This is a genomic window from uncultured Imperialibacter sp. (assembly GCF_963974565.1).
Taxonomy (GTDB): domain Bacteria; phylum Bacteroidota; class Bacteroidia; order Cytophagales; family Cyclobacteriaceae; genus Imperialibacter; species Imperialibacter roseus.
In genome coordinates, this window is sequence record NZ_CAXBCJ010000013.1 from 115343 (window position 1) to 170350 (window position 55008).

General features: G+C 46.4%; 45 protein-coding genes (1 of these 45 running past the window's edge). 31 read left to right on the plus strand and 14 right to left on the minus strand.

What is annotated here, in order from left to right; translation table 11 throughout:
• Together atpA and atpG are read left to right on the plus strand one after the other, a co-directional pair.
• Nucleotides 1–285 carry the 3' portion of a F0F1 ATP synthase subunit alpha gene (gene atpA, locus AAC052_RS18275; RefSeq protein WP_152001674.1) on the plus strand. Its footprint begins 1296 nt before the window's first position, so only the last 285 of its 1581 coding nucleotides appear in the window; the start codon falls outside the window, past its left edge; it ends in the stop codon at nucleotides 283–285.
• A 48-nt stretch (nucleotides 286–333) separates the two neighbouring features.
• Nucleotides 334–1227 carry an ATP synthase F1 subunit gamma gene (gene atpG / locus AAC052_RS18280; protein WP_339789973.1) on the plus strand — a complete coding sequence of 298 codons (894 nt, stop codon included), beginning with the start codon at nucleotides 334–336 and terminating at the stop codon, nucleotides 1225–1227.
• A gap of 106 nt (nucleotides 1228–1333) precedes the next feature.
• Here the strand turns inward: atpG and AAC052_RS18285 are convergent, their stop codons facing one another.
• Both AAC052_RS18285 and AAC052_RS18290 read right to left on the minus strand, forming a co-directional pair.
• Nucleotides 1334–3154, minus strand: a complete 1821-nt coding sequence (locus AAC052_RS18285) for a hypothetical protein (protein WP_339814930.1) — start codon at nucleotides 3152–3154, stop codon at nucleotides 1334–1336.
• On the minus strand, nucleotides 3154–3969 hold the full coding sequence (locus AAC052_RS18290) for a hypothetical protein (RefSeq protein WP_339814931.1): 816 nt from the start codon (nucleotides 3967–3969) through the stop codon (nucleotides 3154–3156). The genes AAC052_RS18285 and AAC052_RS18290 overlap by 1 nt, the downstream gene beginning before the upstream one ends.
• Nucleotides 3970–4226: 257 nt before the next feature.
• On the opposite strand from AAC052_RS18290, the gene AAC052_RS18295 reads away from it, so the two are divergent.
• The 7 genes from AAC052_RS18295 (at nucleotide 4227) to AAC052_RS18325 (ending at nucleotide 9161) form a co-directional block, all read left to right on the plus strand.
• Nucleotides 4227–5048, plus strand: coding sequence for a hypothetical protein (locus AAC052_RS18295; RefSeq protein ID WP_339814932.1), 822 nt, complete (start codon nucleotides 4227–4229; stop codon nucleotides 5046–5048).
• Nucleotide 5049: 1 nt separating this feature from the next.
• Nucleotides 5050–5670 carry a class I SAM-dependent methyltransferase gene (locus AAC052_RS18300; protein ID WP_339814933.1) on the plus strand — a complete coding sequence of 207 codons (621 nt, stop codon included), beginning with the start codon at nucleotides 5050–5052 and terminating at the stop codon, nucleotides 5668–5670.
• A 78-nt stretch (nucleotides 5671–5748) separates the two neighbouring features.
• The gene (locus AAC052_RS18305) at nucleotides 5749–6312 is read left to right on the plus strand and encodes a sigma-70 family RNA polymerase sigma factor (protein ID WP_339814935.1); all 564 of its coding nucleotides are present in this window, start codon (nucleotides 5749–5751) and stop codon (nucleotides 6310–6312) included.
• Nucleotides 6309–6860 carry a hypothetical protein gene (locus tag AAC052_RS18310; protein WP_317488679.1) on the plus strand — a complete coding sequence of 184 codons (552 nt, stop codon included), beginning with the start codon at nucleotides 6309–6311 and terminating at the stop codon, nucleotides 6858–6860. Before AAC052_RS18305 ends, AAC052_RS18310 begins: the two co-directional genes overlap by 4 nt.
• Nucleotides 6829–7977: a hypothetical protein gene (locus AAC052_RS18315; protein WP_339814936.1), complete on the plus strand. Its 1149-nt coding sequence runs from the start codon at nucleotides 6829–6831 to the stop codon at nucleotides 7975–7977. Before AAC052_RS18310 ends, AAC052_RS18315 begins: the two co-directional genes overlap by 32 nt.
• Nucleotides 7978–7985: 8 nt before the next feature.
• Nucleotides 7986–8525, plus strand: coding sequence for a hypothetical protein (locus tag AAC052_RS18320; protein WP_339814937.1), 540 nt, complete (start codon nucleotides 7986–7988; stop codon nucleotides 8523–8525).
• A 9-nt stretch (nucleotides 8526–8534) separates the two neighbouring features.
• Nucleotides 8535–9161 (plus strand): hypothetical protein, encoded by a 627-nt coding sequence (locus tag AAC052_RS18325; RefSeq protein ID WP_152001684.1) that lies wholly within the window; start codon nucleotides 8535–8537, stop codon nucleotides 9159–9161.
• Nucleotides 9162–9234: 73 nt separating this feature from the next.
• On the opposite strand, the gene AAC052_RS18330 is transcribed toward AAC052_RS18325, so the two are convergent.
• From AAC052_RS18330 to AAC052_RS18345, 4 genes are all read right to left on the minus strand, one after another.
• Nucleotides 9235–9453: a hypothetical protein gene (locus AAC052_RS18330; RefSeq protein ID WP_339814938.1), complete on the minus strand. Its 219-nt coding sequence runs from the start codon at nucleotides 9451–9453 to the stop codon at nucleotides 9235–9237.
• A gap of 20 nt (nucleotides 9454–9473) precedes the next feature.
• On the minus strand, nucleotides 9474–10358 hold the full coding sequence (locus AAC052_RS18335; protein ID WP_339814939.1) for a gluconolaconase: 885 nt from the start codon (nucleotides 10356–10358) through the stop codon (nucleotides 9474–9476).
• A gap of 133 nt (nucleotides 10359–10491) precedes the next feature.
• Nucleotides 10492–11556, minus strand: a complete 1065-nt coding sequence (gene rsgA, locus AAC052_RS18340; protein ID WP_339814940.1) for a ribosome small subunit-dependent GTPase A — start codon at nucleotides 11554–11556, stop codon at nucleotides 10492–10494.
• Nucleotides 11557–11828: 272 nt separating this feature from the next.
• Nucleotides 11829–13334: an ATP-binding cassette domain-containing protein gene (locus AAC052_RS18345; RefSeq protein WP_339814941.1), complete on the minus strand. Its 1506-nt coding sequence runs from the start codon at nucleotides 13332–13334 to the stop codon at nucleotides 11829–11831.
• Nucleotides 13335–13516: 182 nt separating this feature from the next.
• On the opposite strand from AAC052_RS18345, the gene AAC052_RS18350 reads away from it, so the two are divergent.
• The 7 genes from AAC052_RS18350 (at nucleotide 13517) to AAC052_RS18380 (ending at nucleotide 20480) form a co-directional block, all read left to right on the plus strand.
• Entirely contained in the window at nucleotides 13517–13777 is a 261-nt protein-coding gene (locus AAC052_RS18350) for an OadG family transporter subunit (protein ID WP_317488672.1), read from the plus strand.
• 18 nt (nucleotides 13778–13795) lie between these two features.
• Nucleotides 13796–15670, plus strand: a complete 1875-nt coding sequence (locus AAC052_RS18355; protein WP_339814942.1) for a biotin/lipoyl-containing protein — start codon at nucleotides 13796–13798, stop codon at nucleotides 15668–15670.
• A gap of 54 nt (nucleotides 15671–15724) precedes the next feature.
• A complete protein-coding gene (locus tag AAC052_RS18360) occupies nucleotides 15725–16915 on the plus strand; it encodes a sodium ion-translocating decarboxylase subunit beta (protein ID WP_339814943.1) in 1191 nt (396 codons plus the stop codon).
• Nucleotides 16916–17503: 588 nt separating this feature from the next.
• Nucleotides 17504–19102: a T9SS type A sorting domain-containing protein gene (locus AAC052_RS18365; protein ID WP_339814944.1), complete on the plus strand. Its 1599-nt coding sequence runs from the start codon at nucleotides 17504–17506 to the stop codon at nucleotides 19100–19102.
• Between the two features lie 206 nt (nucleotides 19103–19308).
• Complete coding sequence (locus AAC052_RS18370) at nucleotides 19309–19551, plus strand: type II toxin-antitoxin system Phd/YefM family antitoxin (RefSeq protein WP_339814945.1); 243 nt, start codon at nucleotides 19309–19311, stop codon at nucleotides 19549–19551.
• Nucleotides 19548–19814, plus strand: a complete 267-nt coding sequence (locus AAC052_RS18375) for a Txe/YoeB family addiction module toxin (protein ID WP_339814947.1) — start codon at nucleotides 19548–19550, stop codon at nucleotides 19812–19814. Before AAC052_RS18370 ends, AAC052_RS18375 begins: the two co-directional genes overlap by 4 nt.
• Nucleotides 19815–19892: 78 nt before the next feature.
• A complete protein-coding gene (locus AAC052_RS18380; RefSeq protein WP_317488663.1) occupies nucleotides 19893–20480 on the plus strand; it encodes a phospholipid scramblase-related protein in 588 nt (195 codons plus the stop codon).
• 16 nt (nucleotides 20481–20496) lie between these two features.
• Here the strand turns inward: AAC052_RS18380 and AAC052_RS18385 are convergent, their stop codons facing one another.
• From AAC052_RS18385 to AAC052_RS18395, 3 genes are read right to left on the minus strand one after another with little or no spacing between them, the layout of a single operon-like run.
• Entirely contained in the window at nucleotides 20497–21210 is a 714-nt protein-coding gene (locus AAC052_RS18385) for a DUF6503 family protein (RefSeq protein ID WP_339814948.1), read from the minus strand.
• Between the two features lie 30 nt (nucleotides 21211–21240).
• Nucleotides 21241–22431, minus strand: a complete 1191-nt coding sequence (locus tag AAC052_RS18390; protein ID WP_339814949.1) for a DUF4249 domain-containing protein — start codon at nucleotides 22429–22431, stop codon at nucleotides 21241–21243.
• 51 nt (nucleotides 22432–22482) lie between these two features.
• Nucleotides 22483–23607, minus strand: a complete 1125-nt coding sequence (locus tag AAC052_RS18395; RefSeq protein WP_317488660.1) for a DUF4249 domain-containing protein — start codon at nucleotides 23605–23607, stop codon at nucleotides 22483–22485.
• A 309-nt stretch (nucleotides 23608–23916) separates the two neighbouring features.
• On the opposite strand from AAC052_RS18395, the gene thrA reads away from it, so the two are divergent.
• From thrA to thrC, 3 genes are read left to right on the plus strand one after another with little or no spacing between them, the layout of a single operon-like run.
• Nucleotides 23917–26409, plus strand: a complete 2493-nt coding sequence (gene thrA / locus AAC052_RS18400; protein WP_317488659.1) for a bifunctional aspartate kinase/homoserine dehydrogenase I — start codon at nucleotides 23917–23919, stop codon at nucleotides 26407–26409.
• Nucleotides 26399–27334: a homoserine kinase gene (locus AAC052_RS18405; protein ID WP_339814950.1), complete on the plus strand. Its 936-nt coding sequence runs from the start codon at nucleotides 26399–26401 to the stop codon at nucleotides 27332–27334. The genes thrA and AAC052_RS18405 overlap by 11 nt, the downstream gene beginning before the upstream one ends.
• 2 nt (nucleotides 27335–27336) lie before the next feature.
• Nucleotides 27337–28632, plus strand: coding sequence for a threonine synthase (gene thrC / locus AAC052_RS18410; RefSeq protein ID WP_339814951.1), 1296 nt, complete (start codon nucleotides 27337–27339; stop codon nucleotides 28630–28632).
• A gap of 5 nt (nucleotides 28633–28637) precedes the next feature.
• On the opposite strand, the gene AAC052_RS18415 is transcribed toward thrC, so the two are convergent.
• The gene (locus tag AAC052_RS18415) at nucleotides 28638–29222 is read right to left on the minus strand and encodes a TIGR00730 family Rossman fold protein (RefSeq protein WP_317488656.1); all 585 of its coding nucleotides are present in this window, start codon (nucleotides 29220–29222) and stop codon (nucleotides 28638–28640) included.
• Between the two features lie 119 nt (nucleotides 29223–29341).
• Between AAC052_RS18415 and AAC052_RS18420 the strand changes: the two genes are divergently transcribed.
• Complete coding sequence (locus AAC052_RS18420) at nucleotides 29342–34510, plus strand: PKD domain-containing protein (RefSeq protein WP_339814952.1); 5169 nt, start codon at nucleotides 29342–29344, stop codon at nucleotides 34508–34510.
• Between the two features lie 31 nt (nucleotides 34511–34541).
• Here AAC052_RS18420 and AAC052_RS18425 read toward each other — a convergent pair whose 3' ends face one another.
• On the minus strand, nucleotides 34542–35309 hold the full coding sequence (locus AAC052_RS18425) for a DUF547 domain-containing protein (RefSeq protein ID WP_339814953.1): 768 nt from the start codon (nucleotides 35307–35309) through the stop codon (nucleotides 34542–34544).
• Nucleotides 35310–35575: 266 nt separating this feature from the next.
• On the opposite strand from AAC052_RS18425, the gene AAC052_RS18430 reads away from it, so the two are divergent.
• Both AAC052_RS18430 and AAC052_RS18435 read left to right on the plus strand, forming a co-directional pair.
• On the plus strand, nucleotides 35576–37489 hold the full coding sequence (locus tag AAC052_RS18430; RefSeq protein ID WP_339814954.1) for a cation:proton antiporter: 1914 nt from the start codon (nucleotides 35576–35578) through the stop codon (nucleotides 37487–37489).
• Nucleotides 37490–37625: 136 nt separating this feature from the next.
• Nucleotides 37626–39107, plus strand: coding sequence for a glycine--tRNA ligase (locus tag AAC052_RS18435; RefSeq protein WP_317488652.1), 1482 nt, complete (start codon nucleotides 37626–37628; stop codon nucleotides 39105–39107).
• A 17-nt stretch (nucleotides 39108–39124) separates the two neighbouring features.
• On the opposite strand, the gene AAC052_RS18440 is transcribed toward AAC052_RS18435, so the two are convergent.
• Nucleotides 39125–40480, minus strand: coding sequence for a Fic family protein (locus tag AAC052_RS18440; RefSeq protein WP_339814955.1), 1356 nt, complete (start codon nucleotides 40478–40480; stop codon nucleotides 39125–39127).
• A gap of 60 nt (nucleotides 40481–40540) precedes the next feature.
• On the opposite strand from AAC052_RS18440, the gene AAC052_RS18445 reads away from it, so the two are divergent.
• From AAC052_RS18445 to AAC052_RS18485, 9 genes are all read left to right on the plus strand, one after another.
• Nucleotides 40541–41341, plus strand: a complete 801-nt coding sequence (locus AAC052_RS18445; RefSeq protein WP_339814956.1) for a zinc-dependent peptidase — start codon at nucleotides 40541–40543, stop codon at nucleotides 41339–41341.
• Nucleotides 41338–42678, plus strand: coding sequence for a deoxyguanosinetriphosphate triphosphohydrolase (locus tag AAC052_RS18450; RefSeq protein WP_317488650.1), 1341 nt, complete (start codon nucleotides 41338–41340; stop codon nucleotides 42676–42678). The genes AAC052_RS18445 and AAC052_RS18450 overlap by 4 nt, the downstream gene beginning before the upstream one ends.
• A gap of 72 nt (nucleotides 42679–42750) precedes the next feature.
• On the plus strand, nucleotides 42751–45174 hold the full coding sequence (locus AAC052_RS18455) for an MMPL family transporter (protein WP_339814957.1): 2424 nt from the start codon (nucleotides 42751–42753) through the stop codon (nucleotides 45172–45174).
• A 31-nt stretch (nucleotides 45175–45205) separates the two neighbouring features.
• The gene (ileS, locus tag AAC052_RS18460) at nucleotides 45206–48574 is read left to right on the plus strand and encodes an isoleucine--tRNA ligase (RefSeq protein WP_339814958.1); all 3369 of its coding nucleotides are present in this window, start codon (nucleotides 45206–45208) and stop codon (nucleotides 48572–48574) included.
• A gap of 49 nt (nucleotides 48575–48623) precedes the next feature.
• Nucleotides 48624–49301: a lipoprotein signal peptidase gene (locus tag AAC052_RS18465; protein WP_317488647.1), complete on the plus strand. Its 678-nt coding sequence runs from the start codon at nucleotides 48624–48626 to the stop codon at nucleotides 49299–49301.
• 199 nt (nucleotides 49302–49500) lie between these two features.
• Nucleotides 49501–50535, plus strand: a complete 1035-nt coding sequence (locus AAC052_RS18470; protein ID WP_339814959.1) for a DUF697 domain-containing protein — start codon at nucleotides 49501–49503, stop codon at nucleotides 50533–50535.
• Between the two features lie 251 nt (nucleotides 50536–50786).
• Nucleotides 50787–53462, plus strand: coding sequence for an insulinase family protein (locus AAC052_RS18475; protein WP_339814960.1), 2676 nt, complete (start codon nucleotides 50787–50789; stop codon nucleotides 53460–53462).
• 369 nt (nucleotides 53463–53831) lie between these two features.
• Nucleotides 53832–54059, plus strand: coding sequence for a DUF1902 domain-containing protein (locus AAC052_RS18480; protein WP_152001720.1), 228 nt, complete (start codon nucleotides 53832–53834; stop codon nucleotides 54057–54059).
• A complete protein-coding gene (locus AAC052_RS18485) occupies nucleotides 54059–54286 on the plus strand; it encodes a type II toxin-antitoxin system HicA family toxin (RefSeq protein ID WP_339814961.1) in 228 nt (75 codons plus the stop codon). Before AAC052_RS18480 ends, AAC052_RS18485 begins: the two co-directional genes overlap by 1 nt.
• 37 nt (nucleotides 54287–54323) lie before the next feature.
• On the opposite strand, the gene AAC052_RS18490 is transcribed toward AAC052_RS18485, so the two are convergent.
• On the minus strand, nucleotides 54324–54455 hold the full coding sequence (locus tag AAC052_RS18490; RefSeq protein ID WP_339814962.1) for a DUF559 domain-containing protein: 132 nt from the start codon (nucleotides 54453–54455) through the stop codon (nucleotides 54324–54326).
• Entirely contained in the window at nucleotides 54400–54702 is a 303-nt protein-coding gene (locus AAC052_RS18495; RefSeq protein WP_339814963.1) for an endonuclease domain-containing protein, read from the minus strand. The genes AAC052_RS18490 and AAC052_RS18495 overlap by 56 nt, the downstream gene beginning before the upstream one ends.
• Nucleotides 54703–55008 lie beyond the last annotated feature (306 nt).

A 55008-nucleotide genomic window follows, 5' to 3' on the forward strand; every position in this document is an offset into this window, starting at 1 on the left:
CTGACTATCGACAGGGGTAGAAGAAATCAGGAAATATTGAAGCAGCCTCAGTTCAGCCCTATGTCGGTTGAGCATCAGATTGCTATCATTTACGTGTCAACAAAAGGCTTCCTTGATAAGGTGCCTTTGGACAAGGTGAAAGCCTTTGAGAAAGAGTTTTTGACACTATTATCGGCGCAGCATCAGGATGCCCTGGATTTGCTTCGTGCAGGTAAGCTGGAAGACAGCGTGATAAACACCCTGGCCGAGACGGCTAAGAGTCTTCAAAAAAGTTACGTATCCTAAATAGAATGGTGAGTCCGCCCACTGGCGGACTTTTCAAATAGAAAGTATATGGCGAACCTAAAAGAGGTTAAGGGCAGAATTCAGTCGGTTACTTCTACTCAGCAGATCACCAAGGCCATGAAAATGGTGGCGGCGGCAAAGTTGAGGAGAGCACAAGACCGTATTACCCAAATGCGCCCCTACTCTGAGAAGCTGACAGGTATACTTAGAAATGTTACTTCATCTGTTAGTGACGATTTGGAGAATGAATATGCCGTTGTAAGGGAGGTGAACAGGGTCGCTTTGGTTGTTGTTTCTTCCGACAAAGGCTTGTGCGGTGCTTTTAATAGCTCCGTTTTTAAAGCAGCTGTCAACCTTCTGAAGACAAAGTACAAGGAGCAGAATGAGTTCGGCGGAGTTACCATCATTCCTCTGGGGAAGAAGGCCATGGAGTTTTTCAAAAAGAGAAACTACAAAGTGGACACGAAATACTGGGACATTTTCTCTAACCTTTCGTTTGATGAAGTTCGCCCGGTAGCCGAGTACCTGATGGAAGCCTATAAGGCTGGAGATTTTGATGCCGTAGAGCTTGTATACAACGAGTTCAAAAACGTGGCTACTCAGGTGTTGAGGGTAGAAAAGTTCCTTCCTATTGAGCCGTCTGAGGTGGAAGAAGAGGGCACCTCCAACTCAAATGCCATCGACTACATTTATGAGCCATCAAAGGAGTTCATTGTAAAGGAGCTAATCCCCAAGTCGCTGAAGATTCAGGTGTACAAGGCTACTTTGGAATCCAATGCTTCAGAGCAAGGCGCCAGGATGACAGCCATGGACAAGGCGACTGATAACGCCGGTGAGCTTTTGAAAGAGCTGAAGCTGATGTACAATAGAACCCGTCAGGCAGCGATCACCAAGGAGATCCTAGAGATCGTTGGTGGTGCTGAAGCACTAAAGAGTAGTTAAAATAAATATTTGACGATAAATTGAGCCCATGAATATTCATGGGCTTTTTTTGTGGTTTATCCGGGTATTGGCAGGGCGGGCTGATGGTTCAGGTTCAGAGGGATTCTCATCGGTTTAAATTAAGAGAAAAGCCATTGCCGCTATACAAGACACCATCGACAAGAGCATAATTTTGCTCAATTTTGTTAGGGCCGGAGTAGATAATAGTTCCAGTTAACATGTCCCTTACTTGCACGGAGCTTTCAATAAAGAATAGCCCCCAGTTAGTGGCAGCATCCGCACTCTTTAAAAAATATCGAGTGCCAAGAGTATACTCGGCAATACTCTCCATTTCTGGTATTTTTAGAACATTAATTTTGTTTTCTGTGGTAGTTACTATCGCTACGTAGTTTCCGAAGCCTATAGAATTGGTATAATTCATGAATTTGAACTCGTTGGGAAGCTCTGTCAACGTACCATTTTCAACCACGAAGTGTTCTGCTTTATATGCCCTTGAGTTTCCGGAGAAATCTCTGCCGATAAGTACCAGGTTTTTCGATTCCTCATAATAAATCACATTGTTATTAAAATTGCCTTGATATACTATAGCGTCCTCGACATAATCCAACAACTTAAAAACTCCGTCAGTGTAGGCGATGTACCTATCATCGATGACCTGCAAGCGTGCTATTGGCCGTGAGAATGAATTGTTGGCCAAACCGTTCAATTCAATTTGTCTTATATATGTCAGCGTCGAAGAATTCAAGAGACTAATGATGTCACGGTTGTAAGTAGCAATGGTGCTTCCGGTATTTGAAAAAGATAATCCAGATATTGGGAGGGAAATTGAAATCTGTTCATTTTCGGTTTTTCGAAGTATTTGGGAGCTGACAACATAACTTAGTTTTCCGGATGGTGTATTTCGGTCGGTATACAATTCATCAAATTGGAAAGCTGGGTCACCTAAAGCGCCGGGACTTGAGTCGACTACTTTATTCAACTGATTGGCACTTGTAGTCATCAATTCAAAGCGGATAGTGTCACCCATTGGCAAACCACTAATTGATGCTGTTGTGTCATAGAAATTTGTATTGGTAATGCTTTGTCCTCCGTTGAATAGCCATTTCAAGGTATAAGTTGAGAAACTACTTTCAAATGGGGCCCTCGACCAATATACTTTGAGGTGTCCATCTGCTGTTGATTCATACTCAACAATTTTTGGCCCATCCGATAAGTTGATAGTCGTAATATTTGATCTTTCACTATCCATTATATCACCCCGAAATACCTGTGTTTCTACCCCGTAATACATCGTTCCGCCTACGTATCCAAGATCGATATATTGAGCGGGAACTTCGAAAACCGACGACAGCTGATTTTCATTGTTGAACAGCTGGTCAGGATCGGGGCCTCCATATATGTTTACTCTCCACAAGTTGTTTTTAGGATATTGCTGAAAATTGAAGGTGAGTGCATTTGTGGTGCTTGTAATGGTAAAAGGGATGGCTTCGGCCGGTCGTTTATCAATTCGGATTCGCTTTTTAAATTGATAAATGGCGGCCTCGGCCTGCACCTGATCGGCAAGGCTGTTAGTATTTGTGCTTGTGTAAACATTCACAACAAGTTCAGCAAAACCATAATCGGCTACAGCCATACCAGGCCTAAGTATGAAACTACCTGATGGTAGGTCAGAAACATAAATCTCCTTGTCATCTAGGGTAGCTACAACTAAATAAAAGAGCCCATCGGTGACCTCAAAACTGTAGGTGATTTCCTTGGGACGAACGATAAACTCGTCATCGGCTATCGCAGTTAGCTCGTACTCTGATAAGCTAGAGTTAATCTCTTGTTCTATTTCCACATAATATTCTCCTTCTAATTGAAACTCACATGCAAAGACTGACGAGAGCAGAATGAGTAGAACAGCGAAAACGATATTATTTTTCATCAGGCTTTTGTTATAATAGCTTTGCTCTTCTTTTTTAAGAGGATGAAGCCAAGGCCAGCTTTAAGTCTAATACCATTCCACTGAGGCTTCGGCTCGCCTGAAGGGAAATAAGCCCGCCATTCAGCCTGATTACCCTCGATAACATTTTCTTTTAGGGACACTACCTGCAGGTGGTAGCCGACACTTGCACTTACTACGAAACGATACTTCGTAAAGCCTATTGAAGCTTGCGGTTCAAAGAAAAGTTGATTTGATTTCACAACGATTGACTGGTTGATATAAGAATTGGTATTAGTCAATTCAGCGAAGTTCCGCATGCTGTAATTGGATAGGGAAACCCCACTTACCAGGCGAGGTCTTATAAAAAAGGCGTCGGTGAGCGACATCTTAAATGGTGATATTCCTGCACCCCAATACTTATTGGACACTAGTTGATCACTTTTAAACGTCCCTGAATAATCTTTATAGCTCATTCTGGAACCAGTTGAATTGGCCCCATTTTCAATTGACACTTCTAGCTTCTCAAGATGAAGAGTCAGCATTCCATTGTAGCCATAGTATGGTTCAAAGTTGCTATATATCTTGTAAGGCAGGTTGATTCTTCCGTAACCAAGGAAAATGAAAGGAATGTTATCTTGCGCCGTCTTAAAATCTTCCATATTGTAGGTGCCATAAGTGGATTCAAAGCTTAGTGACACCGATTGTGACCGCACTTCTTGCGTAAAAAGAAGAAAATAGACAATAGAAATTATGGTTGCTCTACTGGTTACAGAATATAACATTTCTAAATATATTACCATTTCTTGTGCCTTCAATAACTTTCTTTGCTTTTCGGTGGAATTCCCCTTTGTGAGCCGTCAAGCTCCGGAATAGCAGTCGACGATGGTGCCTTGACCAGAATGTCATTAGTTGTCAACAAGAATAGGGCCCTGCATTTCAAATGCAGGTCATGGGCTCACCAGATTCTTGGCGGATGCTTTGAGTTGTTGGCAGCACGGAAGCCCGCAATAGTAGCTAAAACCAATATTTGACGATAAATTGAGCCCGTGAATATTCATGGGCTTTTTTGTTGATGGGCAGGTCTTTCATAATAGGACTGCTTAAACATGGCAGCCTGGAGGTAGCTCTGGGTGCTGTCGTCATGTCGATGGTTGTTGCCTCTACCTGCGGTGCCTATGTGCCAGGCTCCGTTTATGTCTCCCTGTTTTTGGCTGTTTGGTTCATCTATATTCTCGACCGGCTTTTTGATGCCAGAAAAATACCCACATCCGCCAGCAACCCCCGGCATCATTTCTACCAGGAGCACTTCTCACAGTTGCTTACAGTCCTTGTGATAGTGGGATGCGTGGGCCTCGGCTCGCTGGTCTATTTGCCGGCACCAGTGTTGCTTTATGGTGTGTTGGTGATGGGAAGCTGCCTGCTGTATTTGCTGTGGGTATTTTTGTCGACCCGGAGCCTGCCTAAAGAAGTGGTTGTGGCAGCGCTTTATACTGCCGGAATTTCGCTGGCACCCCGGGCCTTGGCGAGCAGTGGTGTGGGGCCCGTGGATCTGCTGATTTTCATGGTGATATTCCTCATTGCTTTTATCAACCTGATTTTATTCTCCCGCCAAGAGCGGCAGTACGACATGGCCGATAGTCAGGAATCATTCATAACCCGGTGGAAACCCGAAAAAATAGGCTTGCTGTTGCGGGCTGCTTTTACTATGGCCATTATCGGGATAGCTGGCTTCTCCTGGTTCAGTGACAGCCTCCTTGCTCTGCAAGGGTTGCTGATGCTGATGCTTGGTGTACTTTGGATACTTTATCAGCGAATGGCTGATTTTGAAACCTCTTTCACCTATCGGCTCATTGGCGATGGCATTTTTCTGATGCCGATACTTCTTCTGATTTAGCATGGCCAATGGATTTAACCTTTTGGCTCCTGTGTACGACCCGCTGGCCCGGCTTGTCTTTGGAAAGTGCATTGACAGAAGCCAATGCCACTTCTTCGGAAGGGCAGTGAGTGTCAAGTCTACACTGGTAGCAGGCGGCGGCACTGGCCGGTTTTTTGAAGAATACTTCAAGCAGCATCCGGATAGCCAATTGGCTTTTATTGAGAAGTCGGCAGGCATGATCGCAAAGGCACAGTCTAGAACGATGCCGGGGATGAATATTGGTTTTGTGCGGTCGGACTTTTTGACTTACAGCGAAACCGATCCTTATGACCTTGTGTTACTGCCGTTTTTTCTGGACATGTTCTCCGACGAGTCGGTGGAAGGTATTGTGAAGTCGGTATCGCAGGTGAGTAAACCGAACACACTGTTGATCGTGACTGATTTTGTGAAACAGGAAAAACGAGGGTGGAAATCACTTCTCATAAGGGGTATGTACTTATTTTTTCGCTTAACTTGTGATATTGAGGCACATAGGCTTCCCAATTGGCAGGAGGCATTTGCCAGAGCTGGATGGAACATTAAGGAGAGTGCCACGTATTGTAGAGGAATGATAGGTACTCACCTTTTAGCGAGAAGCTAAATATTTTTTTGATCCAACCGATTCAATCGAAACCTATTCATTTTTTGGATGTCTTTTACCCTGCAACCTAATTAGAAATTGGATTCAGAAAGTACGAGTTTACAGGAATACCTTGTGGTGAGGAGCCAGGAGGGCGATCGTCGGGCGATCAATGAGTTGTACAAGCTGTACTCAAAGGCTATGTACAATATCTGCCGCCGGATGATAGGCGACGAGGAAGAAGCCAGAGATGTGCTTCAGGATGCGTTTGTCGATGCCTTTGCCAGCTTGAAAAAGCTCCAGCAACCCAAGACTTTCCCTGCGTGGATCAAGCGGGTAGTGGTGAATCATTGCATCAATACGCTCAGGAAGAAGCGACTTTTCACTATCAGCATTGAGGAAAAGTTTGACCTGGCTTATGAAGATGACGACGACAACTACTATGCACGGATGGAGGCCGGTAAAATACTGCAAGCCATGGATCAGATTTCGGTGGGCTGCAAAACGGTGATGAATCTGTACCTCTTTGAAGGGTATGACCATGGAGAGATCGGACAAATATTGGGTATAACGGAGTCGGCTTCGAAGGCCCAGTACTGTAAAGGAAAAGCAAAAGTGAGAGACTTGTTAGGAATGGAAAAATTGAAAGTAGCCAACCAATGACAGATTTTCTAAAAAAGAACATTGATGAGCGCCGGGACAGCTTCGATGTTTTCGACACGGACCTTGATTTGGCCTGGGAAAACATTGACAAGCGACTCAATGGCGGCAAGAAATCAGGAAAGGTAGTGCACATGTGGGGCTGGAGCGGTAAAGTAGTCCGGGTAGCCGCTGCTGTTACATTATTGTTGGCGGCATCCATCGCATTCATGTGGAACGGTGTGGGATCATCAAAGTCGCAACCGACACTTTCTATGGTGTCGCCGGAAATGGCAGAGACTGAGCAGTATTATGCCATGATGATTTCTGAAAAAATGAATGAAATAGAAGCCAATGGGCAGTGGGTAGACAAGGAAGTGGTGGAGGACATGCTGGCCCTCGATCAGGCCTATACTGAGCTCCAGACTGACCTGGCAGACAACGTAGACAATGAAGAGGTCATTCATGCAATGATTGTGAATTATAAAATTAAGCTGGACATCCTAGACAGGATACTGGCACAAATAAAGGAGGCAAAAAATGGAGCAGGTAGGAAAGAATCGTCTCTTTAGGTGGTTGATCATGCTGTTGCTTGTGTTGGCGGGAAACCACGCACAATCGCAGAGCGATACGAAACTGACGAAGAGCATTAACAAAGCGTACAAGGTTCCGAAGGACATTACTGTTGACGTGAGCAATAAATATGGACGGGTAGCGGTAAAGTCGTGGGCAAAGGATTCTGTGCTTATCTCGGTGGAGATAACGGCGTATGCCAAGGACTCCAGGTCCACTCAAAAGCTGATGGAAAGGGTTGAAATTGACTTTAGCAATCTTGGGCCTTTTTTAACCGTTGAAACTGTGCTGGACAGGGGCAGCGGAACCTTTAAGGAATTGCTGAACACGGTTGGTGATGTGTCGAAGACGGTTTTGAGCAGCAACAAGCTGACCATAGATTACGAAATAACTTTGCCAGAGGGAGCAAGCCTATTTTTGGACAACCGCTTTGGGAATGTTTTTATTGCCGATCATGGGGGGCCCATTAAACTTACCCTTGCCCATGGTGATTTGAAGGCCAATGAGTTGAAGGGTAAGTCGATCGTTGATTTAAGTTTTGGTAAGGCGAATATTAGACGGGTGCATGATGTGGAGCTGACGCTTAAGGCTGCTCAGGTCGACATTCAGCAGGCAAAGGGTATCATACTACAATCGATGACTTCCGAACTCAGGGTAGAAAGTGCGCTTTCAGCGAGGGTAGATTCCAGAAACGACAAGCTTAATTTTCAGAAGATAGGTTGGATCAGTGGCAAAGGAATGTTTACCGACTGGACGTTGGGTGAAATACAGGAGAACCTCGATTTGGAGGTGAACTACGGGCAGGTGATACTTCATAGCCTTAATAAAGACTTTGCAAAGGTAAGGCTGGCAAGTAAGTACACGGACCTGGATGTAACTATGGATCCTGCCAGTTGGGTAAATCTTGATATCAAGGCGGAGCAGGATAAGATTTATATCCCTGGCAACTGGATTCCCATGCTGACCAATAGCCCGGTAGCTGGAAAGGAAGGTTACATCCAGTTGAGTGGCCAGGTGGGTAGAACGAATGACAAACAAGGCATCATGCAACTGGATTTGCAAGGTGCCTCGGTAACCCTTCGCTATATGGAGGCTCTGCCGTTTACGAAGAACTAATACTAACAATGAAGAGCTTATTTTTTGGTGCGCAGCTGTTGATAGCTGCCCTTAGTCTTGCTACATGTCAATTGGCCAATGCGCAAACGACGCAGGAATACTCGCAGTCAGCCGGCGTACGATTTGGCGCCACGTCAGCGCTGACTTACAAGAAGTTTCTGGTAACCGAAGAGGCACTGGAAATTATGGTAAGTGGCAGGCACGAAGGGCTGCAGCTCACTACTATGTATGTGTTCCATGTGCCGATGGATTTGGCTTTTTCTCCAAACTTCTATGCCTACTACGGCGCTGGTGGCCATTTCGGATTTGAGGAGCGAAACAACCTGACCAAGATATTGGTAGGGACAGACGGGAGTGCGTTCAGCTATGAAAATGGGGCGACCTTTTTTACCATGGGAGCTGACTTCCTTATTGGTGTGGAATACAGGTGGCTGGCAGCCCCGATTACGGTTTCTTTTGATGTAAAACCCTATTTCGACTATATCGGTTTCCGCAAAACGGATTCGAGGTTCTGGGACTCAGCCATTTCATTTAAGTACATTTTTTAAAAAAGATCGATGAAAGCTGTCAAAATTGTTTTTATACTTTCTATCACATGCGGTTGGCTCAGTAGCGCTGCACAGGGTATTGAGAATCCCGAGGAAATCAAGTCTCTTTTTAGCAAAGAAAATGAGATCAAGGGCTTCGGTGGTGTGGACATCAATATTACAGACGTGTATCAGGAAAGAAGCCTTCTGCTGGGGGCATACGGGGGTGCAATCATCAACAAGCATGTGATGTTCGGTCTGGCAGGTTATGGCATCTCTACTGAGAACCAATTCAGGGGCGAGGCCGGCACTATGTTCAATATCGAAGGTGGTTATGGTGGGCTGTACCTTGGGGGCATTCTGTTCCCCAACGAAGTGGTGCACTTAACGATCCCGGTACTATTTGGCGCCGGTGCTTTCCATATTGTCGACAAGCAGTATTTCCCCACTTCCTTCGATAAGGAGTATGTACTTGAGTCAACGGCGTTTTTTGTTGTGAAGCCCAGTGCGCAGCTTGAAGTCAATATCACGCAATTTTTGCGGGTGGGAGTGGGCGCTACCTATCGCCTCATAAAGGGGTCGGATTTGAGGAATATTTCGGATGATGATTTGACCAGCTGGGGAGGAACGTTTTCGATCAGGCTAGGCAGGTTTTAAGCCAATAGCCTGAGGTTTATGAATGGTTTATACTAAAAAAACAGACTGGGGAAACCAGCCTGTTTTTTTTGAGTCAGGAATTCTTGTTGGACTTTGTGGCTTTAACGACGTCAACAGCCCTGGGGCCAAAATAAGCCGAGCCTGCACCGGCCAATACGGCAACTGTCGCTGAAAACCACCAATCTTTGGGCACCAGGTATTCTCTATTCCATCCGATGGCCACCACTCTGCCAATAAAGTAAATTATTGAAACGACGGAGAACCATAAAATTCTGTCTTTTCGAGTGGCCACGGATTTTCTAGAACGGAAGACTACTTTTTCACGATGTCATAAGCGACCACTGTGTTGCCGAAAAACGTAGGAACAAATAGTAAGCTTTGATCCGCCGCAATTTCAATATCCGCCGCATTGGCACCGGCTGCTTTGGTGTCAAGCAGTTTTGTTTTCTTCCAGTCCTCTGTCACGTAGTATACCTCGCCGTTCCAGTTAGACACAAAGTAGTCGCCATCCAGCGCTACCACGCCATCACCACCGGGAATTGAGTCCACCACCATTTTCACGTCCTTATCGGCGATGCTGATAGTGCTGAATTTGCCTGCGCCAAAGGATGCCACCATCAACCTTCCATCTTCCGCCAATAGGCCATTGGGGCCGCCGAGGACCTCGCCTTCTGTCCATAGTGCCACAGCGCCGTTGGACAGTGCGAAGATTTTGCTCAAGTTCGAATCGCTGATATAGACGGTTCCTGAAGCGTCAACGGTGATATCGTTGAGGAAGGAGGCCCCGTCTACCGGAAATCTATTGGTGATCTCACCGGTGTTGACATCTATCTCCACCACTTCGTCGATATTGCTTACGTAAAGCAGGTTGCCAACCATGCCCATGCCTTTAGGGCCGTCCAAGCCGACCACCCATTGGGTGTCGATGATGGCTCCATCAAGCCCTACTTTGGCTATAAATCCGTCTCCATCTTTCGCATCCGGTGGCACCGCTCCGATGCAAGCAACGTACAGCACGCTATTTGTTACATCGTAGTAAACAGACTCAGGCGTAGTCAGCGTTGTGTCAGTCTCCCATTTTTTCACAAGAGAGACCGTTGTCACAGGAGTTTCTTCCACGACGGTTTCTTCGGTCTTCTTTCCACTTTGGCAGGCCACCAAAACGGCAGCGGCAAAGAAATAGCTAAGTTTTTTCATTGTTGATATAGGTTTGTTACTTCGAAGTTAATAGTATCTATCACAATTGTAAAATTGTCAGAAATACTTATTTTTCATTAAATTTTAACACAGTAATTCGTCCAATTCTTCACCATAATAACAAGATGTAAGGCTATATGTTCCTTCGTTTGTAAAGTTCTCTTTGCTCTTTGTGAATCTTCTTCCACTTATTCTTTTTCTCAAGCATGGCACTTACATCCTGCCTTGTTTCCAGGTACGCCAGTTCCTTTATCATTTTGACATAGTTGATCCAGTGTGCTTCGTCCACCGAACCTTCGTCCAGCGCCTGGGTGATGGCACAGCCTTTTTCATCGGTGTGTGTGCAGTTCTTGAATTTGCAATGCTCGCTCAAGGCTTCAATGTCTTCGAAAGAAGTGCTTAAGCTGTACTGGTCACCCCAGAGCTGGAGTTCTCGCATGCCGGGAGTGTCTATCAAAACACCTCCACTTTCCAGCAGCATCAGATGTCGGCTTGTAGTGGTATGCCTGCCCTTTGAGTCCAGCTCCCTCACCTCGCCCGTTGCCATAAGCGGCTGCCCAATCAGACTGTTGATGATTGTCGATTTGCCAACGCCAGAGGAGCCTACAATCGCTATGGTTGATCCAGCTTTTATATAAGGATGAAGGGCGCTTACCTGATTTTGCAGGGCCGCTACCACCACAATCTCGACATTTTTGATTCGCTCTTTCACCTGTCGAACAATGTCTTCTGGATGGGGGCAGAGATCGGCTTTGTTCAAAACAATGATTGGCTCTACGTTTTGTGCGAGTGCAAGGTAGCGCTCAAGTCGGGCGAGATTGAAGTTGCTATCCAACCCCTGCACAATGAAAAGCTTGTCGATGTTGGTAGCAATGATTTGCGCTTCCAGCTTCTTGCCTGGCACTTTTCGTGAGATGACAGACTGCCGTTCCAGCACCCTTTGAATGATGGCTTTGCCCTTGTCAATTTCTATCATCAGCACCCAGTCGCCCACTTTCGGCAATTCGGCATCTGTTTCCGCCATGTAAAAAAGACGGCCAGTGGCTTCGGCAATATATGTGTCCCTGGCCGTGAGTACCTGGTAGTTGGTTTTGTTTTCTATAGATACTCTGCCGACGATGAGCTCTCTTTCTTCCTGGGTAATTTGATTTTCAAAATAGGTATTCCAGCCCATCGGGCTTAAGTGATTGTATTCCATTTCAGTATAGGATTTAGTCAATAAAAATCTACTCCACCGTGGGAAGGTGGATCTGAAAGAAGCGCCGCCCGAAGGAGCGCCCTAGGCTATATCAAGCCCTGGAATAGAAATTTTTAAAAGTGTCAGAGACTAAAAGTTATTTTCGGAAAGATAAGGATTTGGTCTAAATAATCATCAAATGACCCAGGGCAAACGCATTTAAAACAAAAAGGAGTCAAATTTTTTTCAAAGAAGAATTTCGAAGCCAAATGGTTTTAAATGCGTTTGCCCTGTCAACTGACCCTTTTTCCCTTTTCCAGCTGAAGCACGTGGTCAACACATGCAGGCAATTCTTCCTCATAATGTGTGACATAAATGAGTGCTGTGGAGGATGCGCTACAAATAGCATCTACCACAGTCCGCACCCTTGTTTGTTGCACATGATCAAGACCCTGACACGGCTCGTCGAGGATAAGCAGTGGAGGATTTTTTATCATGGCTCTGGCAAGGAGAATGATTCGCTGTATGGTGGGCGAGGCTGTTTCGAAAATTTGTGTGCCCGAACGCTGCAACTCAAGCAGGTCAAGCCACTCGTCGACCAAAGACGCCTGCTCCTTGTTCACAGGCTTTAGATAGCCAAGTGTGTCATGAAAGCCAGAAGCGACAATTTCCCAGCAGGTAGCCCTGGAATGAAAGTACTGTAGAAGCTCTGGCGATACAAAACCAATTTTTTTCTTGATGTCCCAAATGCTTTCTCCGCTGCCTCGCTTGTGGTCAAACAGCGTGATGTCGTTGGCATAGGCCTGGGGGTTGTCTCCATTGATCAGGCTTAGTAGCGTCGACTTTCCTGCGCCGTTTGGTCCTCGCAGCGCCCAGCGTTCTCCCGGCTTGATTGCCCAACTGACGCCGCTGAGAATAGTGCTGTCTCCATATTTGACGGTCACTTCTTTCATACCCACGATCAATTTGTATTTTGATAGCGGTTGATTTTCTGTCAGCCTGTTCACTTTGGTGGCATCAAGGGAGTAAGAGGGGGGGATGGGCAGTGTAATTGAACTAAACTTGTCCCTGACGACGACCTGTTGGATCTGACAATTGTCCAGAATGGCGGCATGTGTAACCACCGAGGGTATTTCATCAACAGCGGTGGTAAGCACAATGGCGATGCCAGAAGTGATGATTTCGTCAAGGATGGAATTGAACGCTGTCCTGGTTGTCACATCCAGGCCAACAAGTGGACTATCCAAAAGCAACAACCTGGGGTTTTTCAGCAGGGAGGCTGCCAGCCTGAGTCTTTTGGTTTCTCCATTGCTTAGCTTGATAAGCTGCTTCTGACGCAGCGGCTCAAGCTGGAAAAGCGAGATGACTTTGCTGACGTCCCAGGACCCTTCTGCTAAGTTTTTCTGCGCCTCGTCATTAAGAAAATCTTCGACGGTTGGGGCATCCTCTGAAAAGGCGGCATTAAAGCGTTGCTGGTAAAAGAACTCCGAAGTGTTGGAAAGATTCTTGAACTGGTACTTTACCGGGAGGTAGCTGATGAGCTGCCGGTGGTTAAAATAGGGGTCTTTTGGCGGATGGGCCCTGATGTATTCATCGTAAAAAGGCCTGATGACTTGCCCCTTTACAACATTGAAATTACCTGCAATGGCCTCCAGCAGGGCGCTTTTACCGGATCCACTATGCCCCAGAAGAGCCCAGCACTCACCGCTTCTCACCTCAAAGGACAAGTCTTTGAAAACGATTTTTTCACCGTAGCGAGCGGTTAGGTTGTCGAGCTTAAGAAGAAGCTGATCGTGCATAACACTGAAAGTATTTTAAGCCGGGATTATGTTGAGCTCCCGGCAAGTTTAATAAAATTCTTTCACTGGCGGTTTTTTTAATGTGCTGATTCAGGGTAGCCTTCATTTTGTCTGTACTACTTCGTCTAAATGTCATTTTTTAATCGATCTAAAATTTCTAATTTGTCGCTAACCCAAGTGTGATGGAAGACATAGAAAGAGCAGTTTCCCTGATGGGAGTAGGTATGATTACTGTGTTCCTGGTATTGGCCCTGGTGGTGCTTACTGGAAATGCACTCATCAAGTTTGTCAACACCTTTGTTCCGGAAACCTTACAGGCTTCCCCCAAATCCCCTTCCACACAAACATCCCAGGTAGCTTCCAAAAAAATAGCAGCCATTACCTCGGCGGTTCATCAGCTCTCAGGAGGTAAGGCCAACATCCAAAAGATTGAGAAATTGTAGCGTTTAAACAACCCGGAAATGAGTAAGGAAATAGGACTTTGTCTTGTGTACAGAGACATGTGGCAGTCGTCGGGCAAGTACATGCCCAGGAAAGACCAATTGGTGAAGGTGGCAGCCCCTATAGTAGACATGGGCTGCTGGAGGAGAGTGGAAACCAACGGCGGCGGTTTTGAACAAATCAATTTGCTTTATGGTGAAAACCCCAACCGCTCGGTTCGGGAATGGACACAACCGTTCAATGATGCAGGTATTCAAACGCAGATGCTGGAAAGAGGCCTGAACGGGCTTCGTATGTACCCCGTGCCCATGGATGTGCGGGAGTTGATGTTCAGGGTGAAGAAAAAACAGGGAACCGATATATCCCGCTCATTCGATGGTCTCAATGACACAAGGAGCATCATCAATTCAATAAAGCTGGCAAAAAAAGGAGGCATGATTGCCCAGGCGGCCTTGAGTATCACCCATAGCCCTATCCACACGGTCGACTATTTTGTGAACATGGCGGGTACATTGATAGATGCCGGTGCAGATGAAATAGCGGTGAAGGACATGGCTGGCATTGGTCGTCCGGCGTCTATTGGCAAAATAGTGGCTGGCATTAAGGCCATCAAAAAAGACATATTGGTGCAATACCATGGCCATTCCGGGCCAGGCTTTTCGGTTGTTTCCTCGTTGGAGGCAGCCCGAGCGGGTGCAGATATCATTGATGTGGGCATGGAGCCGCTGTCGTGGGGCACGGGGCATGCTGATTTGCTCACTGTTCATGCTATGCTGCGGGATGCAGGGTTTTCTCTGCCCGACATCAACATGAAAGCCTACATGCAGGTGAGAACGCTGACACAGGAGTTCATAGATGATTTTCTGGGATACTATATCGATCCTAAAAACCGGCTGATGAATTCACTGCTGATCGGCCCGGGCTTGCCAGGAGGCATGATGGGCAGCCTGATGGCCGATCTGGAGAAGAACCTGGTTTCTGTGAACAAAGCCAGAGAGAAAAACGGAGAACCTGCCATGTCGCAGGACGACCTGCTGATCAAGCTGTTTGAGGAAGTGGAGCATATTTGGCCGAAGATGGGCTATCCGCCACTGGTGACTCCCTATAGCCAGTATGTGAAAAATGCTGCACTCATGAATGTGATGCAGATGAACAAGGGCAAGGAGCGCTGGAGTATGCTGGACGATAACACCTGGGATATGATGCTGGGCAAGTCCGGTCAGCTGCCAGGCCCTGTAGCTGACGAATTAAAAGCCCTGGCCAAAGCTCAAAATAGAGAATTTTTTGAAGGCGATCCGCACAGCCTGTACCCAAATGAGCTCGAGAAAATCAGGGGCGAGATGAAGGAAAAAGGCTGGGAATTTGGAGAAGATGACGAGGAGTTGCTGGAATATGCCATGCACCCTAAGCAATACATCGATTACAAGTCGGGTAAAGCCAAGAAAGCTTTTGATGAGGATTTGGCACAAAGAAAAGCAGCTGCGTCGGCGCCTGCTGCTCAGGCTAGAGGCCAAACGCCAGCCATGGCAGCCCTGCCTCAAACATTAATGGTAGATGTGAACGGTGAGGCATTCCGGGTGACGGTATCCTACGATGGAGATAGTCAGCCGACGTCGGCTTCCGAAGCTCCGGCTATGCCGCAGGCTTCCAGCAACGGACATACGCAGGACATACTGGCCCCTCTGGAAGGAAAATTCTTTTCAACGAAGGACGCTGGCGAAAAGGCCATCAAGCCAGGTGACTTTATAAAAAAGGGTGATACTGTGGGCTATATAGAGGCCATGAAGGTGATCAACGCTATTTCTGCCGATAAAGAAGGAACAGTGGTGGAAGTTTGTTTCAAAGACGGGCAGGAGGTATACGATGACGACGTGCTGGTGAGAGTGAAAAGTTAAGGCCATAACCAGCTCACTATTTACTTCTTACCAATAACCACTTACCTCCCTACCATGGAACTGTTCGAAAAAGTATACAGAATGACCGCCCTGGGCGACTTGGTTGCTCATCCGTCTTATATCCTGATGATCCTCATCGGGTTTGGTTTGCTCTACCTGGGCATTGCCAAAAAATATGAGCCGCTGCTCCTTGTACCCATTGCTTTTGGAGTGTTGCTGGCCAACTTTCCCGGAGGAGGGATGGGAGTGGAAAAGATTCCTGAGGGGCTTACCCTGCCGCAGATTGCCGAGCAGTACGGCATCATGAACTTTGTTTACTACGCCCTGATCAAAACGGGCTTTCTGCCGCCAATCATTTTCATGGGGGTAGGTGCGCTGACCGACTTTGGTCCTATGCTGCGCAACCTCAGGTTGGCCTTTTTCGGTGCCGCTGCACAAATAGGCATTTTCTGTGTGTTGATGGCGGCTGTGGCCATGGGTTTTACTTTGAAAGAGGCTGCTTCTCTGGGCATCATAGGTGGGGCCGACGGGCCTACCGCTATTTACACCACCATCAAATTGGCGCCGCATCTACTCGGGCCGATTGCAATTGCGGCTTACTCTTACATGGCATTGGTGCCGGTGATCATCCCGTTTGTCGTTCGGTTTTCCATGACTAAAAAGGAGTTGCTCATCAATATGAAAGAGCAGGACAAGCTGTATCCTTCCACAAAGCCAATCAAGAATTTGCAGGCTTTGAAAATTATGTTCCCCATCGCCCTGGGCTCCATTGTGGCAATCCTGGTTCCTTCTTCTGTGCCATTGGTGGGCTTTCTGATGTTTGGCAACCTGGTAAAGGAAATTGGCGTGGCTACAGGACGATTGTACCAGGCCACATCCGAGACCATTCTGAATTCAGCCACTGTGTTTCTTGGCTTATCTGTCGGCGCCACCATGACCACCAAAGCCTTCCTGAATACCCAGACGCTCATGATTGTGGTGGGGGGCTTTATTGCCTTTGCCATCTCCATTCTAGGCGGCATCATGGCTGTGAAAGTGTACAACCTGTTTGCGAAAAAGAAGATCAATCCACTGATAGGCGCTACTGGCTTAAGTGCCGTACCTATGGCCGCCAGGGTAGCCAATGAAATAGCCATCAAGCATGATCCCAGCAACCACTTGCTGCAATACGCCATGGCCAGCAATATTTCAGGAGTGATTGGCTCCGCCGTGGCGGCTGGAGTGCTGATTTCGTTTTTGAGCTGAAAGTACAACTATATATTTTTTGCAAGTTTTTTGGTAAAGTATTTTTAAGGTAAATTAGAGCTGTTTTGATCAGCTATTTTAATATTTATTATGCCTTCAAGGAGAACTGTTTCTAAACTAATGGCGGCAGCCGTTCTAAGCTTAACATTCTTTTTTCCTGTCCATGCCCAGGACACCCTCAGTGAAGGGTGGTATTACAGATCCCAAGGTGGAGATTCGTTAGTAAAGTATGACGCATTTTTTCAGAATGCTTCGTCTGTGAGTATTGATCTGTCGCCCGTTGAGAAAGAGAATCTTTCTCCTCTGATTTTTTCGCCCAGTGGTAGATTAGCCAGTTCGGACGATCATGGTATCTACTTGCTGGATTTGACAAGTGGAGGAAAGGAGTATTTACTTATCAAAAAGGATTTCTTCAACACAAGCAGCATCTTTAGGTTCGAGACTGATAGCTCCATTTTTTACAATAGTCAGGTTGATTCTAAAATTTTTCATTTTGATTTAAAAACCGGTGAGGAAAAGCAGGTATATCAGTACGAAAACTCATTTTATGATTTTTCTTATGATTCTTACCGAAGAATATTGTGGGTGGTGGAACAAGACAGATCCGTCTGCGGTGTCCGTTCCGAATGTTTGAAGCTCCATGCTTATTCCCTCGAAAGTGGGCAAACGAAAGAGTATTCATATGGTTATGCGTCTGCTCCTCAGACAGACTCATACGGTTCTTTATACTTAACCGGTAGATATTGTTTTGATCCCGCAACTGAGTCGGTGGCAGTTTCGAAAGATGACCTTTTTGACATGATGCCATATTTCAGGGAACGTTCACAAACAGGGCCAATGCTGGGCCTAACGAGCAAAAACATTTTCTTTGATCAGGCCATAAAAGATTCTAAGACAACAAGAAACTTCACTTTTTACAATCACGGGGATGCGGTATTAAGAATATCGGATGTAAATGTAGATGCTCCTTTTTCAACCAACCTGCCAGAAGTTGTAGAGATAGAACCCTCTGGACATCTCTCCTTCCAGGTAAGTTTCGAGCCAAATCAGTCTGCAGAATTCGAAAGCTTTTTTACGTTCGTCACTAACGATCAGTTTAGGTTGTCTGACAGTGTCAGGTTAAACGGCTTAGGGTATCAAATGAATACTGTTTCAGCAGAGGATGGTATTTTGATGATTGACTACTCATTTTATGAAGGGAATAAACTAAAAAGCTTTGACCTGGCTCTGGAGACGGAGAGCACTTTAGGGAACGTCTATTTTGGCCAAACAAAATCCCCAATGGCGATTAACTCAAAAGGAGAATTATTCACGACAATTGCCTCAACCCTGTATCAAATGGACCCAAAAAGCGGGGCCTTAGAGGAATTGACTGAGTTATTTGAGCTCGTCAATCTACCCGGAGCAGGACAAAGACAAGTTATAGCGATGGATTTTGACAGTTCCGACAATTTAATTCTAGCCATTCAATACCACCCTGGCTCAAAAGAAATTGCAAACACATCTATTAACAAGTATTCTTTTGAAACCAGCGAACTTTCAGTTGTGGAATTTATCCCAACTATTGATGAAAGCAAGGTAGGTGGGTTTGATTTAGCTATCGACAGGTTGTCTGATCAGTATTATTTATTGTATAACGAAACAGAACTATACAGGTGGAACAGCGAAGCGCTCGACAGTGTTGGATTTGTAGACGGCGCAGAGTGGCATTCATTTTCCATATTTTTCACAAAGGATGGTGAATTGTTGGGGTTGAGAGGAGCTGAGTATTGCTGTTCTGGCGATGAGAATCCATTGGCAATTTCGACTTTGTTTGCTATTAACAAACATGATGCAAGCAGCCGAAAGATAGGAGAACTGAGTGGTTCTATCATTGCGGCGGCTACTGCGGGCTCTTATAGAAGCTTTCTTGTGGACGGTTTAGTAGAAAACACCAACGAAGTTAGGATATACCCAAACCCTGCTACGAATCTTTTGTCTATTGAAGCAACCAATAACCTGATCAATATTGGAGCCATTCATCTTTATGATTTGTCAGGGAAGGTGGTTTACAAGAATGTTGGAATAGAAGGAAAAAGCTTACTAACTATAGACCTTCACTCCTATGCTGTAAATCCCGGACTTTATCTGCTAGATGTGAAGCTTGCTGGTGGTCAAAGCATAATTAGTAGGATTATTATAGAGTAGTTGAAAGCCAAACTCACGGATATTTTCTCAACTACTCTTGGTCTGTTCTTTAATCATATTAAAGCTCCGGCTACAATATGTCATGGCCAGCGATATCTCTGGAGTGATAGGATCAGCCATGGCTGGTGGGGTGCTGATTTCGTTTTTGGGTTGACATTTTTTATTGGAACCTTGCTAAAAAGTACGCAAAAGCGTACGTTTATGCTATGAAGAGCTTATCAATTACAGAAGCCAGGAAGAATATCTACAAGCTCATAGACGAGGCCACCGAGACTCACCAACCCGTTCAGATTACTGGAAAGAGGAATAACGCTGTGCTGGTAAGTGAAGAAGACTGGCGTGCTATTCAGGAAACACTTTACCTGACTTCGATTCCCGGGATGAGAGAGTCCATCATGGATGGATTGAAAACACCTCTCGAAGAAACAACAGATAAGTTGGATTGGTGAACAATTACAAGCTGGTTTACACAAAACAGGCGCAGAAGGATGCGAAAAAAGTGGCATCTGGAGGGCTCAAATCTAAAGTAGAGGAGCTTCTCAAAATATTGGAGTCTAACCCCTTTCAAGACTACCCCCCTTATGAAAAACTTCTCGGTGATTTGTCTGGAGCCTATTCCCGCAGGATTAATATTCAGCATCGACTTGTTTACCAGGTACTGGAAGAAGAGAAAACTGTAAAAGTGCTTAGAATGTGGACTCATTATGAATAATGGGACTGTACTGGAAGCTCATTTTTGATTACTTTTCTCCAAACATATTATTGATAGTTATCCGCCAACAGATTATTTATGAACGCAGCACTCAACCGCAACTTATTCTTTGTCAAAGAACACACAGGTGTTTTCAAAGCAGCCAACAATTACGACATCCATGACCCGAACTCACAGGAAGTGATCCTTCACTGTCGGGAGGAAAACCTGGGGTTCTTTTCGAAAATATTAAGGTTCACTGACTATAAGAGGATGACACCGTTTCACATTGAGATCAGGACGCCCATGGGTGAAAAGCTTTTGACAGTGAAGCGGGGAGTATCTATCATTCTGTCGAATGTGGAAGTACTAGATGCGAACGACCAATTGGTGGGTAAATTCAAACAGAAGTTCTTTTCCATCGGAGGGAAGTTTGACGTGCTGGATGCCAGCGAAACATTTATGTGTACACTTCAGGGCCGGTGGACAAGTTGGGATTTCAAGTTCGTCAAAGACAATGTTGAATTTGCGCAAGTGAGCAAACAATGGGCAGGGTTGGGCCGGGAGATGTTTACCTCTGCAGACAATTATATGCTTCAGATCAACGACAAAGTGCCTGCCGACCACCCTTTGAGGATTCTGATTTTGGGTGCGGTGATGTGTATTGATATGGTGTTGAAGGAGTAGGGCTTCAGGACAATAGCTACTCTATTTTGAGCAATTCGTCGGTTCTGAAGTGAGTACTGTCTTTGTTCCAATGCCATTTTTTGAGTTTAGGAAGCTGTAAGCCATTCAGCGATTGATAGCTGTCAACAAAAATGAACTCCCCGTCCCCTTTGCTCTCGTCAAAATAGAAACGATAGCCGGCCAGGAGAAAGCTCTCCTTGTCAATGTAGAAATACCAGGTTTCACCGTCAGTGGAGGGGTCATAAGTCACTTTCACTACCCAACAGGCCTTTCCGTTAAATGTCTCTTCATTCAAAACAGGGGCTATAATGGTTCCAGGGTCTTTGAGCTTCATCGGCACGCCGTATAGGTATTCGTATACCTCTTTGAGGTACTGGGTTCGCTCTTCACTTAGCTGAAATTTAGTTTTTATTTCATCATTGAAGTTTGAACTGCCATTTATCGAGACGTAATACTCACCATGTCGTACTCCCTGCGTGACGGTGCTGTCGCCCTGCTGCAGGGCATATTCAAAAATGCCTTCAGGATTATTAATAAGAATAGAGAAGTGCCTTTCTGCTTTCCCATCTCGCTTGATGGACATGTGGAAGCGGTTGTTAAGCTGGGGCCAGTAGTTGTTTGGGTCGTGGACTTCAATGGATTTTTCAAGCAACGACGCTGGAGTGAGTGAAGGATCGCTACAGCAAAAAAATGCTATAGGAAGCAGGAGAAGGATTTTTGAGTGTTTCATGCGTGACGAGAAAGATACTGATTTTAGAAATTAGTTTTCCCAGAAATCAGGAGCATCAGCATCGCCGAGCAAACGACAGTCGCTGCATTCTGCTGGGCCCATTATCAAAGCACCGCTTCCAAATCCCGGAATTGTGATTATCCGTTGCCCCCAGCTAAGCCGAAGGAGCATTTCGTCATAGCCACCCTTTACAGTATCGGCCTGCAGCACACAAGGATTGGTCGGGAAGGATAGCCCAAGGTCATCAAGCTCGTCCCTTGTTACATACAGCCTCTTTTCTTCGACTGAGCTGGCATCAAAATAGCCAAGTACTACCTCATCCGGACTAGTACTGCTTGTTAGGTTGCCAACAATGGGATAGGGAGTTGGGTCGAATAGAGTGCCAAGGTTTTCGGAATTTTTATTCAATTGGCTCCAATAAGAATGCCCCCTTTCGTCAAGAGCATACTGACGTACCAACACGCTGTACATCGTTCTTAAGCGGTAGCTAATGGTATTGACGTAATCTAGTTCGAAGGCTGTGACCCGATCTTCATTGAGTTGGAGAGTGTTTGTGGTAAGAATTGTTCGGCTTGTGTCGGAGTTATAGCAGATGTGGTAAAACTCAACTTGGGCGAAGCTTCCATCCGGCGCCAGCTCCCATTGGGAGGGAAAAGGCACCTTTATTTGAAAGGTTGAAATCCATTCATATCTGTAGTACCGTGTTTTTCTTTCAGGGTCATGCGTGTCAACAAGAGCTTTGATGCCATCAAGTTCTTTTCCAGTAACATCGGTAAAACGTTTTTCTCTTTCAAAGTACACGCTGTCGATGGGGGGAGTGGCTTTGAGCAGCACTTCGACCGATTCGTATTGGCCCCCGTCGGTGGTTTCGATATGGAGCTGATAAGTTGCGCCTCGTACGCCTTTGAAGCAAGCAGGATCGCTTTGGTATGTGCCCGGGCTCACCTCTGTAAAATCATATGCAGTCCCCTCGTTATTCCTCACAAATACTGCGGCGCCAGATTCGGGAATTGAACCCCCACTATTTAATGGCTGTGCTCTTGATAACCGTATTGTATAAGGTTCAGGACTGTCCGAGATGTGGCCCTCCACTACAAGCAGCCTCTGAGTTTCATTTGGTTCTGGGGTGAAAGGCTCTATACATGATGTGCAAAAGCAAACGAAAAATAGCAGGCCGCCAGACCCTTTAAAAACGTGGCGTGCTTTCAATACGAAGTTCATATAGCATTGCACAAAGCTAAGTTAACTAGCATGTTCTAAACTTTCTTAAGATCAATTTGGCCAAAAGTCTGGCTCGTCCAGCTCACCATATAGCCGACAGTCGCAGCAGTACTCCGGGGCGTAATAATTAATGCCCGACCCATATGGCCCCTGACTTGCGAGGCAATAGCCAGCCGGCGGACTTCCGCCGCCAGACACCTCCACGAGCTTCGAAGAACATCCATCCGAAGCAAAATCTAATTCCAAAAGCTGGCTTCTGTCGATGTAAATTTCTTTTTCGGTTACAGCACCCACATCAAAAAAGCCGATTACCTGCTCGTCAGGATTATTAGGGTTAAAGAGATTGCTCGGCAAATCGTACGGTAGCGGATCGAAGAGTGTGCCCTGGCTCTCTGAAATTTTTTTGAGTTCAGTCCAATACTTTATACCGGTGCTGCTGAGGGCATATTGACGAACCAACAACCTGTACAATGAGCGAAGCTGGTAGCCATCTGTGCTTATATACTTTATTTCGAGTTGGCTGACTCTTGACTCTTTGAGCTGACTGGTGTTTGCCGTAAGAATATCGGAGTTTGTCTCGGTGTTGTAACAAACCCACACGCTGATATCCTGTGGATAGGGAACTTTGATTTGGTACGTCTCTTCCCATTCATAGCGGAAGTATTGGGTGAGCCCTTCAGGATCATGAGAGTCTAGAAGTATTTTAATACCGTCTTTGGTAGTTCCTTCATTAGTTAGCCGACGTTCCCTTTCAAAATACAAGCTATCGATATCTGGCGCAGTGTTGAGCAAAATGGGCTTGGATTGGTAGGTTCCGCCATAAAGTGTTTCTATGTGCAAAGCATACGAGTTGCCCGTTTGGCCAACGAAACATGTGGGGTCACTCTGGTAGATTCCCGGGCTGGACTCTTCAAAGTAAAATTTAGCGCCCTCCTGGTCTTCCACATACACCAGAGCGCCAACTTCAACTCCACCATATTCCACACTGAGAGGTTTGGTGCGTGAAAGCCTGACGGTATTTACCTCATCGAGATTGGAGACATGACCTTCAACGACCATGAGATAATCAAAAACCCCCAGTTCTGGCTCGATTGGCTCTATGCAACCGACCAAAATTAACGTTAGAGAAAGGGTGACGTGTCGTCTGGTTATCATTCGTTTAAGCAGGTCGATCATACTTCCCGGGCATTTTCCATTATTTCTATCGGCTAATAGACGTATTATTAGCCCCGTTCGTTGGCATTGCCAGCGGCATAGGATAACATAAATCTGTCAAAGCGCAGTAGTGCCTGTCATTCAGTTCATTATTTTGCAATATCAAACCGTTGTACCTGTTTTTTCCCAACTTCATTCTCTTTTTGGTAATTCTTTTATCAAATTTGCCGATTCCTATTTTTGACGGTCGAAATCGGTGATAAATCTTCCTCGAAACAAAAGATGATTGGTCAGTGTGGACTGTCTGTGGACTAAATTTTTTGCGAATTTATGAAAGTCTTAAAGTTCGGAGGCACTTCAGTGGGGTCCTCGGAAAATATACGAAAGGTGGCGGCTATCCTTCAGGATTACCAAAAGCAGGGAACCGAAGTTGTCGTGGTAGTTTCTGCTATGAGCGGTGTTACCAACCGGCTTATTGCGCTGGGTGATGTGGCAGTTTCCGGCGATGAGTCGTACCTGGTGGATTTGGAGCGACTGCGACTGCTGCACCTCGACACCATGAAGCGCCTCAATGATAACAAACTCCACCCTGAAGGGCGGGACACCATTGACAAGCTGTTTGCAGAGTTGAAGGACATGCTTCACGGGGTGTTCCTTATCAAAGAGCTTTCCGTTCGATCGCTGGATTTGATACAGAGCTTTGGTGAGCGACTTTCAGCCAATATAATCACACTTTACCTGCAAAAGATTGGAATAAACGCTACGTTTCTCGACACCCGCCGGGTGATCAGAACGGACAATCATTTCGGCGGATCGAAGGTTAATTTCAAGGAAACCAATGCTTTGGTGAAAGGCTTCTTTGAAGGGAACAAGTCGATGGTGGTAGCTACAGGTTTTATTGCCAGCACTGCACAAAATGAAACCACCACACTTGGCCGTGGCGGCTCCGACTACACTGCCTCCATCCTAGCTGCTGCATTGGACGCCGACGAAGTAGAGATTTGGACTGACGTAGATGGCGTAATGACAGCCGACCCACGCAAGGTGAGAGAAGCCTATTCAATGACGAGCCTAAGCTATGTGGAGGCAATGGAAATGTCGCACTTTGGGGCCAAGGTTATTTACCCGCCTACGCTGCAGCCAGCCATTTCGAAGAAGATCCCACTACGAATAAGAAACACGTTTAACCCGGCATTTGAAGGCACCTTAATTACGCAGCAAAGCACTGGAAAAAAGTACCCGGTGAAAGGCATTTCCTCCATTGAAAACATGTCGCTTGTTAGTCTGATAGGTGGTGGCATTGCGGGTGTGCCTGGGGTGGCATCGAGGCTTTTTGGAGCGCTTGCCAGGAAAAATGTGAACATCGTCCTCATCACGCAGGCCTCATCCGAGCATTCAATCACTTTTGCGGTGAGCCCAAAAGATGGCACCATTGCCAGAGACGTATTGAAAGAGGAATTTGCCCAGGAGATCAAAAACCGAGAGATAGATAGGATCCAGGCTGAGGAAGACTTGTCTATAGTCGCTGTTATTGGGGAAAACATGAAGAATACGCCGGGCATTGCTGGCAAGCTTTTCCAGGCGTTTGGCAGAAACGGCATCAATGTCGTCGCCATTGCCCAGGGTTCCTCGGAGCTCAACGTGTCGGTGGTAATCAACAGAGCCAATATTTCCAAGGCGCTCAACTCGTTGCACGAAACCTTCTTTCTTTCAGATAGAAAATCGCTCAATGTGTTTCTTGTGGGTACCGGGCTGATTGGCAGCACCCTTATCGAGCAAATCAAAGCACAAGCGGCCTACCTCATGGAGGAGCGTTCGCTGAAAATCAATCTTGTGGGTATTGCCAACTCTCGTCACATGGCTTTTGATGAAGGCGGCATTGACCTTAACACTTGGCGCAAGCTTGTGGACAAGCCAGGAAAGGGCATAGAACTTTCAGCGTTCATAGAAAAAATGGAATCTATGAACCTGGCCAATTCGGTGTTTATCGACTGCACGTCGAGCGCTAAAGTGATCGAGTTTTACGAAGATATTTTGGAGTCCAGCATTTCTATCGTTACGCCAAACAAGCTGGCCAACTCGGGCCCACTGGCTTTTTACGAAAAGCTAAAGAAGCAGGCGGCCAAACACGGTGTGAAATTCATGTACGAAACGAACGTGGGTGCCGGACTTCCCGTCATCAACACGCTCAATGATTTGAAGTACAGCGGCGATAAGATCATCAAAATTGAAGGCATCTTGTCGGGCACGCTTTCCTACATATTCAACAGCTTTAAAGAGGGTGTGCCTTTTAGCCAGGTGGTGACGGAGGCACGTAGCAAAGGACTGACCGAACCCGACCCAAGAGACGACCTGAACGGGATGGACGTGGCAAGAAAGATCTTGATTTTGGGCAGAGAGGCGGGCCAGAAGCTCGACATCAAGGATGTGAAGCTGGAGCCTATTTTGTCTGACGCCTGTTTCAAAGCACCAAACATTGACGCTTTTTTTGAAGAACTCAAAAAAGAAGACGGCAGACTGGAAGCCATGAGAAAGAAGGCGATGGACGAAGGGAAGAAGCTTCGCTTTATTGCCAAAGTAGAGGAGGGAAAAGCCTCCATTTCGCTGCAAGCAGTCGATGCCGAACATCCGTTTTACAGTCTTTCTGGCAGCGACAACATCATTTCCTTCACCACCCAAAGGTATTTTGAAAGACCTTTGGTAGTAAAAGGGCCGGGTGCTGGAGCAGAAGTGACTTCGGCAGGCGTTTTTGCAGAGATCATCAGCATCAGCAATCATTTTATTCAGGACAACTACAAATTTGCAGGTGGCTATGGCGGATAGTATCAAAGTGTTTGCTCCTGCAACTGTAGCCAATTTAACCTGCGGCTTCGATATTCTTGGACTCGCCATCAATGGGCCGGGAGATGAGCTGGTGGCTAAAAAAACAAGCGGAAGTGGAGTAACTATCGTCTCCATCGAAGGAGACGAAGGGCGACTGTCGAAAGACGCATCAAAGAACACGGCGGGCATTTCAGCCAACCAGTTCTTGCAGGAAATTGATTATAGCGGGGGCATTGAAATTTCTCTTTATAAGAAAATGCCCTTTGGTAGCGGCATGGGATCTAGTGCTGCCAGTGCCGTTGCAGGTGTTTTCGCCGTTAACGAATTGCTGGGAAGGCCTTTGAACCAAAGGGAATTGCTACGTTTTGCAGTAGAGGGCGAACGAATTGCCTGTGGCAGTGGCCATGCCGATAATGTGGCACCGTCGCTGCTCGGGGGCATTACGTTGGTTAAAAGCTACGAACCATTGGAGGTGCTTTCTTTGCCGGTTCCGCCGAATATGTATGTCGCAGTTTTGCACCCCGCAGTGGAAGTGTCGACGGGCGATGCCAGAGCCATGCTGCCAAAAGAGGTGACCATGAAAGCTTCAGTAAAGTACGCCGGTAATTTAGCAGGCTTTGTTTCAGCGCTATACACCAACGACCTTGGTTTAATGCGCAGAGCCCTGATAGATGAGATTGTGGAGCCAAAAAGGGCTGCGTTGATCCCGCATTTCTACGAAATCAAAGAAGCTGCTCTGTCTTCCGAAGGGGTCATTGGTTTTGGCATTTCAGGCTCCGGCCCAGCCATGTTTGCCCTGGCTGATGGATTTGAGGCAATAGCAAAAGCCGGAGGAGTTATGGAAGGCATTCTTAAAAAGCGAGGCATATCGGCTAACCTCTACATTTCCGAAGTGAATACCGCAGGCCCTAAAATATTAGATTGAAAATGAAGTTATACAGCACCAATAAGCAATCTCCCGAAGTAAGTTTTGAAGAGGCGGTTTTTAAAGGACTCCCTGACGACAATGGGCTTTATATGCCAAAAGCCATTCCGGCACTTTCTGCCAAATTTTTCGAAGGGCTGGAGGACATGTCTTTTCAGGAGCTGGCCTTGGATGTAACTGATACCCTGATTGGTGATGAAATAGGAAGAAAAGACCTGGAGAAGATCATTTACGACGCCATGAATTTTCCGATAGAGCTTCATCAGGTAGAAGACAATATTTTTGGTCTTGAGCTTTTTCATGGGCCTACGCTGGCTTTCAAAGACTTTGGCGCCAGGTTCATGAGCCGGATCATGGGCCATTTTCTGGAGAAGAAACAGAAAGAGATTACCATTCTGGTGGCCACCTCTGGCGATACAGGTAGTGCAGTTGCCCACGGCTTCCTGGGTGTTCCGGGCATCAACGTAGTGATCCTTTATCCGAGCGGCAAGGTGAGTGAAATTCAGGAGAAGCAGCTAACAACGATAGGCCAAAATGTGAAGGCGCTGGAGATTGATGGCACGTTTGACGATTGCCAGCGCATGGTGAAACAGGCTTTCCTTGACAAAGAGCTGAACACGGTGCGTCATTTCACTTCAGCCAATTCAATCAACATAGCGAGGCTGATCCCTCAATCGTTCTATTACCACTATGCCTGGTCGATGTTGCACAGCGACGGCAAGCCAGTCTTCTTCTGTACGCCGTCTGGCAACTTTGGGAATTTGTGTGGAGGACTTATTTCAAAGAAAATGGGATTACCAATCGACCACTTTGTGGCTGCAACGAATGCCAATCACATAGTGCCCGATTATTTGCTGACGGAAAAGTTTCAGCCAAAGCCTTCGGTGAAGACGATCAGCAATGCCATGGATGTGGGCAACCCGAGTAACTTTCCACGGGTGCAGGCATTGTATGGCGGAAGCTACGACAAGATCAACCGGGATATTTCAGGTGCCTGGTATACTGACGCTCAAACGTCGCAGGCCATGAAGGAGGTCTTTGAAAAGGAGGAATACCTGCTTTGCCCACATAGCGCCATAGGCTATTTGGGAGCCAAAGACTATCTGAAAAACCATGCTGGCAAGACGGGAGTGTTTTTGGCCACAGCCCACCCGGCTAAATTCTACGATGTGGTTGACAAGGTGCTTGGTGGGAAAGTTGAAATCCCTGAAGTGCTGAAAGAGACCATGGCAAAGCCCAAAAATTCAGTGAAAATGGAAGCCAGCCTCGATGCTTTGAAGAGCTTCTTGATGAACTAGGCTTTTCAGGACTTACTAAGGCCTGACGGTTTCCTTGCAGAAAGTTCACTGGCTGCCGCAACCATTTTGTCGAGTAGGCGGGTAGGGTCAGTTTCCCAGATCACAACATCGAAATTCGCCTTTTTCAGCAGACCATTCACCGTCATGTGAGCAAAGAGCTGGTGCAAATAGTCGTAGTATCCGTTAGTGTTGAGGATGCCAATAGGGGCATGAATGAGTCCCAGCTGACGCCAGGTGAGTATTTCGCAAAGCTCCTCAAGCGTACCGAACCCACCCGGCAAGGCTATGAAGCCCTCTGAAAGTTGCGACATGATGGTTTTGCGTTCATGCATCGACTCCACCCTGACAAGTTTGGTAACACCCGTGTGGGCGATCTCCTTGCTGGCCAGAAAATTTGGGATAACTCCTGTGACCTTTCCACTTGCATTCATACAGCTATTGGCCACAGCACCCATGATACCAATTTGTGACCCACCATAAATGAGTTCAATACTGTTTTTGGCAAGAAGTTTTCCAAGAATTTGAGCTTGCTCCACAAATTGAGGGTTTTTTCCCTCAGCAGAACCACAAAACACACAGACTGACTTCATTATGTACAATTTGAGATTTGATAAATACTTTTTTCCGAGTATTTCTTATTGAGGTTAAACCTAGTAATTTGTTGCATTGATTTTTACTGTAACCTGGAATTTTACTAACCTGACCCCTTATGATAAAGATGAAGCACTATCTCAATGGACTGCTTTTTTTATTTTTTGTAGGCTCAACCGTCCTTCTTGTTCAAGAGGAAAATCGGCCAATTGATTCACGGATCGCTTATGAAGCCTTCATAAGAGAGCATCCCTATTCAAAGATCACCAAATCTGGGCAGGCAGGCGTGGGTGAGGCCGAAGAGGAGGAACGGGAAAGAGAGGGCCCGGACAAAAGAATGCAACAAGAGTTTTTTATGACAATGGATCCTGCTTTGCTGCGACCTACACCCGAAAAGCTCCCGGAGATTTTGGCGGCAGCACGAAACGCCAGGACTTACGGAACCCTGCCAGGGGAATCAACAGCGCCGTGGGTGGAAAGAGGCCCAAAAAATGTGGGAGGCAGGACAAGAGCACTCATGTGGGATCCCAATGACGCCACCGGTAAAAAGGTTTGGGCCGGAGGGGTATCTGGCGGATTATGGTTCAACAATGACATCACAAGCGCTAGCTCTATCTGGACAAAAGTCGATGATTTTTGGAGCAACCTGGCTGTTAACTGCATTGCCTACGACCCAAATAATACCCAAACCTTTTATGTCGGAACTGGTGAGAGCTTCGGAGGCATCAGCGGGCAGGGAATATGGAAGTCGACCAACGGAGGAACGACATGGACTCAGCTGTCTGCTTCAGCGAATTTTGGGTATGTGGCCGATATCGTTGTGAGGAATGAGGCGGCGACAAGCGTCGTTTACGCAGGCATAATCGCCAGTAGTACACAGGGTGGTTTTTTTGGTAGTGAGTTTCAAGGCCTGCAAAGGTCAACGGACGGCGGCACTACATTTACTCAGGTGATGAAGAATCTACCCAATTTTAGCCAGCCAAGTGCAAAATATGGTGTCGGCGACATCGAAATTGGCCCCGACAACAGGCTCTGGATTGGAACTTACCGCAACAACTACTCTGATTACAATGGTTTGGGTGGTGGCACCATCCTGTTCTCCGACGATGGTATTTCTTTTACCACTGCTTACGAAACCACAGTTTCAGAAAGAAGTGGCAGGGTTGAACTGGCAGTCTCCAGCTCAAATGCTTTGGCCGTTTATGGCTTGATTGAAAACGACGAGAAGATAAAACAGATTGTCAGAACTTCTGATGGAGGAGCAACCTGGAGCCTGCTGACACTTCCTGACGATGCCGACAATGGCATTGATGCCGATGACTTTACCCGGGGCCAGGCATGGTATGATCTTATCGCTGAAGTGGATCCGAATAGAGACAGTACGGTAGTTATCGGTGGGATTAATCTTCATATGAGCACCGACGGAGGGGGCACCTGGAAACAGATATCGAAATGGTCGAACAATGCTAATATGGGTTCCATGCCCTATTCCTATGTGCATGCCGATCAGCACGCAATTCGGTACAAACCCGGAAGCTCATCGGAAATTATTTTCGGAAATGATGGCGGCGTGTTTTGGACAAACGATTTTTCGAATCCATCGGCTACAGATTTGATTGTTGCCAGAAACAATGGGTACAACGTCACGCAATTTTACGCAAATGCTATTCATCCTGATAAATCCAAAAATTATTTTCTGGCAGGGGCTCAGGACAACGGCACTCAGCAATTTCAGTCGGCGGGGATTAATGCCACGGTGGAGGTGAGAGGTGGCGACGGGGCTTATTGTTTTATTGACCAGACTGACGCCGTGACGCAAATCGCCTCTTACGTTTACAACGATTACCGCTTTTCAACCAATAATTGGGAGACGAGCAGCAGTATAGCCAGCGACGATGCGACGGGTCATTTTATCAACCCGGCAGACTATGATGACGAAATGAATGTGCTCTATACAGCGGCGACGGAGTCCACCATTGGAAGGTTCATTAAGGATGCTACAGGGTTTACCAGAAACGACCTCAGTATCAGCCTTGGGGCAAAAGCGTCTCACCTTAGGGTGTCTCAGCACACTCGCCAGTCAACTACGCTCTTTGTTGGCACCGCAGCCGGAAGGCTTTTCAAAATTAGTAAGGCAAACTCCTCCAACTCAAACCCGACAGAGATCACCGGCAGCGGATTTCCGAATGGGTGGATTTCCAGCATTGAAGTGGGGCAGGACGAAAGCCACCTGCTGGTGACATTTTCGAACTATGGCGTCAACTCAGTCTGGTACACTGCCGATGGAGGCACAACCTGGTCATCGAAAGAAGGCAATCTACCCAATTTTCCTGTGCGTTGGGCCATGTTCAATCCGACCAACTTTGATGAGGTAATTTTGGCAACCGAAATGGGAATCTGGGGAACAAAGTCAGTGACCGCTGCTTCACCAACCTGGGCGCAGTTCAGCAACGGCCTTGCCAATGTGAGGGTGGACATGCTTCAGATGAGGGACTCAGACTTTGAGGTGATCGCAGCCACTCATGGCAGAGGGCTTTACTCAAGTTCAATTTTTGCTGGTCAGTCGTCGCTTACAGCGAATTTTGTAGCGAAAAACAGAGCTACCGAGAAAAATACTGCGGTGGAGTTTGTTGACAGGTCGAAAGGAGCTACCTCCTGGGCCTGGACTTTCGACGGGGGCACGCCGGCAACCTCAACTTCCCAAAATCCATCAGTAACCTATGCAACCGACGGAGCCTACACAGTGACCCTTGTTTCAAAAAATGCCAGCGGGGCAACATCAACGAAAACTATCGAGGGCTACGTACAGGTAGGGCCAGTTGATGATGGGCCGATTGAAGCGTTGTTTACCTCCGATATCCAAACAGTGGTGCAAGGCAACACGGTCAACTTCATAAACGCTTCGAAGGGTATGCCTGAATCGATTATCTGGTTTTTTGAAGGGGGCACACCGTCGGCTTCAACGGAACTAAATCCTACGGTGAAATATGAAACGACGGGCTCATTTGATGTGGAGTTGGTGGTGTTTAAGGAAGGGGAGCAGAACAAGATATTAAAAGCCAACTACGTTACGGTTTCCGCTGATAATTCGGCTTTGAAAGCGAAGTTTAAGGTCAATACGCCTACTGTTTTTGTAGGCAATCAAATCAAGTTCACAGACATATCTACAGGAGGTGCTACTTCCTGGGCGTGGACTTTCGAAGGAGGAACACCTTCTACTTCGAGCAGTCAGAATCCTGTTGTTGTTTATAATACTTCCGGCAAGTTCAATGTGACCCTCAAGGTGACAAAAGGAGCTGAAACAAACACCCTTACGATTGAGGACCATGTCGGCGTTTATGTTAGCACAGGTATTGAATTCTCTGACGGCGTGATAGACTCATATTACAGCAATACCAATCCAGATTTTACTGGTTTGTATGGGGGGGAGTGTAATGCATTTTTTGCCAACAGGAGGCTTTTGGCTCCAACCAATGTCAATGGAAATACAGATACTTTTGTGAGCCTGCCCCTGGGGTCGTATGTGACGGTAGAATTTACCGACAACGTGATTATCAATGCTCCTGGTCAGGACGATATTTTCATCAGAGAATGTGAGGGAGTCAACGAATATGCCAACGTTTATGTAAGTGCAAATGGCGTTGATTTTTCTTTTATTGGCACAGCCATAGGTACTAACAGCAGCAATGTCACAACTACTTTCGATCTGGAAACGATAAATTTTCAGGAACCCGTAACGGCCATCAAAGTAGTTGGGCTGGATTTAGGTGGCGCCTCGCCTGGTTTTGATTTACTGAGCGTGAGTGGAATCGCCGGAGCCATTATCGGTAGCGATCCACCATCGGCGCCAACACTCCTTACTGCCGAGGCCAAGCCGTCAGAAGTAAAACTGAGCTGGGAAGACAATGCCATCGATGAGGCTGGATTTTTTCTCGAAAGGTCCACCAATGGCACCACTTTCACTAAGATCAAAGACTTGCCGGTCAACGCAACCAGTTACACCAGTGGAGGACTCACAGAGGCAACCAAATATTTCTTCCGTGTGGCAGCCACCAACAAAAATGGCGACTCCGATTTTAGCAATGTGGTGGAGGTAACAACGACAGAGTTTACTATTGAAGCACCCACTGGCCTTAATGTAATAGCTAACTCTTCAGTGTCAGTTGTGCTCGATTGGGTTGACAATTCGGATGACGAAGAAAGCTTTGAAATTCAAAGATCCGAGGACAATGATCAGTTTATTACGCTTGGCACAATTGGAGCTGACACCATTTCGTTTGATGACCTGAGTTTGGCGCCGTCGTCGACTTATTTCTACAAAGTAAAAGGTGTTAACGCAACAGGCGAGTCCGATTACACCGAGGTTGTGGAAATAAAAACGCTTGACCCTCTTGAGGCACCCACGACTCTCACACTTGACAAGGCGACTGGGCGTAAAGTGGTACTTTCCTGGGCCGATAATTCATCGAGGGAAACTGCCTTCATTGTGGAAAGGGCCGTAGGAACCGGAGCGTTTGCTACCCTCACGGAACTGGAAGCTGATGTCACGGAGTTTACAGACGATGCCGTACTTGAACTAACAGACTATAAATACCGCTTGTATGCAGTGAACGATGTGCTCGAGGTTTCGTCAAAAACCACTTCGTTACTCGTGTCAACACCCGAAAAGGGCTTTGCGGATCTTACCATTACTGATCTGAATGCCCCGGTTTCGCAGAGCGCCAAAGAAATCACACTTGGAGCAACCGTTTCCAATCTTTCCGACGATCCTACGGAAGGCGCTTTTGAGGTGAGTTTTTACCTTTCTAAGGATGAGAACCTCTCGTTAGCGGACGAGTTTTTAGGGGCGGTGGCTTTTGAGGAGATGGAGGATGGGGCAGAGCAAACGGCCTCCGGAACCTTTGATATGGTGATACTGACAGCCGGGGAGTATTTCATCATTGCAGTAGTTGACGAAGAGAGTGTGATTGAAGAAAAAGATGAAGCCAACAATAAAAAAAGTGCCTCAATTACGCTCACGGAAGTGCTTTCTGTGGCCGATGATTTGCAACAAAACATAAAAGTTTACCCCAATCCAACCACTGCGGTGGTTAATGTTACCTCGGAGGCAGGCAAAATTGGGCCATTCAATATTCGGTTGACAGATTTGTCGGGCAAGCTTTTAAAGGTACAAACCAAGGTACAAGGAACTACAAGGATTGATATGGCAGACCTGCCAAGTGGCGTCTATCTCCTTACAATCCAAAAGGAGGGTAGCCAGTATTCAACCCGGATTCTGAAAAGGTAAAAATGGGGCTGGCGGTGAGCCGGCCTCATTTCTAAAAGTCCTTTGAGTCATTCAATCGCCAGTCGTAGTCGATATAGCTGACTTTGGTTTTATCAGCGATCTTTACTTTGGCAAACTGATTGATAAAATCTTTCAGGCTTTTGCTTTTAGTGAAATCTCCACTGTACCAATCGAATAGTTTTGACAGCTGAGCACTTGTGCTGGTAATTTTGTTTCGCCGCTCGTCGTTGATAAAGCTAATGGCCTGCTCTTTAAGTTGCTGGTCAATCTTTGCGCCGGTGTAGGCCTCGGCCCTTAGCACCGGGCACGAATAAGAGGCGCAATTGACGGCAAAGTGTATCCTGGGCTCGTCGAATTCCTTTCTTAGGATGCTGTGCTCTATGTTATTCAAATCCATCTCTTTACCACCTATTTTAATGAACTTGATGTCCCAGGGTGTATTCACAAAGGGGATTTGAATTTTGCTGCCAATGTCTTTGATGCTTTCCACTGGGTAATATTGAAGAATAAGCTCAATAGTAAAAGCATTGTAGGCATTGATCCAATACGCCAGCCGATCCTCTTTGCTCCAGGTCTTATCGTTTGGTGCGTTGTTCTGAATCAAATCCAGGTATTTTTTTAGTTCGGCTCTGTCTTCTTTGAAGCCTTCGTAATTCACCCAGCCGTCTTTGTTTACGTGTTTTTTGAGCAAAGCATCGAAGGTAGCATGGCTAATCGGTTTTGTGTTTTCCTGTTTTGGCGAGGCTATGCCGCAACTTACAAAAGCCAGCAGCAGAAAAATGTAGAAGATGTGTTTCATGTCGAACGGTTGTGTTATAGTATAACGTTTGAACCCGGCACATGTTGGTGAAAGGGTAGAAATGGTCTTTGAAATGACATTCCCAATCTCACTCATTTCTAAGCAGTTCATTGCAAAGTAGTTAAGGTAATGTTGCCATTAAATTGGGATGCAAATTGTTATAAATATCTTTTTTTGAGTAATTTTTTGAGCTTATTACCCTTCACTTATAGTAATCTTAAACATTTATATAATCAACCTGCAGTTTGATTGAAGAGTCAACATTTTTGCAATTATTAGTTCTGATAGGTGGTTTTACACTTATTGCTGTTTCCTCCAACCAAATAGCAAGCCTGTTTCAAAAAATAAGGCTGCCTCTGATATCCGGTTTGATGATCACGGGTGTATTGGCGGGCCCTTATGTGCTCAATCTCATTCCTGAAATTGCGAAGTTTAAGTTGGGTTTCATCAGCCAAACTGCGCTGGCTTATATAGCTTTTGCCGCTGGCTCGGAGCTGTATCTGAATGAAATGCGGAGCCAGATCAAGAGTATTAAGTGGCATTCCATTACCCAAACGGTATTCACATTTGTGCTGGCTGGGATTATGATCTTCTTTCTGGAGGACACCATTCCTTTCATGCGAGGCTTAGGTTTTATGGAAAGGCTTTCGGTTGCCTTATTAACAGCCACCATCTTTATACCGACCTCTCCTGCATCTGTGATGGCTGTAATAAGCGAGCTGAGAGCCAAGGGGCCCTTTACCCAAATCACATTGGGAGTTACGATCGTCAAAGATTTTTTTGTGGTGGTTTTATTTGCAGTCATTTTGGCTGTAGCAAAAACACTCTCGAAAGGAGAGGACTTTGACCTGTTAAGCATACTTTTTATCGTTATAGAGCTCTGCCTCTCATTTGGCTTGGGGTGGTTGGTAGGTCGCATTCTTATGCTGTTTTTAGGCATTCGGCGCTCACATATTTTGAAGGCTGTTTTAGTGCTGGCCCTTGGTTATGGCGTTTACGTTTTCTCAGATTATTTTTTGGATATGTCCACCAACCTGACAGGGCACGAGTTATACCTCGAACCTCTGCTTATTTGTCTGGTTGCCAGTTTTTACGTGACTAATTTTTCTCCGCTGCGAGCTGAGTTTTTGCTGATTATTAAGAAAGTAGGTTCTCCTATTTATGTTGCTTTCTTTACGCTCATTGGCGCTACAATGGATCTTCCCGTGTTGCTGCTGGTTTGGCCTATTGCTCTATTGTTTTTTGCCATACGCTTCGGCACCATTGCTATTGGTGGGTTGCTGGGCAATGCAGTAGCAAGAGGGCCGAGAAGGTTTTATAAAGTCATTTGGATGCCGTTTATTTCGCAAGCTGGCGTGGCACTGGGTCTTGCCACTGCAGTGGCCAATCAGTTTCCAGATTGGGGCCCTGATTTCGCCACGCTTGTTATCGCCATCATAGTTATCAACCAGCTGGTGGGGCCACCCTTTATCCGCTGGGCCATCGATTTAATAGGTGAAGACAGAAGCAGAGCCGAGACACCCAAGTTTGATGGGGTGATGGATGCTTTAATTTTTGGCTACGAAAGCCAGTCGCTGGCACTTTCCAGACAGCTGATGGACAAAGGATGGAAAGTTGAAATGGTTACTCTTGTGGACGAAAAAGACGTCGAAATACCTGAGGGCATTAAGTTTCACTTTAGAAAGGAAATAGACAAGGCGGTATTTGCAGGTGTGGATACCAAGAAGTTTGACACTATCGTTACGCTGCTTTCCGACGACGAAAATTATAAAATCTGCGAAATGGTATATGAGCAGATCGGCACCAAGCAACTGGTGGTACGGCTCAATGAGCGCTCCAATATGGAGAAGTTTATCCAGCTTGGGGCTAAAGTGATCGATCCATCTACAGCTATGGTGAGCTTGCTTGACCATTTTGTGCGATCTCCTCAAGCCACAAGCCTTTTGCTGGGCATGGAGCAGGGCCAGGACACCAGGGACCTGGTTATTCGGAATCCAGACTTCCATGGATTACCTCTTCGAAGCCTTCGTTTGCCTCCGGAAGTTATTATTCTCTCGATTCGCCGTGCAGGGCAAATGATCATCTCCCACGGATATACACGGCTGAGAGCAGGCGACATCGTGACCATGGTTGGGTCTAACAAGAGCCTGGATGAAATTGAACTGCGCTTTGGCAACTAACGGTGCGTGAGCCAGAAGCCCCATTTTTACTAGCCAATTCTTTATTCTGCAAGCATTAATCCTATATCTTTGCGGCCTGAAACGAAATCAGCCAACGGCTGGTGCTCTTTCTTTTGGAACCGAATAAGACGAACTGATGAATTCTCAAAACACACCTAAAGAAGAAACCAACTTGCTTCGTACCCTCATTGCTCATGCCAAGGAGTATGGCTTCATATACCCTTCAAGTGAAATATATGACGGCCTCCAGGCAGTATATGATTATGGTGCTTATGGTGTGGAGCTGAAGAACAATATCAAAAAAGTTTGGTGGGAAAGCATGACCCGCCTGAACGAGAACATTGTGGGCATCGACGCCGCCATCTTCATGCATCCAACTACCTGGAAGGCATCTGGCCACGTCGACGGGTTCAACGACCCGATGATCGACAACAAAGACTCGAAGAAGCGCTATCGGGCCGACAATCTCATTGAAGATAAGGCTACTGAGTATGAGAATAACGGTGAAAGTGCCAAAGCAGAGCAGCTGCTTGCCGACATGAACAGGCTGCTGACCGCTGAAGACCTGAAAGGAGTAAAAGAACTCATTGAGAGCCACAAAATTGTTTGCCCCATCTCCGGCACTGCCAATTGGACAGAGGTGCGTCAATTCAACCTGATGTTTTCCACCAAAATTGGTTCGGTGTCTGAGGAGGCCGATGTGGTTTACCTGAGGCCCGAAACAGCCCAGGGGATTTTCGTCAACTTCCTGAATGTGCAGAAGACAGCCAGGATGAAAGTGCCTTTTGGTATTGCCCAGATCGGTAAGGCTTTCAGAAATGAAATTGTCGCCCGCCAGTTCATTTTCCGAATGAGGGAATTTGAGCAGATGGAGATGCAGTTTTTTGTCCGTCCGGGTGAAGAAATGAAGTGGTACGAGTACTGGAAAGAGGCCCGGATGAAATGGCACCTGGCGCTGGGCACTCCGGCTGAAAAGCTGAAGTTTCACAACCACGATAAGTTGGCGCATTATGCCAATGCCGCTGTTGATATCGAGTACCAATTTCCATTCGGGTTCAAAGAAGTGGAGGGCATCCACAGCCGCACCGACTTTGACCTAAAAAACCACCAGGAGTTTTCGAAGAAAAAGCAGCAGTACTTCGATACAGAAATCAATCAGAACTACATTCCCTACGTGGTGGAAACGTCCATCGGTGCCGACAGGGCATTTTTGATGGTGTTGAGCAATGCTTATACGGAAGAGACCGTAGGTGAGGGGGATGAAAAGAAGGAAAGAACTTATTTGAAGCTACACCCGGCTTTGGCACCTATCAAGGCAGCCATTTTCCCATTGGTGAAGAAAGATGGGCTGCCTGAAAAAGGCCGCCAGATTTTTGACATGCTGAAGTACGATTTCAACCTGATTTATGAAGAGCAGCAATCAATCGGCAAGCGCTACACCCGCCAGGATTTGATAGGCACACCGTTCTGTATCGCAGTGGATTACGAGACGATGGAAAACGATACTGTCACCATCCGCCACCGTGACACCATGGCGCAGGAAAGAGTGCATATCTCAGAACTGAAGGAGAAAATTGGAGAGGCAGTTTCTATTAAGAGGATATTTGAGAAGCTTTAGAAGGTTTGTTTTGAATTTTAGGGCTTCCTTGCGGGAGTGCCGTTTTTGCTCTCCGCTTCTCTAATTTTATTCTCAATCAACTCTTTGTGTCGTCTTTTGTCGGCATTTACAATTTTTCTAATATCATCTTGCTCAAGCGGTTTATTGTAAATCGATGAAATTACTAGGTAATCTTCAGGTAGACTTATTATTACTTGGTCTTCATGGAAAACTACAGATATTTGAGATGTAAAGTCAAAACTTCCGACAGCAGCAGCCTTAAAGCCTGAAAATGAATTGATAATAGTTATCTCTGTTTCCTGCTTACGCAATAATTCATCGACTAGGAGATGTAAACTATGTTTGAATAGCAAGTTGGTTTTACTTCCGTTTAAAAGAATTCTGCTTACACTTTTGTCATAATGTTTTTCGAAGACGCTCCAAGACTTCCGCAGCTCCTCTTGTAGGGAATAAATGAAAGGATTTAGAAAATTTGTAAGGTAGCCCTTTGATTTTATGACTCCAGACAAATTTATTAGACTCTCAAGTTTCTTATCAAGCAGTGCTATCTCCTTGTCCAAATCATCTGGCTCTTCAATGCTTTCCCCAATAGCCCCCTTGATCATAATCTCTAAACACCTGACAAGATTGCCGCCTATGTACTCAACGAAAGGCTCGATTTGACCTACGTCAGCAAGCCGCAGAGCTGCGAAATAATTTTCCTTGTCCTCAGTTTTAATGATAACAGGTGGGAAACCATACTGCATCAAAATGAAATTCATCAAGATTCTTGCCAGCCTTCCATTCCCGTCGTCGAATGGATGTATTCTGATAAATCTATAGTGAAATTCTGCCGCCACCAGAACCGGGTTGAGGTCTTTTGCCTTTTCCTCCCCTAGCCACTCCATTAGGTCGTGCATCAGTGCTGGCGTTTCCTCGGGAGTGGAAAAGCGGAATATTTCCCCGGTTTTTGTCTTTACATGATTGGGCTGAGTTTTATAGGCACCAATAGTTATTCTCTTTTTTGTGGGTTTACCATCGGGAGTAATAGCATCTGCTTCGTAGGATTCCTTCAGGAGTAGCTTGTGAAGTTCTCTAATGAAATTCTCGGTAAGTGGCCTTTCCTCTTTTACCACGTCGAGCACCAGATTAATAGCTTCATTGTGGCCGGTGATCTCAAAATGATCCTTTAGCGGCTTGCCCTGAGCGGTGATTCCAAAAAGTATCAGCGCTTTCGTTTCTCCGTAGGTGAGTGAGTTGCCTTCAAGGTTATTGGAATGGTAGTTCCAGTCCAGGCGGAACTTGTCCATAATCCTTCTCTCGTCTTCAGGCTTAATGGGCCTGAGCTGGTCTAGTTCCTTTTTTAATTGAAGCGCTTTTGCAACAGAATCCATCCTTTTCGTTATTCTTATGGTTTAAAGATACCAAGTATTAGTTACCTCATTCCAACCTGAATGGCTTATTTTCTATCTGCTGGTGTAGTTTTCGCATTTTTGTGGGTTGTCGTAAGAAGAAGAGCTCGCTCAGAAAGCTATTGGCGATGGATGCGCTGGGAAAGGCCCTCACTGACACCAGACAAAGTTCGACCCCATATTGAAAAGCACTTCGACTACTACCGGCGCCTTCCTGCTGGGTTCAAGATTGAATTTGAGAACAAGCTGATAGAATTTATCGACCGCAAGGATTTCACTCCCCGCCAAATGCAGTCGGTAACGGAAGAAATGAAGGTGCTGATTTCGGCAGCGGCTACCCAGCTCACTTTTGGCCTGCCTGATATCTATCTCGAAAACTTCAGCAGAATACTGGTCTACCCTGATGACTACTACAGCACCATTTTCAAACGCTACCATCGGGGTGAAGTGAACCTGGGAGGCGGCATTATTGTCCTGTCCTGGAAAAGCTTTGTGAGTGGCTATGCCGATGGATCTGATGGACGCAACCTGGGCCTGCACGAAATGGCCCATGCCCTGAAGCTGGAGAATGGAATCTTTAACCAGGAGTATAACTTCTTTGACGAAGGAGTGCTACAGGAGTGGACCACTATTGCCCGCAATACCATCGGCGAAATACGGGAAGGAACGGAGACCTTCTTCAGAAGCTATGGAGGGGTTTCCATAGACGAATTTTTTGCCGTGGCCATAGAGAATTTCTTCGAGAGGCCAGTCGGCTTTCATCAGGAGCACCCCAGGCTTTACAAGTTTACAGTGCTTTTGTTAAGGCAGGACCCCATCAGGTTATTATCTTTGGCGCAATGATCTGGAAAGAACTCCTCAACAGCCAACGATACGGCGCCACCAAAAGCATCAACTTCGACCCTGCCCGCAGTCCTTTCGAAATGGACTATGACCGCATTATTTTCTCCTATCCTTTTCGCAGGCTGCAGGACAAAACGCAGGTATTTCCTTTGCCCGACCACGACTTTGTGCACAACCGGCTTACCCACAGCCTTGAGGTGTCAAGCGTGGGTAGGTCGCTGGGCAAAATGGTGGGGGAGAAAATACTGGAAAGAGAAAAAGGCCTTGCGCTCACAGCCGCTGACTTTGGTTCCATTGTGGCTGCTGCCTGCCTGGCGCACGATATCGGCAACCCACCGTTCGGGCATTCTGGCGAAAAAGCCATTTCGGAATTTTTTCTTAACCATGTCGAAGGAAGGATATTCGAGTCGAAAGTAACAAAAGCCGAATGGGCTGATCTTGTTTCATTTGAGGGCAACGCCCAGGGGCTTCGGCTGCTTTGCCATGCTCAAAACAAAGGGCTGCGGCTTACGCATGCTACGCTGGCGGCATTTACCAAGTACCCCTGCCAGTCGTCATTTGAAGGGAAGAGTAAAGAGAAAAAGAGCCAGAAGAAGTTTGGTTTTTATCAGACAGAAGCAAACATCTTTCAGGAAGTAGCAGCAGCCACCAGCCTGAAGGAAGAAATAAAAAACATAGCCTGGGCCAGGCATCCGCTGGTGTACCTGGTGGAAGCTGCTGACGACACCTGCTATCATATCATAGATTTGGAGGATGGGTGCCGGCTTGGTTGGGTGCGCTACGAGGTGGCGAGAGACTTACTGGCTGAAATAATAGGCGACGCTTACAAACCGGAGAAGCTGGATGACCTGGAAACTGTGGAGGAAAAGATGGCGACGCTGAGGGCGCTTGCCATCAACATTTTAGTAGGGCAGTTAACGAAAGCCTTTCTGGATAACGAAAAGGAAATCCTTGATGGGACATTGAACGCTGACCTGTTTTCGCTGGTGCCTTGCAGTGCTACCTTGGAAAAAATCAGCAAACTGTCAGTGGCACAGATTTACCAGTCGAGGCAGGTAATCGAAAAAGAAGCGGCAGGGTTTCAGGTAATCTCAGGTTTGATGGAGGCTTTCTGTAGCGCTGCCTACAAAGTTCGTTTTGTTGACAAACCAGGCTATAGAGACCAGCTCGTATACAAACTCATGCCGTCAGACATTCTTTTGGGCATTCAAAAGTCAGAAACGACCTATCAACTCTTACGAACGGTGCTTGATTTCATCTCTGGCCTTACCGACGGCCACGCACTTTCCCTGTACCGAAACCTGACCGGCATTTCGCTGCCAGGAATAAGATCGTAGAAATAGGAAAGGAATAATGACCCTCAACTACCTTAGAAAGATTATTTCATTACATTTGTGCTCCGTTTGGAAATGTGGACCCAGTTAGCACATATCATCCTGAAATTCAGGCTTCCCCTTCTTATCATTCTGGTTATCCTTACAGCCTTTTTTGGCTATCAGGCCCGGAAAGTTGAGTGGTCGTTCGATCTTGCCAAAACAGTTCCGGATACAGACCCCGACATGGTCTATTTTCAGGAATTCAAAAAGCTGTTTGGTGAAGATGGAAACATGCTGGCTATTGGCGTAAAAGACAGCGCCATCTATAAGGTGGAGAACTTTCAAAAGTTCAGGTACTTGGCCGACGAGCTGGCCCGCATCAACAATATCACAAACGTACTTTCCCTTCCCAGCCTCCAGCACCTTGTAAAGAACGATGAAAAAAAGCGGCTGGAAATGAAGCCGTTTTTCACGAGCATTCCTGACACGCAACCGGCGCTCGACTCTATGTTGCGGGAGGCTAACCAAATCAAAGTTTATAGCGGTCAGCTAATCAACCCTGACAATGGAGCCACGCTTATCATGGTGTCCATCAACAAGGAAATTCTCAGCACAAAAAACCGTGATGGTGTGGTGGGCGATGTGCTGATGGTGGCTCAGCTATTTGAAGAGGAAACGGGCATCAAGCTACACTATGCTGGCTTGCCCTACATCAGATTTATCAACACAAGCAAGGTAAAGGCCGAGCTCCAGCTATTTCTCGTGCTTTCTATCATTGTTACGGGCATCATCCTTTTCTTTTTCTTCCGGTCATTCCAGGCTGTGCTTTTCCCGCTCATTCTTATTGGCACCATGATCGTATGGGTGATGGGAACGCTGTCTCTCTTTGGCTATAAAATCACCCTGCTTACTGGGCTCATTCCGCCAATTATTGTCGTCATAGGCATACCCAACTGCGTGTATTTGCTCAACAAATACCACCAGGAATATGCCCTGCATGGCGACAAAATGATGGCCTTGTCGAACATGATCAGGCGGATCGGTATTGTGACGTTGATGACCAACTTCACTACGGCCATTGGATTTCTCGTGCTTCTTATTGTCGACATTGTGGTGCTTCGTGAATTTGGAACCATTGCCGGCATTAATATCATGTCCACTTTCATCGTGAGCATCGTATTCATCCCGACGGTATTCTCTTATTTGCCCCCACCTAAAAAGCGCCACCTGAAGCACCTCGACATGAAGCCGCTGGCTAAGCTGCTGTATGGGATAGACCTTCTGGTGCACAGGCACAAATACAAAGTGTTTTTGTTCTCAATAGTGTTGGTAGCGGTGTCGATATTTGGAATGACTCGTATCAGAGCAGTTTCGCATATGATCGATGACCTACCCGACGATAGCCCCGTTAGGTATGACCTGGCTTTCTTCGAGGAGAATTTTAGTGGTGTTATGCCACTGGAGCTCTTGATTGATACTGGCAACAAAAAGGGAGTACTCAACCTGAATAACCTCAGGAAAATTGATCAATTGGTCAATTTCCTTGACAGCATACCTTACATCTCTCAGCCTGTTTCCATCGTAAGTTTTGTGAAGGCTGCCCGGCAGGCTTTTTACAACGAAAACCCGGCGTTTTACTCGCTGCCAACCAGCCGGGATCAGGCATTTGTCCTTCGCTATCTTCAGGGTGAGGCTGGAATGAGCTCAGGCCTGGCCAGTAACTTTATTGACTCAACCGGTCAGATCGTTCGTGTGTCAGTACGTATCGCCGATGTGGGCTCAGATAAAATGGATAGCTTGGTCACTCAGGTAATAGAGCCGAAGATTACCGACCTTTTTGAAGGAACAAAAATGTCTGCCACCATCACCGGCACTACTTTACTTTTCATAAAGGGCAATAAATTCCTGATACAAAACCTGATCAGTAGCATGGTGCTGGCCTTTTTTGTTATCGCCATTGTGATGGGGCTGCTTTTCAGAAACCTGCGGATGATCATTGTTTCCCTGATACCCAACTTTATTCCGTTGATTATTACGGCGGGAATCATGGGTTATTTTGGGATACCACTCAAGCCAAGCACTGCCCTTATTTTTAGCATTGCTTTCGGGATATCGGTTGATAACTCCATCCACTTCCTGGCCAAGTACAGGCTGGAATTGTTTGCGAACAATTTCTTTGTGCCAGTGGCAGTGAGCAAAAGCATCAAAGAAGTGGGATCCAGCATGATCTATACTTCGATCATTCTTTTCTTTGGCTTCGTAATATTTGCCTTTTCAGAATTTGGCGGAACGGTGGCGCTCGGAACGCTGACCTCCACCACTTTGTTCTTTGCCATGTTTACGAACACCATCTTGCTGCCGTCTTTACTGCTGCGATTCGATAGCGGCAAGAGGAACAAAAACGAGCATTTGCTTATTGATAGCTATAGCGATTTTTACACGGAAAATGACGACGAAGAAATTGACATTGACCGAATTAAGCTGGAAGAGCTCAATAGCAAACAAACACAATCGTAGTACTTAAAGATTGAATTTTCAGGAGAAGATCATGACGAAAGCTGTGAAATACAGAGAGTATAAATCTATAGACTTGGCCAAGGTAGCTTCCGAAGTGCTGGAAGACTGGAAGCAGAAGAAAATATTTGAAAAATCTGTAAGCTCAAGAGAGGGCCGCCCGACTTTTACTTTCTACGAAGGTCCCCCATCGGCCAATGGCACACCGGGTATTCACCACGTGATGGCGAGGACGGTGAAGGATATTTTTTGTCGTTATAAAACGCAGCAAGGCTTTCAGGTAAAAAGAAAAGGCGGTTGGGATACTCATGGTTTGCCTGTTGAACTTCAGGTAGAAAAAGAGCTGGGCATCACCAAAGACGATATCGGCAAGAAAATATCAGTTGAGGAGTACAACCAGAAGTGCCGTGAGGCGGTGATGAAGTTCAAAGGGCAGTGGGACGACCTCACTGAGAAAATGGGCTACTGGGTCGATTTGGACAATCCTTACATCACCTTCGAGAAAGATTATATCGAGTCTGTCTGGAATTTATTGCAGAAGTTTTACGACAAAGGCCTTCTTTACAAAGGCTACACCATACAGCCGTATTCGCCCGCAGCAGGCACCGGTCTTAGCTCTCACGAACTGAACCAGCCGGGCACGTATAAAATGGTGAAGGACACCACCATTGCGGCGCAGTTTAAAATCGAAGGAACAGAAAACGACTACTTCCTTGCCTGGACCACCACCCCGTGGACTTTGCCAGCCAACAACGGTTTGGCTGTGGGTAAGGAGATCGCCTACGTGAAGGTGGCCACTTTCAATCAGTATACTTTTTCGCCGGTAAATGTAATCCTGGCAAAAGACAGAGTCAGTGCTTACTTCAATCAGAAGGCCGCCGACCTAAAGCTGGAAGACTATAAGCCCGGCGACAAGTTGATTCCTTTTAAAGTGGTGCAGGAGTACAAAGGCAAAGAACTGGCCGGCATGGCCTACGAGCAGCTCGTTCCTGTGGTGAAGCTGGAAAAACCTGCTTTCACTGTGGTGATTGGCGACTTTGTGACGACCGAAGACGGCACAGGCATCGTGCATATCTCCAAGACCTTTGGTGCGGATGACTTTCGAACCTCCGTGCAGAACAACCTGCCCGGTGTTTTTGTAAAAGATGAGGGTGGCTTTGAAGTGCCTATCGTTGACAGGAAAGGAAAGTTTGTCAATGAAGTGGGCGCCTACCTGAAAGCCAAGATGAAAGAGTGGGACATCACCGCCCACAAGGAGTATGACGAAGACGGATTTTATGTAAAGAACTATAAAGAGGAGGATGAAAGCGATCCGAATTTCAAATCGACGGACGTCATTATTTCCATCATTCTCAAGCAGGAAAACAAAGCCTTTAAGGTAGAGAAATACGAGCACACCTATCCGCATTGCTGGAGAACAGACAAGCCGGTGCTTTACTATCCTATGGATTCCTGGTTCATCAAAACCACAGCCTACAAAGACAAGCTGGTGGCATTGAACAACACCATCAACTGGAAGCCGCAGTCGACCGGAACCGGCCGCTTTGGCAACTGGCTGGAGAACCTGGTGGACTGGAACCTGAGCCGCAGCCGTTTCTGGGGCACGCCTTTGCCTATCTGGGCAACAGACGACAGGTCAGAAATGAAATGCATTGGCTCATTTGCCGAGCTGAAAGCAGAATCGGAAAAGGCGGTGAAAGCTGGCCTGATGAAGGCACCCGTTGCCGACGATATGGATCTGCACAGACCTTTCGTGGATGATGTGGTTTTGGTAAGTGAAAGTGGTCGTCCCATGCGCCGGGAGACTGACCTGATCGACGTTTGGTTTGACTCGGGCGCTATGCCCTATGCGCAGTGGCACTACCCATTTGAAAACAAGGAGATATTTGAAGCCAACTATCCTGCGGACTATATCGCAGAAGGTGTGGATCAAACCCGTGGCTGGTTCTTCACACTCCATGCAATAGCAGGTATGCTGTTCGACAGTGTAGCCTTCAAAAATGTGATTGCCAACGGTCTGGTATTGGACAAAAACGGCAATAAAATGTCGAAGCGCCTGGGCAATGCCGCTGACCCCTTCCTTACATTGGAGAAGTACGGTGCCGACCCCACCCGCTGGTATATGATCACCAATGCAAATCCGTGGGATAACCTCAAGTTTGATATCGATGGAATATTAGAAGTACAGCGTCGTTTCTTTGGAACCCTCTACAATACCTACAATTTCTTTGCGCTCTACGCCAATCTGGATGGGTTTAACTACAGTGAGGCTGTCGTTCCTTTGAATAAGAGAACAGAGAGCGACCGGTGGATTACCTCTCGCCTGAATACGGTGAAAAAGCAGGTGGCGGAAGCCTATGACGATTACGAGCCAACGAAGGCTGGCCGGTTGATTCAGAATTTTGTTGTGGACGATATGTCCAACTGGTATGTGCGCCTGAACAGGAAGCGTTTCTGGAAAGGTGAGTACAACGAAGACAAGAAAGCGGCTTACCAAACGTTGTACGACTGCCTGGAGACAGTAGCTCGCCTGGCTGCGCCGATCGCTCCTTTTTATATGGAGCGTGTTTTCTCTGACCTCAATAAGGTGTCAGGAAGGGAAACGGATGAGTCAGTACACCTGGCAGCGTTCCCTAAGGCTGACGAGTCGGCCATTGACAAAGAACTGGAAACGAAGATGGCGTTGGCTCAGGAGGTATCATCTTTGATTCACTCGCTTCGTAAAAAGCAGATGATCAAGGTACGTCAGCCACTGTCAAGAATTCTGATTCCTGTGCTGAATGCTTCTACCAGGCATTATATCGAAGCCGTGGAAGACCTTATTTTGTCAGAAGTAAATGTGAAGGCGATCGAGTATATAGATGATACATCGGGCATCCTTGTCAAAAGCATCAAGCCGAATTTCCGTAAGCTGGGTCAGCAGCATGGCCCGATCATGAAAGATATAGCCGCTGCTGTAAAGGAAATGACACAGGAAGATATTGTCAGCCTGGAGGGTACTGGCAAGTTCTTGCTGAAAACAGCCAAAGGCGACATTGAGCTTACGCCGGAAGATTTTGAGATTTCTTCAGAGGACATCCCTGGCTGGTTGGTTGCCAGTGAAAATGGCCTGACTGTCGCCCTCGACATCACCATTACAGACGAGCTGAAGAGGGAAGGAATCGCCCGTGATCTTGTGAACAGGGTGCAAAACCTGAGGAAGGACATGGGGCTTGACGTGCAGGACAAAATCAGGTTGTCGGTTAAAGAAGGCGAAAAAATGGTAAATGAGGCTTTGATTAGTTTCAAAGACTATATTTGCAGTGAGACCCAGGCCCTTTCGCTTGAAATGGTGGGAGATCTGACAGACGCTGTTGTTTTGGATATGGATGAGTTTAACCTCGAAGTCAAAGTAACCGTTTAAAGAGAGCAATCGTCGAAGCCAACACCTAACATTGTAAACTAAGGACAAAGTGAAGTATTTTAAATATTACCTACTGGCCATTGCAATGATCATTTTGGATCAGGTAGTTAAGTTGGCAGTACACTTCAATATGGAAATGGGCGTGGCCGGGCAGATTTACCTCCTTGGCGACGTATTTAAGCTTCACTACCTCACCAACCCGGGCATGGCCTTTGGTATGCAGCTGGGCAGCGAAAACGGCAAGCTTATCCTTACTGTTATCAGGCTCATAGCCATGGTTGTAATTGCTGTGTATCTCTACAGGCTGGCAAAAAAGGAAGTACACACTGGCCTTTTGTGGTGTGGTGCATTGATCCTTGGTGGAGCGATCGGCAACCTTATCGACAGTATCTTCTATGGCGTTTTTCTTAACAACGCTCCGTATGACGCCCCCAATCCGTGGTTTCATGGGCAGGTCATTGATATGTTCTACATTGACATCTGGGAAGGCCGAATCCCTGAGTGGGTGCCTTTGTTCGGTGGAGACTACACAGCGTTGTGGCCTGTTTTCAATGTGGCAGATGCTTCAATTTTCGTTGGTGTGGCAATTATTATAATATTCCAGAAGTCATTTTTCAAAGAAGCTGAGCACGGAGAAGGAGATGCTACTGGCGACTCTCAAACTTCCATTGTGGGACAGGTTCCTTCTGATGACGACGAAACAAGAAATGCTCAATCGGTTGGGTAAGCTGCAGGGGATAGTCTCACGCAAAGGCTTCTAAGACATAAAGAAGACTTTGAAATCATTTCTTTGGAGTGATGTTTCAATTTAAGTTGCCAGTGCACGACTTTAACTCGGGCCTCTGCAAGTAGTTCGCAAATAGTCGACAAAACGTGTAACTTCAGTCTTCCCGAACCTGTCAAACCAACGTAACGTTAATACAGGTATGTCGAGCTTTTCAAAAGAGATCAAACTTATTGCGGTCTGGCTGTCTGCCATTATCGTTTTCCTCACAGCCCTTTTTCTAATCAATCAGGTTTATCAGATTTATCACCTGGCGCTTGGCGTAAACGAGGCTTTCGGAAGGGTGGTACTTGTTACTTTAACAGCCATTTCCGCAGGTATTCTGCTGGTGCCTGTTTTCCTCTTTTTAAGACTACCGCAAACGCTCACTCCGCCGCAGGCGGAAGAACAAATTCCATCTCATAAAAGGAGGGTGTTCAGACGGCTCAGAAAGAATAAACTGTTGATTGCCGGAGGTCTTGTTCCCGCCTCTGAGGATCAATTGGAGGCTTCGCTAACCCGACTCAATGAGGAGGCAGACAAGATTATCAAACAAACGGCGCTGTCAGTATTCCTTACTACGTCCATCTCTCAAAACGGACGGCTTGATGCCTTCACCATCCTTTTTACTCACACACGCATGGTGTGGAAAATTTGCCATTTGTACCACCAGCGACCAGGTCTGAGAGATCTCACTCATCTTTATGCTAATATTGGCGCCACCACTTTTCTCGTATCCGAAATTGAAGACCTCGACATCAGTCTACAGCTTGAGTCGCTGCTGTCGGGCGTAACAAAAAGCACCTCATTCTCATCCATTCCAGTGGTAGGCCCCACAGCAACGCTGGTGATGGATTCACTTTTTGAAGGCTCCACCAATGCCTTTCTCACCTTGCGTGTGGGCATCATCGCCAGGCAATATTGTAGTTGCGTCATCACCTGGGATAGCAAGAAGGCGAGGAAAAGTGCTACCCTTGAAGCCGGAAAAATGTTGAGCCAGATTGTGACTCAGGGGTCAACAAAAGTTGTGGGAGGAATACTGAAAGCGGCCAAGAATGCGGGATTTCAGTCCATCAAGTCTGGTGGCCAGGCCATAGTGAAAGCGGGTGCCAAAATCACCGAAGGAGTTTCTTCTGCTGCCAGGAAAGTCAATCCTTTTGGAAAAAGAAAACTCGAAGCCAGGGAAAAGGATCAATAGAAATAGCGAAGATGCTTTGGACGGCACTTTGCTTCGACGTATTTTGAAGGCCTATTTTCAGTTAATTTCACCTATTCAACAAACCTGGAACTTAATCCATGGAAACATCTTTCAAAAACAGAGCTATAAAAGCTATCTTTTTCTTGCTTTTAGGGCTTCTACCCTCACTTTTGGCCCAAAGCCAAACTGTTGACTTAAATTCACAGATTCCAGTCGATAAAAATGTCAAGATCGGCACACTGAAAAATGGAATGAAATACTATATCCGACACAACGACCGTCCCGAAGACCGGGTGGAGTTGCGGTTGGTAGTAAATGCCGGGTCTATTCTGGAGGACCCAAGCCAACTCGGCCTTGCCCATTTCACGGAGCACATGGCCTTCAATGGCACAAAGAATTTCAAGAAAAACGAAATCGTCAATTACCTGCAATCAATAGGTGTGCAGTTTGGAGCCGATTTGAATGCGTATACAAGCTTTGACGAAACGGTCTACATTCTGCCGATACCCACAGACGACGAAAAAATTGTCAACCAGGGTCTTCAGATTCTGGAAGACTGGGCACACAATCTCACTTTTGAAGGAGAAGAAATAGACAAAGAGAGGGGGGTGGTGATTGAAGAGTGGAGGCTTGGCCAAAGTGGTGAGCGCCGGATGCTCGACAAATACCTGCCAGTGATTTATAAGGATTCGAGGTATGCGGAACGCCTTCCAATAGGCACCAAGGAAAACCTGGAGACCTTCCCGCATGAAGCGATCAAGCGGTTTTACAACGACTGGTACCGTCCTGATCTGATGGCTGTGGTAGCGGTGGGCGATATCGATGTGGCAGTGATGGAAGCCAAGATTCAAAAGTACTTTGGAAGGATACCTGCGGCTAAAAGCCCAAAGAAAAGGGAAGAATTTAAGGTGCCAGACCATTCCGACACCTATGTTTCGGTGCTGGCTGACAAAGAAGCTACATTCGCCCAGGTTCGCCTATATTTCAAAACCGACCCTGAAGAGGAAACAAAAGCCAGTGACTACAGAGACTTTCTTGTGGAAAGAGCTTTCACGGGCATGCTGAATAAGCGCTTGCAAGAGCTGACCAGAGAGGCAGAGCCCCCCTTTGTTTATGCCAGCACCAGCCATGGTGGCACCTGGGCAAGAACTAAAGATGCGTTTCAGGCCTTTGCGGTAGCAAATGAAAAAGACATAAAAGGTGGACTACAGGCCATGATTACCGAGCTGGAGCGGGTTCGTCGGCATGGGTTCACTCCAGGCGAGTTAAAACGCTACAAGCTTGACCTGCTGAAATCATACGAAGTAGCCTATAACGAAAGAGATAAGTCGGAGTCGGAGAACTATGTGGACGAATATGTCAACAACTTCCTCGAAAAGGAGCCAATACCAGGCATTGAGTGGGAATACAACTTCGCAAAAGAGTATGTTGAAGGGATAGGTCTTGATGAGGTAAATGCGCTGATCGAAAAATGGATCACAAAGGACAACAGGGTGGTGGTGATTACTGCACCGGAGAAAGAAGGTGTGGTATTGCCGACGGAGGACGAAGTGAAAGGCGTGCTTAACAGGATCAGGATATTGAAAGTTGATCCCTACGAAGACGAAGATTTTGGTGAGAGTCTGATGACTACCTTGCCCAAGCCAGGCAGTATAGTGTCAGAGAAAAAGAACGAGGCGCTGGGTGTTACCGAGCTCGATCTTTCGAATGGAGTAAAGGTGTTTTTGAAGCCGACCGACTTCAAGAACGACGAAATAGTGATGACTACCTGGAGTCCCGGGGGGCACAGCCTTGCTTCCGATGCCGACTACCAGTCTGCCTCTAATGCGGCCTCTTTGGTGGATCAGGGCGGTATTGCCGACTACGATATTACCACTTTGCAAAAAGTGCTTGCAGGAAAGAGTCTTGGCGTTACGCCATTTATCAGAGAGTTGAGTGAGGGCGTGCAGGGCAGCACGACGCCAGCTGACATGGAAACGTTCTTTCAGTTAACGAATATGTATTTCACGACTCCAAGAAAGGACGAAAAAGCGTTCCAGTCATTCATCACAAAGAATAAGTCCATTTTGTCCAATGTGATGGCCAATCCACAGTACTACTTTGTGGATCAGGTGCAGCGAACACTTTCCAACAACAGCATCAGAGGAGGCGGCTTCCCGACAGAGGCCGATTTGGATAAAATCGATCTGGACAAAGCGTTCGCCTTTTACCAGGACAGGTTCAGTGATGTGAGCGACTTCACTTTCTTCTTTGTGGGAGCATTCAAAGTAGATGAGATCAAGCCTATGCTGGAGCAGTACATTGCCAGCCTACCTGCTTCGGGAAGAAAAGATGAATGGAAGGACGTAAGTCCCCGCCCGCCAAAGGCACCTTTGGAGAAAATAGTCAAAAAAGGCGTTGACCAAAAAAGCCAGGTGATCATGTACTGGGATACCGAGCAGCCTTTCGACCGGAAGCAGGCTTACTATCTGTCGAGTTTTGGAGAAGTGATGACCATTAAGCTGGTTGAGTTACTTCGTGAAGAAAAAGGCGGTGTGTATGGCGTAGGAGCCAATGCCAATGCTGAGAACATGCCTTACGACCACTATACCTTTCAGGTAAGCTTCCCTTGTGGCCCGGAGAATGTGGATGAACTTGTGAAAGCCACTTTGGATGAACTGAAGAAGCTCCAGAAGGAAGGTGTGGGTGCCGAAGACTTGAAGAAAATTAAGGAAGGCCAACGTCGGGAGATCGAAGTGAGCCTAAAAAACAACAACTTCTGGGCCAGCACGCTGCGAACTTACTACTATCAGGGCTGGGATCCGGAAGGTATCCTAAAGGCGAAAGAAAGGATTGAAAGTCTGACTTCGAAAGACATGCAGGAAGCAGCTAAGAAGTATATCGACCCTGAGAAGTTCATCAAGCTGGTGTTGATGCCGGAAGAATAGGGAAATAGAAAGATATAATCGGGGCATTCCTAATAGGTGTGTCCCTCTTTTTTGGCACCGTTTTAAAAACGATCATGCCCCTACAAGGCTAGCACTACCAATGCCTGTTGTTTTTCTTACTGGCCCAAACCACAAGTGACGTTCGAACAAATGCAGTGTTTCTTCACCTGGATAAGCGCTGGATACAGCAGCGTACTAGTTCATTCACGATTTCATCAAAAACTACGTAGGCCAGATGCTTCAGTTTGATTTGGTTGAGGTGAAGAATAGCGTAAACAGAGGGTCTATACGTTGATTTGCTCTACTTTTGGTTACCAACCTAGACATTCTATTGGCGTAAATGAGTGCTGGGTTAACTATATTTATGATATGGAAAGAAAAATAGATTTACATATAGAAAAATTACCAGAAGGGGTCTACCTGGCAACTTCTGATGCTATTCAGGGGCTGGTTGCCCAGGGAAGAACAATTTCGGAAACGCTTGAGATCGCCAGAGATGTGGCCAAGAAACTGCTCGAAGCGCAGGAAGGAACCAATCCTATCGTGCTTCCGGAGTTCGATAATGAGTTTGATCTTCCGCTGGTGATTGGGATGTAATGGGTAGGTTGTCGGGCTTTAAATACCGTGAGATTGTAAAAATGCTAAAAAAGCTAGGTTTTTCATTTCATAGGCAAGCGGCCGGTAGCCATGAAATTTGGTGGAACGAAAGCACTGGTAGATTCACCACAATACCCAATCATCCTGGAGATATGCCAGAGGGAACTTTGAGAGCAATTCTCAAGCAATGCGATATTACACCAGAAGAATTTCTTAAAATGAAGTAGAAGCTTTTTTTCGAGGAGGCTTTATTAGAGCCATAGTTTAATTTTTCGTTAAAGCGTTTCTAATTTCCTCGAGCACCATAACAACATTCCTCTCAACTTCTTCATTGGTGAATCTAATCACTCTCAGGCCATGCTCTTTCAGGTCGTGGGTTCTTCCTTCCCCCATCATATTCTTTTTGCTCACTAAGGTTATGAATCTTGCCGTCCAACTCTATCACCAGTTTCGCTTCATGACAGTAAAAATCTGCAATAAATCCAGCCACAGGATGCTGCCTTCTAAACTTATGTCCTCCTAGCTTTCTTCCACTCAGGTTTTGCCATAGCAGGTCTTCTGCTGCCGTTTGATTCTTGCGCATATTTCGGGCATACTCGAAGAGTCTGCCTTGTGCATGTTTGTGGAAGTCTCGTTTGGGCATCTGTATAATATGTTTTCCTCACCCCGGCCCTCTCCCAAGGGAGAGGGGGCTCGCTCAGCCGGCTGCCAAATTACTTAATCCTTCTCCCCAGGGAGAAGGGTAGGGATGAGGTTTCTTCTTCAAGATATTTATTCCAGAAGCAAATCAAAAACCATTATTAATTGGGAATTGTACCCCCTCAGCTCGATTTTACTTAGATAAGGTAATAAAATACTATATTCTCCATTATTTACCGAAGGGCTGACTTTACTACCATGAAATAGCCATAAGGAAAGTCCATACCCAGCGGAATGAATAAAGTCGGAG

What these genes read in the sequence shown, in the direction of transcription:
- AAC052_RS18285 (WP_339814930.1), bottom strand. Translation starts at nt 3,154, where the DNA reads ATGAAAAATAATATCGTTTTCGCTGTTCTACTCATTCTGCTCTCGTCA.
- AAC052_RS18390 (WP_339814949.1), bottom strand. Translation starts at nt 22,431, where the DNA reads ATGAACTTCGTATTGAAAGCACGCCACGTTTTTAAAGGGTCTGGCGGC.
- AAC052_RS18355 (WP_339814942.1), top strand. Translation starts at nt 13,796, where the DNA reads ATGAGTAAGGAAATAGGACTTTGTCTTGTGTACAGAGACATGTGGCAG.
- AAC052_RS18315 (WP_339814936.1), top strand. Translation starts at nt 6,829, where the DNA reads ATGGAGCAGGTAGGAAAGAATCGTCTCTTTAGGTGGTTGATCATGCTG.
- AAC052_RS18370 (WP_339814945.1), top strand. Translation starts at nt 19,309, where the DNA reads ATGAAGAGCTTATCAATTACAGAAGCCAGGAAGAATATCTACAAGCTC.
- AAC052_RS18325 (WP_152001684.1), top strand. Translation starts at nt 8,535, where the DNA reads ATGAAAGCTGTCAAAATTGTTTTTATACTTTCTATCACATGCGGTTGG.
- AAC052_RS18450 (WP_317488650.1), top strand. Translation starts at nt 41,338, where the DNA reads ATGATCTGGAAAGAACTCCTCAACAGCCAACGATACGGCGCCACCAAA.
- AAC052_RS18335 (WP_339814939.1), bottom strand. Translation starts at nt 10,358, where the DNA reads ATGAAAAAACTTAGCTATTTCTTTGCCGCTGCCGTTTTGGTGGCCTGC.
- AAC052_RS18485 (WP_339814961.1), top strand. Translation starts at nt 54,059, where the DNA reads ATGGGTAGGTTGTCGGGCTTTAAATACCGTGAGATTGTAAAAATGCTA.
- AAC052_RS18490 (WP_339814962.1), bottom strand. Translation starts at nt 54,455, where the DNA reads ATGATGGGGGAAGGAAGAACCCACGACCTGAAAGAGCATGGCCTGAGA.
- AAC052_RS18470 (WP_339814959.1), top strand. Translation starts at nt 49,501, where the DNA reads ATGTCGAGCTTTTCAAAAGAGATCAAACTTATTGCGGTCTGGCTGTCT.
- AAC052_RS18395 (WP_317488660.1), bottom strand. Translation starts at nt 23,607, where the DNA reads ATGATCGACCTGCTTAAACGAATGATAACCAGACGACACGTCACCCTT.
- AAC052_RS18350 (WP_317488672.1), top strand. Translation starts at nt 13,517, where the DNA reads ATGGAAGACATAGAAAGAGCAGTTTCCCTGATGGGAGTAGGTATGATT.
- AAC052_RS18435 (WP_317488652.1), top strand. Translation starts at nt 37,626, where the DNA reads ATGAATTCTCAAAACACACCTAAAGAAGAAACCAACTTGCTTCGTACC.
- AAC052_RS18445 (WP_339814956.1), top strand. Translation starts at nt 40,541, where the DNA reads ATGGCTTATTTTCTATCTGCTGGTGTAGTTTTCGCATTTTTGTGGGTT.
- rsgA (WP_339814940.1), bottom strand. Translation starts at nt 11,556, where the DNA reads ATGGAATACAATCACTTAAGCCCGATGGGCTGGAATACCTATTTTGAA.
- AAC052_RS18405 (WP_339814950.1), top strand. Translation starts at nt 26,399, where the DNA reads ATGGCGGATAGTATCAAAGTGTTTGCTCCTGCAACTGTAGCCAATTTA.
- AAC052_RS18455 (WP_339814957.1), top strand. Translation starts at nt 42,751, where the DNA reads ATGTGGACCCAGTTAGCACATATCATCCTGAAATTCAGGCTTCCCCTT.
- atpG (WP_339789973.1), top strand. Translation starts at nt 334, where the DNA reads ATGGCGAACCTAAAAGAGGTTAAGGGCAGAATTCAGTCGGTTACTTCT.
- AAC052_RS18345 (WP_339814941.1), bottom strand. Translation starts at nt 13,334, where the DNA reads ATGCACGATCAGCTTCTTCTTAAGCTCGACAACCTAACCGCTCGCTAC.
- AAC052_RS18385 (WP_339814948.1), bottom strand. Translation starts at nt 21,210, where the DNA reads ATGAAACACTCAAAAATCCTTCTCCTGCTTCCTATAGCATTTTTTTGC.
- AAC052_RS18295 (WP_339814932.1), top strand. Translation starts at nt 4,227, where the DNA reads ATGGGCAGGTCTTTCATAATAGGACTGCTTAAACATGGCAGCCTGGAG.
- AAC052_RS18310 (WP_317488679.1), top strand. Translation starts at nt 6,309, where the DNA reads ATGACAGATTTTCTAAAAAAGAACATTGATGAGCGCCGGGACAGCTTC.
- AAC052_RS18380 (WP_317488663.1), top strand. Translation starts at nt 19,893, where the DNA reads ATGAACGCAGCACTCAACCGCAACTTATTCTTTGTCAAAGAACACACA.
- AAC052_RS18420 (WP_339814952.1), top strand. Translation starts at nt 29,342, where the DNA reads ATGATAAAGATGAAGCACTATCTCAATGGACTGCTTTTTTTATTTTTT.
- AAC052_RS18440 (WP_339814955.1), bottom strand. Translation starts at nt 40,480, where the DNA reads ATGGATTCTGTTGCAAAAGCGCTTCAATTAAAAAAGGAACTAGACCAG.
- AAC052_RS18320 (WP_339814937.1), top strand. Translation starts at nt 7,986, where the DNA reads ATGAAGAGCTTATTTTTTGGTGCGCAGCTGTTGATAGCTGCCCTTAGT.
- thrC (WP_339814951.1), top strand. Translation starts at nt 27,337, where the DNA reads ATGAAGTTATACAGCACCAATAAGCAATCTCCCGAAGTAAGTTTTGAA.
- AAC052_RS18475 (WP_339814960.1), top strand. Translation starts at nt 50,787, where the DNA reads ATGAAATACTATATCCGACACAACGACCGTCCCGAAGACCGGGTGGAG.
- thrA (WP_317488659.1), top strand. Translation starts at nt 23,917, where the DNA reads ATGAAAGTCTTAAAGTTCGGAGGCACTTCAGTGGGGTCCTCGGAAAAT.
- AAC052_RS18415 (WP_317488656.1), bottom strand. Translation starts at nt 29,222, where the DNA reads ATGAAGTCAGTCTGTGTGTTTTGTGGTTCTGCTGAGGGAAAAAACCCT.
- AAC052_RS18480 (WP_152001720.1), top strand. Translation starts at nt 53,832, where the DNA reads ATGGAAAGAAAAATAGATTTACATATAGAAAAATTACCAGAAGGGGTC.
- AAC052_RS18300 (WP_339814933.1), top strand. Translation starts at nt 5,050, where the DNA reads ATGGCCAATGGATTTAACCTTTTGGCTCCTGTGTACGACCCGCTGGCC.
- AAC052_RS18495 (WP_339814963.1), bottom strand. Translation starts at nt 54,702, where the DNA reads ATGCCCAAACGAGACTTCCACAAACATGCACAAGGCAGACTCTTCGAG.
- AAC052_RS18425 (WP_339814953.1), bottom strand. Translation starts at nt 35,309, where the DNA reads ATGAAACACATCTTCTACATTTTTCTGCTGCTGGCTTTTGTAAGTTGC.
- AAC052_RS18360 (WP_339814943.1), top strand. Translation starts at nt 15,725, where the DNA reads ATGGAACTGTTCGAAAAAGTATACAGAATGACCGCCCTGGGCGACTTG.
- ileS (WP_339814958.1), top strand. Translation starts at nt 45,206, where the DNA reads ATGACGAAAGCTGTGAAATACAGAGAGTATAAATCTATAGACTTGGCC.